Annotated in this window: 52 protein-coding genes and 1 other RNA gene (1 of these 53 cut by a window edge); 26 read left to right on the top strand and 27 right to left on the bottom strand. The window is 71.3% G+C overall.

The annotated features are described in order from the left end of the window. Positions 1 to 107: the 3' portion of a glucose-6-phosphate isomerase gene (gene pgi, locus PKE85_RS12565; protein ID WP_271205103.1), read on the top strand. 1,531 nt of this gene lie to the left of the window's left edge; 107 of the gene's 1,638 nt are visible here — the last part of the coding sequence; its start codon lies beyond the left edge, outside the window; the stop codon is at positions 105 to 107. A gap of 274 nt (positions 108 to 381) precedes the next feature. Continuing rightward, on the top strand, positions 382 to 1,842 hold the full coding sequence (locus PKE85_RS12560) for a DEAD/DEAH box helicase (RefSeq protein WP_271205102.1): 1,461 nt from the start codon (positions 382 to 384) through the stop codon (positions 1,840 to 1,842). Between the two features lie 180 nt (positions 1,843 to 2,022). On the opposite strand, the gene PKE85_RS12555 is transcribed toward PKE85_RS12560, so the two are convergent. Next, positions 2,023 to 2,355 (bottom strand): hypothetical protein, encoded by a 333-nt coding sequence (locus PKE85_RS12555; protein WP_271205101.1) that lies wholly within the window; start codon positions 2,353 to 2,355, stop codon positions 2,023 to 2,025. Between the two features lie 99 nt (positions 2,356 to 2,454). Between PKE85_RS12555 and PKE85_RS12550 the strand changes: the two genes are divergently transcribed. Together PKE85_RS12550 and PKE85_RS12545 are read left to right on the top strand one after the other, a co-directional pair. Continuing rightward, the gene (locus PKE85_RS12550) at positions 2,455 to 3,423 is read left to right on the top strand and encodes a LysR family transcriptional regulator (protein WP_271205100.1); all 969 of its coding nucleotides are present in this window, start codon (positions 2,455 to 2,457) and stop codon (positions 3,421 to 3,423) included. Positions 3,424 to 3,519: 96 nt separating this feature from the next. Beyond that, positions 3,520 to 4,626 (top strand): lytic transglycosylase domain-containing protein, encoded by a 1,107-nt coding sequence (locus PKE85_RS12545; protein ID WP_271205099.1) that lies wholly within the window; start codon positions 3,520 to 3,522, stop codon positions 4,624 to 4,626. A 29-nt stretch (positions 4,627 to 4,655) separates the two neighbouring features. Here the strand turns inward: PKE85_RS12545 and PKE85_RS12540 are convergent, their stop codons facing one another. Continuing rightward, entirely contained in the window at positions 4,656 to 5,084 is a 429-nt protein-coding gene (locus PKE85_RS12540; protein ID WP_271205098.1) for an organic hydroperoxide resistance protein, read from the bottom strand. 159 nt (positions 5,085 to 5,243) lie between these two features. Here PKE85_RS12540 and PKE85_RS12535 point away from each other — a divergent pair, with 159 nt between their 5' ends. Continuing rightward, positions 5,244 to 5,687, top strand: coding sequence for a MarR family winged helix-turn-helix transcriptional regulator (locus PKE85_RS12535; protein ID WP_271205097.1), 444 nt, complete (start codon positions 5,244 to 5,246; stop codon positions 5,685 to 5,687). A 142-nt stretch (positions 5,688 to 5,829) separates the two neighbouring features. Here the strand turns inward: PKE85_RS12535 and fliJ are convergent, their stop codons facing one another. Both fliJ and fliI read right to left on the bottom strand, forming a co-directional pair. Beyond that, complete coding sequence (gene fliJ / locus PKE85_RS12530; protein ID WP_271205152.1) at positions 5,830 to 6,246, bottom strand: flagellar export protein FliJ; 417 nt, start codon at positions 6,244 to 6,246, stop codon at positions 5,830 to 5,832. A gap of 24 nt (positions 6,247 to 6,270) precedes the next feature. Further along, the gene (gene fliI, locus PKE85_RS12525) at positions 6,271 to 7,596 is read right to left on the bottom strand and encodes a flagellar protein export ATPase FliI (protein WP_271205151.1); all 1,326 of its coding nucleotides are present in this window, start codon (positions 7,594 to 7,596) and stop codon (positions 6,271 to 6,273) included. A gap of 375 nt (positions 7,597 to 7,971) precedes the next feature. On the opposite strand from fliI, the gene ctrA reads away from it, so the two are divergent. Continuing rightward, positions 7,972 to 8,673, top strand: a complete 702-nt coding sequence (gene ctrA / locus PKE85_RS12520) for a response regulator transcription factor CtrA (RefSeq protein WP_271205096.1) — start codon at positions 7,972 to 7,974, stop codon at positions 8,671 to 8,673. A 70-nt stretch (positions 8,674 to 8,743) separates the two neighbouring features. Here ctrA and PKE85_RS12515 read toward each other — a convergent pair whose 3' ends face one another. The 7 genes from PKE85_RS12515 to PKE85_RS12485 all read right to left on the bottom strand — a co-directional run bounded on the left by PKE85_RS12515 (position 8,744) and on the right by PKE85_RS12485 (position 16,933). Next, positions 8,744 to 10,144 carry an EF-hand domain-containing protein gene (locus PKE85_RS12515; protein ID WP_271205095.1) on the bottom strand — a complete coding sequence of 467 codons (1,401 nt, stop codon included), beginning with the start codon at positions 10,142 to 10,144 and terminating at the stop codon, positions 8,744 to 8,746. Positions 10,145 to 10,360: 216 nt separating this feature from the next. Further along, positions 10,361 to 11,227 carry a CheR family methyltransferase gene (locus PKE85_RS12510; protein WP_271205094.1) on the bottom strand — a complete coding sequence of 289 codons (867 nt, stop codon included), beginning with the start codon at positions 11,225 to 11,227 and terminating at the stop codon, positions 10,361 to 10,363. Beyond that, complete coding sequence (locus tag PKE85_RS12505; RefSeq protein WP_271205093.1) at positions 11,224 to 12,342, bottom strand: protein-glutamate methylesterase/protein-glutamine glutaminase; 1,119 nt, start codon at positions 12,340 to 12,342, stop codon at positions 11,224 to 11,226. Before PKE85_RS12505 ends, PKE85_RS12510 begins: the two co-directional genes overlap by 4 nt. A gap of 20 nt (positions 12,343 to 12,362) precedes the next feature. Further along, positions 12,363 to 12,728 carry a response regulator gene (locus PKE85_RS12500; RefSeq protein WP_271205092.1) on the bottom strand — a complete coding sequence of 122 codons (366 nt, stop codon included), beginning with the start codon at positions 12,726 to 12,728 and terminating at the stop codon, positions 12,363 to 12,365. 81 nt (positions 12,729 to 12,809) lie between these two features. Continuing rightward, positions 12,810 to 13,262 (bottom strand): chemotaxis protein CheW, encoded by a 453-nt coding sequence (locus PKE85_RS12495; RefSeq protein WP_271205091.1) that lies wholly within the window; start codon positions 13,260 to 13,262, stop codon positions 12,810 to 12,812. Beyond that, positions 13,259 to 15,925 (bottom strand): hybrid sensor histidine kinase/response regulator, encoded by a 2,667-nt coding sequence (locus tag PKE85_RS12490; protein WP_271205090.1) that lies wholly within the window; start codon positions 15,923 to 15,925, stop codon positions 13,259 to 13,261. Before PKE85_RS12490 ends, PKE85_RS12495 begins: the two co-directional genes overlap by 4 nt. 93 nt (positions 15,926 to 16,018) lie before the next feature. Further along, positions 16,019 to 16,933, bottom strand: a complete 915-nt coding sequence (locus PKE85_RS12485) for a DMT family transporter (RefSeq protein ID WP_271205089.1) — start codon at positions 16,931 to 16,933, stop codon at positions 16,019 to 16,021. Positions 16,934 to 17,111: 178 nt separating this feature from the next. Here PKE85_RS12485 and dmeF point away from each other — a divergent pair, with 178 nt between their 5' ends. Continuing rightward, entirely contained in the window at positions 17,112 to 18,119 is a 1,008-nt protein-coding gene (gene dmeF / locus PKE85_RS12480; protein WP_271205088.1) for a CDF family Co(II)/Ni(II) efflux transporter DmeF, read from the top strand. A gap of 7 nt (positions 18,120 to 18,126) precedes the next feature. Here the strand turns inward: dmeF and PKE85_RS12475 are convergent, their stop codons facing one another. The 3 genes from PKE85_RS12475 to ssrS all read right to left on the bottom strand — a co-directional run bounded on the left by PKE85_RS12475 (position 18,127) and on the right by ssrS (position 19,727). Further along, on the bottom strand, positions 18,127 to 18,951 hold the full coding sequence (locus tag PKE85_RS12475) for a TIGR00282 family metallophosphoesterase (protein ID WP_271205087.1): 825 nt from the start codon (positions 18,949 to 18,951) through the stop codon (positions 18,127 to 18,129). Then, a complete protein-coding gene (locus tag PKE85_RS12470) occupies positions 18,951 to 19,559 on the bottom strand; it encodes a 5-formyltetrahydrofolate cyclo-ligase (protein ID WP_271205086.1) in 609 nt (202 codons plus the stop codon). The genes PKE85_RS12475 and PKE85_RS12470 overlap by 1 nt, the downstream gene beginning before the upstream one ends. Positions 19,560 to 19,568: 9 nt before the next feature. After that, positions 19,569 to 19,727, bottom strand: a non-coding RNA gene (gene ssrS, locus PKE85_RS12465) — 6S RNA. A gap of 155 nt (positions 19,728 to 19,882) precedes the next feature. On the opposite strand from ssrS, the gene PKE85_RS12460 reads away from it, so the two are divergent. Further along, positions 19,883 to 20,971, top strand: a complete 1,089-nt coding sequence (locus PKE85_RS12460) for an OmpA family protein (RefSeq protein ID WP_271205085.1) — start codon at positions 19,883 to 19,885, stop codon at positions 20,969 to 20,971. A 356-nt stretch (positions 20,972 to 21,327) separates the two neighbouring features. Next, on the top strand, positions 21,328 to 21,660 hold the full coding sequence (locus PKE85_RS12455) for a hypothetical protein (protein ID WP_271205084.1): 333 nt from the start codon (positions 21,328 to 21,330) through the stop codon (positions 21,658 to 21,660). 51 nt (positions 21,661 to 21,711) lie between these two features. Here PKE85_RS12455 and PKE85_RS12450 read toward each other — a convergent pair whose 3' ends face one another. After that, a complete protein-coding gene (locus tag PKE85_RS12450; RefSeq protein ID WP_271205083.1) occupies positions 21,712 to 22,083 on the bottom strand; it encodes a cell division protein ZapA in 372 nt (123 codons plus the stop codon). 4 nt (positions 22,084 to 22,087) lie between these two features. Further along, positions 22,088 to 22,366 carry a DUF4164 family protein gene (locus PKE85_RS12445; RefSeq protein WP_271205082.1) on the bottom strand — a complete coding sequence of 93 codons (279 nt, stop codon included), beginning with the start codon at positions 22,364 to 22,366 and terminating at the stop codon, positions 22,088 to 22,090. 331 nt (positions 22,367 to 22,697) lie between these two features. On the opposite strand from PKE85_RS12445, the gene tkt reads away from it, so the two are divergent. From tkt to PKE85_RS12390, 11 genes are all read left to right on the top strand, one after another. After that, a complete protein-coding gene (gene tkt / locus PKE85_RS12440) occupies positions 22,698 to 24,680 on the top strand; it encodes a transketolase (RefSeq protein WP_271205081.1) in 1,983 nt (660 codons plus the stop codon). Positions 24,681 to 24,847: 167 nt separating this feature from the next. Further along, entirely contained in the window at positions 24,848 to 25,858 is a 1,011-nt protein-coding gene (gene gap / locus PKE85_RS12435; RefSeq protein WP_271205080.1) for a type I glyceraldehyde-3-phosphate dehydrogenase, read from the top strand. A 31-nt stretch (positions 25,859 to 25,889) separates the two neighbouring features. Then, positions 25,890 to 26,435, top strand: coding sequence for a putative glycolipid-binding domain-containing protein (locus PKE85_RS12430; RefSeq protein ID WP_271205079.1), 546 nt, complete (start codon positions 25,890 to 25,892; stop codon positions 26,433 to 26,435). After that, a complete protein-coding gene (locus PKE85_RS12425) occupies positions 26,435 to 27,637 on the top strand; it encodes a phosphoglycerate kinase (RefSeq protein ID WP_271205078.1) in 1,203 nt (400 codons plus the stop codon). The genes PKE85_RS12430 and PKE85_RS12425 overlap by 1 nt, the downstream gene beginning before the upstream one ends. A 52-nt stretch (positions 27,638 to 27,689) precedes the next feature. After that, positions 27,690 to 28,652, top strand: coding sequence for a class I fructose-bisphosphate aldolase (locus PKE85_RS12420; RefSeq protein ID WP_271205077.1), 963 nt, complete (start codon positions 27,690 to 27,692; stop codon positions 28,650 to 28,652). 349 nt (positions 28,653 to 29,001) lie between these two features. After that, positions 29,002 to 29,649: a thiamine phosphate synthase gene (locus tag PKE85_RS12415; protein WP_271205076.1), complete on the top strand. Its 648-nt coding sequence runs from the start codon at positions 29,002 to 29,004 to the stop codon at positions 29,647 to 29,649. Beyond that, a complete protein-coding gene (locus PKE85_RS12410; RefSeq protein WP_271205075.1) occupies positions 29,646 to 30,746 on the top strand; it encodes a tetratricopeptide repeat protein in 1,101 nt (366 codons plus the stop codon). Before PKE85_RS12415 ends, PKE85_RS12410 begins: the two co-directional genes overlap by 4 nt. Positions 30,747 to 30,845: 99 nt before the next feature. Further along, the gene (gene efp, locus PKE85_RS12405; RefSeq protein WP_271205074.1) at positions 30,846 to 31,409 is read left to right on the top strand and encodes an elongation factor P; all 564 of its coding nucleotides are present in this window, start codon (positions 30,846 to 30,848) and stop codon (positions 31,407 to 31,409) included. 122 nt (positions 31,410 to 31,531) lie between these two features. Beyond that, the gene (locus PKE85_RS12400) at positions 31,532 to 32,317 is read left to right on the top strand and encodes an inositol monophosphatase family protein (RefSeq protein ID WP_271205073.1); all 786 of its coding nucleotides are present in this window, start codon (positions 31,532 to 31,534) and stop codon (positions 32,315 to 32,317) included. A 91-nt stretch (positions 32,318 to 32,408) separates the two neighbouring features. After that, positions 32,409 to 33,425 (top strand): flagellar motor protein MotA, encoded by a 1,017-nt coding sequence (locus PKE85_RS12395; RefSeq protein WP_271205072.1) that lies wholly within the window; start codon positions 32,409 to 32,411, stop codon positions 33,423 to 33,425. Between the two features lie 16 nt (positions 33,426 to 33,441). After that, on the top strand, positions 33,442 to 34,464 hold the full coding sequence (locus PKE85_RS12390) for a peptidoglycan -binding protein (protein WP_271205071.1): 1,023 nt from the start codon (positions 33,442 to 33,444) through the stop codon (positions 34,462 to 34,464). A gap of 191 nt (positions 34,465 to 34,655) precedes the next feature. Here the strand turns inward: PKE85_RS12390 and scpA are convergent, their stop codons facing one another. From scpA to PKE85_RS12365, 5 genes are all read right to left on the bottom strand, one after another. Then, positions 34,656 to 36,815, bottom strand: coding sequence for a methylmalonyl-CoA mutase (scpA, locus tag PKE85_RS12385; RefSeq protein WP_271205070.1), 2,160 nt, complete (start codon positions 36,813 to 36,815; stop codon positions 34,656 to 34,658). Continuing rightward, positions 36,812 to 38,791: a methylmalonyl-CoA mutase family protein gene (locus tag PKE85_RS12380; RefSeq protein WP_271205069.1), complete on the bottom strand. Its 1,980-nt coding sequence runs from the start codon at positions 38,789 to 38,791 to the stop codon at positions 36,812 to 36,814. Before PKE85_RS12380 ends, scpA begins: the two co-directional genes overlap by 4 nt. A gap of 230 nt (positions 38,792 to 39,021) precedes the next feature. Then, the gene (locus PKE85_RS12375) at positions 39,022 to 40,032 is read right to left on the bottom strand and encodes an autotransporter domain-containing protein (protein ID WP_271205068.1); all 1,011 of its coding nucleotides are present in this window, start codon (positions 40,030 to 40,032) and stop codon (positions 39,022 to 39,024) included. 291 nt (positions 40,033 to 40,323) lie between these two features. Next, positions 40,324 to 40,749: a GNAT family N-acetyltransferase gene (locus PKE85_RS12370; protein ID WP_271205067.1), complete on the bottom strand. Its 426-nt coding sequence runs from the start codon at positions 40,747 to 40,749 to the stop codon at positions 40,324 to 40,326. Next, positions 40,746 to 42,557: an ABC transporter transmembrane domain-containing protein gene (locus PKE85_RS12365; protein WP_271205066.1), complete on the bottom strand. Its 1,812-nt coding sequence runs from the start codon at positions 42,555 to 42,557 to the stop codon at positions 40,746 to 40,748. The genes PKE85_RS12370 and PKE85_RS12365 overlap by 4 nt, the downstream gene beginning before the upstream one ends. Positions 42,558 to 42,771: 214 nt before the next feature. Here PKE85_RS12365 and rpmE point away from each other — a divergent pair, with 214 nt between their 5' ends. From rpmE to PKE85_RS12350, 3 genes are all read left to right on the top strand, one after another. After that, the gene (gene rpmE, locus PKE85_RS12360) at positions 42,772 to 43,002 is read left to right on the top strand and encodes a 50S ribosomal protein L31 (RefSeq protein ID WP_271205065.1); all 231 of its coding nucleotides are present in this window, start codon (positions 42,772 to 42,774) and stop codon (positions 43,000 to 43,002) included. Between the two features lie 303 nt (positions 43,003 to 43,305). After that, on the top strand, positions 43,306 to 44,163 hold the full coding sequence (locus tag PKE85_RS12355) for a L,D-transpeptidase family protein (RefSeq protein WP_271205064.1): 858 nt from the start codon (positions 43,306 to 43,308) through the stop codon (positions 44,161 to 44,163). A 154-nt stretch (positions 44,164 to 44,317) separates the two neighbouring features. Beyond that, positions 44,318 to 46,204: a DEAD/DEAH box helicase gene (locus PKE85_RS12350; RefSeq protein WP_271205063.1), complete on the top strand. Its 1,887-nt coding sequence runs from the start codon at positions 44,318 to 44,320 to the stop codon at positions 46,202 to 46,204. A gap of 414 nt (positions 46,205 to 46,618) precedes the next feature. Here the strand turns inward: PKE85_RS12350 and hemN are convergent, their stop codons facing one another. Then, positions 46,619 to 47,971 (bottom strand): oxygen-independent coproporphyrinogen III oxidase, encoded by a 1,353-nt coding sequence (gene hemN, locus PKE85_RS12345; protein WP_271205062.1) that lies wholly within the window; start codon positions 47,969 to 47,971, stop codon positions 46,619 to 46,621. A 173-nt stretch (positions 47,972 to 48,144) separates the two neighbouring features. Between hemN and PKE85_RS12340 the strand changes: the two genes are divergently transcribed. Continuing rightward, on the top strand, positions 48,145 to 48,906 hold the full coding sequence (locus PKE85_RS12340) for a Crp/Fnr family transcriptional regulator (protein WP_271205061.1): 762 nt from the start codon (positions 48,145 to 48,147) through the stop codon (positions 48,904 to 48,906). Positions 48,907 to 49,076: 170 nt separating this feature from the next. Here PKE85_RS12340 and PKE85_RS12335 read toward each other — a convergent pair whose 3' ends face one another. From PKE85_RS12335 to PKE85_RS12325, 3 genes are all read right to left on the bottom strand, one after another. Continuing rightward, positions 49,077 to 49,457 carry a response regulator gene (locus PKE85_RS12335; RefSeq protein ID WP_271205060.1) on the bottom strand — a complete coding sequence of 127 codons (381 nt, stop codon included), beginning with the start codon at positions 49,455 to 49,457 and terminating at the stop codon, positions 49,077 to 49,079. Between the two features lie 138 nt (positions 49,458 to 49,595). Beyond that, positions 49,596 to 50,207, bottom strand: a complete 612-nt coding sequence (gene fixJ / locus PKE85_RS12330; RefSeq protein ID WP_271205059.1) for a response regulator FixJ — start codon at positions 50,205 to 50,207, stop codon at positions 49,596 to 49,598. Beyond that, complete coding sequence (locus tag PKE85_RS12325; protein WP_271205058.1) at positions 50,197 to 51,645, bottom strand: PAS domain S-box protein; 1,449 nt, start codon at positions 51,643 to 51,645, stop codon at positions 50,197 to 50,199. The genes fixJ and PKE85_RS12325 overlap by 11 nt, the downstream gene beginning before the upstream one ends. A 177-nt stretch (positions 51,646 to 51,822) precedes the next feature. On the opposite strand from PKE85_RS12325, the gene PKE85_RS12320 reads away from it, so the two are divergent. After that, on the top strand, positions 51,823 to 52,665 hold the full coding sequence (locus PKE85_RS12320; RefSeq protein WP_271205057.1) for a universal stress protein: 843 nt from the start codon (positions 51,823 to 51,825) through the stop codon (positions 52,663 to 52,665). Positions 52,666 to 52,721: 56 nt separating this feature from the next. Further along, positions 52,722 to 53,402, top strand: coding sequence for an OmpW/AlkL family protein (locus PKE85_RS12315; RefSeq protein WP_271205056.1), 681 nt, complete (start codon positions 52,722 to 52,724; stop codon positions 53,400 to 53,402). A 162-nt stretch (positions 53,403 to 53,564) separates the two neighbouring features. Here PKE85_RS12315 and PKE85_RS12310 read toward each other — a convergent pair whose 3' ends face one another. Both PKE85_RS12310 and PKE85_RS12305 read right to left on the bottom strand, forming a co-directional pair. Further along, positions 53,565 to 54,500, bottom strand: coding sequence for an alpha/beta hydrolase (locus tag PKE85_RS12310; RefSeq protein ID WP_271205055.1), 936 nt, complete (start codon positions 54,498 to 54,500; stop codon positions 53,565 to 53,567). A 100-nt stretch (positions 54,501 to 54,600) separates the two neighbouring features. Further along, a complete protein-coding gene (locus PKE85_RS12305) occupies positions 54,601 to 55,542 on the bottom strand; it encodes an alpha/beta hydrolase (RefSeq protein WP_271205054.1) in 942 nt (313 codons plus the stop codon). Between the last annotated feature and the right edge of the window lie 73 nt (positions 55,543 to 55,615).

Below are 55,615 nucleotides of genomic sequence, written 5' to 3'. Positions count from 1 at the left end.
TGGCGAACCGGCTGATCCCGATCGTGAAGGGCGAGACGCCCGCCGCCGGGCTCGACGGCTCGACGCGCGGGCTTGTGGCGCATCTGGAGCGGCTGCGGAGCCTGTGACGCTGGAAGCGCTCGAAACCGCGCTTTCGCATCCGGGTTCAAACGAACCTTGACTTCACCTCTTCGCAAGCGCACATATGCTCCATCGCTTTACTTAAGCGAGACATAAGCGCCTTGGCCGCGTGACGCCGGCCCTCGCCGGACCTGCCGGGCGCATCCAGCATTCATCGACAGCCCAGATCACGCGGGGCGCGTCTCAACGCACCCGCCGTCGCCGCGCCTTCGCGCCCGCGAAGCTGCGCCCGCGCACGGCTGCACGAAAGATTTTTCACACGTGACGACCTTCAAAGACCTCGGCCTTTCGGAGCCCATCCTCAAGGCGCTCGCGGCGGACGGCTATGAAACGCCGACCCCGATCCAGGCCCAGGCCATTCCGTCCTTGCTCGCGGGCCGCGACCTGATGGGAATCGCCCAGACCGGCACCGGCAAGACCGCCGCCTTCGCGCTTCCGATCATCGAGAAGCTGGTGGCCAATCCCCGCATCGCGCCCCGGCGCGGCTGCCGGACGCTGGTGCTCTCCCCCACCCGCGAGCTCGCCAGCCAGATCGCGGACTCGTTCCGCTCCTACTCCAAGAACCTGAAGCTCTCCATCGCGGTGGTGTTCGGCGGCGTGGCCGCCGGCCCGCAGGTGCGCAAGCTCGCCAACGGCGTGGACATCCTCGTCGCCACGCCCGGCCGCCTGCTCGACCATGTGGACGGCAAGATGCTCCGCCTCGACCAGGTGGAGTTCTTCGTGCTGGACGAGGCCGACCAGATGCTGGACCTCGGCTTCATCCACTCCATCCGCCGCGTTGTCCCCATGCTGCCGCACCGCCGGCAGACGATGTTCTTCTCGGCCACCATGCCGAAGACCATCAAGGACCTCGCCGACACCATGCTGACCGATCCGGCGACCGTGGCGGTGACGCCCGTCGCCAAGACGGCCGACCGGGTGGAGCAGAAGGTCATCTTCGTGGAGCAGAGCGGCAAGAAGGCCGTGCTGGTCGAGCTGCTGAGCGACCCCGCCATCGACCGCGCGCTGGTGTTCACCCGCACCAAGCACGGCGCCGACAAGGTGGTGCGCCAGCTCGAGGAGGCCGGCGTCGGCTCCGCCGCCATCCACGGCAATAAGAGCCAGTCCCAGCGCGAGCGCGCGCTCGGCTCGTTCCGCACCGGCCACATCAAGATCCTGATCGCCACCGACATCGCCGCCCGCGGCATCGACGTGGACGGCGTCACCCATGTGGTGAACCACGACATCCCGAACGTGCCGGAGTCCTATGTCCACCGCATCGGCCGCACCGCCCGCGCCGGCGCGGAGGGCGTCGCCTATTCGCTGGTCGCCAACGACGAGCGCATGTACCTGCGCGACATCGAACGCCTGATCCGCCAGTCGATCCCGGCCGAGGATCGCCGCTCCGACGCCGGCAAGGCCGAGCCGGAAGGCGACGGCGCCGCCTCCCAGAAGGGCCGCCAGCAGCAGCGCCAGCCCCGTCCGCAGGGCCAGCGCCCGGCGCAGGGCCAGGGCAAGCCGCGTCAGGCCAACGGCTCGCGTCCGAACCACGGCGAGCCCAGCCGGGCCCATGAGCAGCGCCGGCCGCAGGGCCATTCCGCCCAGCACGGCGCCCGCGCCGAGGGCGGCCGCCGCGGGTCGGACGGCGACATGGCCTCCGTCGGCTTCATGAAGCCGTCCGGCGAGCGTCCCGCGCGCCGTCCCCGCCGGGGCGGCGGCGGCGGTGACCGTCGTCAGGGCTGACGCCGCGTCTCAAGGCTGAACGGAAGCGCGCCGCGCAGGCCCCACTCGGGCGTGCGCGGCGCGCTTTGCGTTGCGGTCCCCGACCTCGAGCCAGGACGAGGCGAGGACGGGAGGAAACCCGTGTGTCCCGCGGGCTGACGTGAGCCCGAGGGTCTCACGTCAGCGGCGTTCCGGCGGGCCTCAGAGCCCTGCGCCGAGCGGGCGCACGTAGACCCGGTCGCCCTGACGCACGATTTCGAGCGCGGCGACGGGCTGCCCGAGCCCCTGCGGCGACAGAGCCAGCACGCGCTGGTCGCCCGCGAGCGTGGTCTCGAACCGCAGCGGCGGAACGTCCTTGCCGCGGGCGAGGCCCGCGACGACCCGGTAGCCCGCCGGCTCCACGGTGTAATAGACGACGCCCTTGCGGTCGCCGATCTCGATCCGGCTCGCGGAGCCGGCGTTGAGCTCGACCGCGCCCGCCGAGGCGACGGAAGCGACGAGGGCGACAGAGACGATTGCAGCGCGCAGCGACATGGTGAAACTCTCCGGAAGCGATGTCTCCGGGGCTGATCCCCGTGATCTGCGCCCAAGATACTTATCCCTTCGTCATTGATCAAAACGATCGGATTCATATTGAATATCGACCACGCCAATTTAAGTCGGCTCGACCTCAACCTGCTGGTGGCGTTCGACGCGCTTGTGACGGAGCGCAGCGTCACCCGGGCCGCGGCTCGGGTCGGCCTCGGCCAGTCGGCCATGAGCCACGCGCTGGCGCGGCTGCGGACCATGTTCGGCGACGAGCTGCTGATCCGCGGGCCGCAGGGCATGCGCGTCACCCCGCGGGCGCAGGCGCTGATCCAGCCGGCGCGGGCGGCTCTGGCGCAGATTCAGGAGATGGTGGCCCGGCGGGAGGCGTTCGATCCGGCGACCGAGGAGCGCACCTTCACCATCGGCATGCCGGACAGCACCGAGGTGCTGCTGATGCCGAAGCTGATCGCGCTGCTCAGGAAGGAAGCGCCCGGCGTGCGGCTGCTGCTGCGCACCATCGACCGCATCCGCATCCTGCAGGATCTCGACCAGGACCGGGTCGATCTGGGCATCGGCCTGTTCGAGGACGGGGAGCTGCACCACAAGCGCCGGCTGCTGCAGCGGGAGAGCTATCTCTGCATCTTCAACCCCGAGCTGATCGGCGTGACGCCGCCGATCTCGCTCGAGGACTATGTGCGCCTGCCCCATGTTCTGACGAGTCTGGTGGAGACCCCGCACGGCGTGGTGGACGACGCGCTGGCGAAGATCGGCCTGTCGAGGGACATCGCGCTCACCTCGCCGCGCTTCACCGCCGCGCCCTTCGTGGTGAAGCAGGCGCCGGTGATCGCCACCATGCACGCCCGCGTGGCGCGCTATTTCGCGGAGGTGCTGGACCTCGCCGTCAGCCCCGCCCCCGTGCTGCTGCCGGACGTGGCGATTTCCATGCTCTGGCACGCCTCCTATGACGCCGATCCCGGCCACCGCTGGCTGCGCGAGACCATCCTGAAACTGAGCGATGAGCGGCCGCCGAGCCTCAACCTCTGGCTGAGCAAGGCGGATGACGAAGGGGGTTGAAGAGCGGAATGCGTCCCAAATCGGGCCACAGGTCACGGAATGGCCTCAATTGGGCGTGATCCAGAACCTTCGTCGCCACGGCCAGGGACCGGACGCGTGAAAGCAGGGCTGTTCGGGATCGCCATGGCGGTCGTCATCACGCACGGGGCCGCGGCGCAGAGCGCCTCCGGCCCGGCGCAATACGACGCCATGATCGCCCGCCATGCGGCCGCGAACGGAGTGCCGGAAACGCTGGTGCGGCGGGTGATCGTGCGGGAAAGCCGTTACAATCCCAAAGCTTACAATCGCGGCCATTACGGCATGATGCAGATCAAGCACGCCACCGCGAAGGGCATGGGCTATCAGGGCGACGCCGCCGGGCTGCTGGACGCCGACACCAACCTCACCTACGCCGTGCGCTACCTCGCCGGCGCCTACAGGACCGCCGGCGGAAACCACGACCGCGCGGTGCAGCTTTACGCCAGCGGCTATTATTACGAAGCCAAGCGCAAGGGCCTGCTGGACCAGGTGGGCATGGGCCGTCGCGGCTCGGCCGTGTTCGCGCAGGCGATCGAGATGGCGCCGCACGCCCGCGCCAAGGCCCCGGCGCAGGTCGTCGCGAACGCCGCAAAGCCTGCGACCGTCGTCACCACCACCGTCGCCACGGCCGAGCCCCGTCAGCCGCGCGTGATCGCGGTGAACGCGGCGCCGGCGCTCGCCTCCGCGGCGCCGCTGCCGCCCACGCGCCCCGCGACGACGATCGCCGTCGCCGCCGCACCGCAGATCGCCGCGCAGCCCGCGACGCCCGGCGTCATGCCCTCGACGGTGGCCGGTTCGCGCATCGCCGCCGCGTCGGACGCCATCGGCGGGTTCGACCGCACCGCGCCGGGCGCAGCCCCCGCAACGCCGGTCGCCACGGCGTCCGCCTATTCCAACGGCCGCGACGACGCGACGGCCGCCTTCGCCAAGCTCACGCCGCCCGCGAACGCCGCCGCCGTGCCGCTGCCGCCGATCGCGCCGCGCGCCACCGCAGCGGCCGCCGCGAAGCCCGGCGCGACCGTCGCGGCGAAACCCGCGCCGGTGGACGCGCCGAAGACCGTGGCGATGGCCGCAGCGCCGCTGCCGCCGGTCCGCGAGCCGGCGGTGGAGACCACCGCCGCCATTTCCCAACCGGCCGCGAAGCTCGCGCCGCCGCGCGACCGCCGCCCCTTCGCCCGGAAGTGACGGCGTCGCGCTGATCGCGCGGCCGCGCCTCAGACGACCGTGGTCAGCTTCACGTCCAGATTGCCGCGGGTCGCCTCCGAGTAGGGGCAGACCACATGCGCGCGCGCGACCAGATCCTCCGCCGCCGCCCGCTCCATGCCCGGAAGCGAGACCTCCAGCGCCACTTCGATGCTGAAGCCCGTGCCGTCGTCGCGCGGGCCGATGCCGACTGACGACGTGACCGAGGCGTCCGCCGGAACGGCGATCCTGGCCTTGCCGGCGGCGAAACGCAGCGCGCCCAGGAAGCAGGCGGCGTAGCCGACCGCGAACAGTTGTTCGGGGTTCGTCCCGTCCCCGCCTGCGCCGCCAAGCTCCTTCGGCACGACCAGACTGACCGCGAGATTGCCGTCGGTGGTGGCGGAGCGGCCGTCGCGGCCGCCGCCGGTCGCCGTCGCGGAAGTGGAGTACAGCGTCTTCATGGTCATCTCCTCGGATTGGACGGCCTCCCTCGGCCGCCGGTCCATATTCTTTTCGCACACGATCATGTCGTCCACGATATAAATTTACGCATGACAGGCATCTTCGTCACGCATACGATCCTGTCGCACGCGATATGATCGCCGTGCTAACCTCCCGCGATGACCGACGCCGCCCCCCGCCTCGACCAGATGCTGTGCTTCGCGCTCTATTCCGCGAACGGGGCGATGAACCGCGCCTACAAGCCGGCGCTGGACGCGCTCGGCCTGACCTATCCGCAATATGTGACGCTGGTGGCGCTGTGGGAGCGGGACGGCCGCACCGTGGGTCAGCTCGGCGAGGCGCTGTTCCTCGAATCGAACACCCTGACGCCGCTGCTGAAGCGCATGGAGGCGGCGGGGCTGGTGCGGCGGCAGCGCGATCCAGAGGACGAGCGGCAGGTGCGCGTGTTCCTCACCGACGACGGCCGGGCCATGCAGGCCCGCGCCGCGGACGTGCCGACGCGCATGCTGAAGGCGCTCGGCTGCGACGCGGAGGCGATCGCGGCTCTGGCGACAGAGGTGACCGCTGCGCGGGACCGCGTGGTGGGCGCCAAAGCCGCCTGACCATCAGGCTCAGCGAGCCGACATAGAAAGCCGTTCACCGCCGCTCAGTAGCGGGGAGCAGCGCGCCCACCGACGCGTGACGCAATGTCTGAAAGCCTAGGACCGGCGTGAACGTCCGGATCGCCCACATCCCCGCCGGCCGTCAGCCGGCGCGCGCCTCGTGGGCGGCCAGGCCGATGCGGTCCATCTCCGCCTGATCGCGGGCGGCCTCGGCCTGGCGCTCGCGTGCGCTGTCGCGCTCCTCCAGGATCTCGATCTTCTTCAGCTCCTCGAACGCCTCGGCGAGCGCGCCCTGGGCGTCGGCGAGCTGGCCGCGGAGTTCGTCCGCGGAGCGCATCAGGTTGTCGCGCCGCCCCTGCGCCGCCTTGGCGTAGGTGGGGTAGGCGTAATGCGCCGTGTCGTGGATGCCCGCTTTTTCCTGCTCCTGCAGGATTTCGCGGTCGAGGTCGGTCGCCATGCGCTCGAATTCGGCGATCATCGTCTCGATCTGCACGACCTGACGACGTTTATCGTCGACCTGAAAGCGCTTGAGCTTGAGGAGAGTGTCTCGGGATTTCATGTCCGACATGGAAGCACACGCGGGTTAGCGGCCGGTTTCGCCGACGCTTAAAATCGAATCCAGTTGGGCGTAGCCTTCTCCGAGACGCGTTGCTTCTTCCTTACCTTGCGCAAGAAACCGCTCGAACGGCCCGTTCAGGGCGATGGCCTCGTCCACCTCCGGGCTCGATCCCGGGCGATAGGCGCCGAGGCGGATCAGCTCCTCCATGTCGCTGTAGGTGGCCATGGCGCGCCGCGCCCTGGCGATCAACGGCCGGCGCTCCTCCGGCGTCGCCTTGGGCATGGTGCGTGACACCGATTTCAGGATGTTGATGGCCGGGTAGCGGCCGCGCTCCGCGATGGCGCGCTCCATCACGATGTGGCCGTCGAGGATGCCGCGCACCGCGTCGGCCACCGGCTCGTTGTGGTCGTCGCCGTCCACCAGCACGGTGAAGATGCCGGTGATGCTGCCCTCCCCCACCCCGGGGCCCGCCCGCTCCAGCAGGCGCGGCAGCTCGGCGAACACGGTCGGGGTGTAGCCCTTCGTGGTGGGCGGCTCGCCGGTGGAGAGGCCGATCTCGCGCTGGGCCATGGCGAAGCGGGTCACGCTGTCCATCATGCACAGCACGTCCGCGCCCTCGTCGCGCAGCGCCTCGGCGAGCGTAAGCGTCAGATAGGCCGCCTGCCGCCGCTTCAGCGCCGGCTCGTCGGAGGTGGCCACCACAACGATGGAGCGGGCGAGCCCCGCCTCGCCCAGATCGTCCTGCAGGAACTCCTGCACCTCGCGGCCGCGCTCGCCGATCAGGCCGATCACCGCGGCGTCGCAGGCGGTGTTGCGGGCCAGCATGGCGAGCAGCACCGATTTGCCCACGCCCGAGCCCGCGAAGATGCCCATGCGCTGGCCGGCGCAGCAGGTGACGAAGGTGTTGAGCGCCCGCACCCCCAGATCGAGCGGCGCGCCCACGCGCTTGCGGGCGTGGGCCGGCGGCGGCGGCGTGCGGTAGGGGTAGAGCGCCGGCCCCTCCTTCAGCGGGCCCTTGCCGTCGATCGGCGTTCCCATGGCGTCCACCACCCGGCCGAGCCAGCCCCGGCTCGGCCGCACGCCCGGCGACGGCTGGCCGACCACGGCGCGGCAGCCCCGGCGCACGCCCTCCAGCGGCGCGAACGGCATCAGCAGCGCCCGGTCGCCCTGGAAGCCCACCACCTCGCATGCGGTGGCGCCGCCCGGCCCGGCCTCGATCGAGACCCGGCCGCCGATCGCCATCATCCCGAGCGGCCCGGCCACCTCCACCAGAAGGCCGCGCACGCCCACAACGCGGCCATAGACCTCGCGCTCCGGCGTCTCCTCCACGGCCTCGAACAGCCCGCGCATCGTTTCCATCCTGTTATCCCCAACGAATCATGACCGGGGACCACCTCAGCGTAACCCTTCGTTTACCCCTTCGCCCAATCATGGCCCCAGCGCTTAAGGGGACGGAAACCGTATCGGCGGCTCGAAAGTCGGAGTCGCAAGAGTCGGTTATCCGGACTTCTTAAGGTTTTGGCTGAGCGTTTTCGAAAGCGTGTTTCCCTTGCCGTCCAAGGACTAAGGCGAAATACGGGCATGAATCAGAACGAGCTTGCGACGCAGAATCATCTTCTGTTAACTAATGGTCGTTAAGCTTGAATCGGACTGGAAACGATCGGTTCACCGTGCCGGGCCCGGCGTTGTCGGGGCAGGCCACGCGGGCATCGGTGGAGGATTCGCATGCGCGTTCTTCTTATTGAAGACGATAGCGCCACGGCGCAGAGCATCGAGTTGATGCTCAAGTCTGAAAGCTTCAACGTCTATACGACAGAGCTTGGAGAAGAGGGCATCGACCTCGGCAAGCTCTACGATTACGACATCATCCTACTTGACCTGAACCTCCCCGACATGTCGGGCTACGAGGTTCTGCGGGCGCTGCGTCTGGCGAAGATCAAGACCCCGATCCTGATCCTCTCCGGCCTCGCCGGCATCGAGGACAAGGTGCGCGGTCTCGGCGTCGGCGCCGACGACTACATGACCAAGCCGTTCCACAAGGACGAGATGGTCGCCCGCATCCACGCCATCGTGCGCCGGTCGAAGGGCCACGCCCAGTCCGTCATCACCACCGGCGACCTGATCGTGAATCTCGACACCAAGACGGTCGAGGTGGGCGGCGCCCGCGTCCATCTGACGGGCAAGGAATACCAGATGCTGGAGCTGCTGAGCCTGCGCAAGGGCTCGACGCTCACCAAGGAGATGTTCCTCAACCATCTCTACGGCGGCATGGACGAGCCCGAGCTGAAGATCATCGACGTCTTCATCTGCAAGCTGCGCAAGAAGCTCGCCAACGCCACCAACGGCAAGAACTACATCGAAACCGTCTGGGGCCGCGGCTACGTGCTGCGCGAACCCAACGAGGACGAATCCCGCGCCATCGCCTGACGCGGCGCTGCGGCGCTCGCAACGAAAAAGCCCCGGCCATCGGCCGGGGCTTTTCTCGTTTGCGCCGACGTCAGGGCCTGAGGCAAACGCCGCGGCCCAATGCGGCTTTCGGGTCGCCCTCGGCGACGACGCAGGAGTGGCCGGACGCGCCTTTCGGCCGCGGCACGCCCGGCGCCAGCGAAAAGCGGACGGCATGCGCGCCGCTCAGCCCGGCCGGAAGGCGCGGAATCGGCTTCACGATCCGGAATCTCCCGCCAGCGCGTTCGATCGCGCCCTCCCCCACGAGCTTCGCGAGCCCGATCTGTTGCGGCAGAACCTCGTAGGAGACCGCAGGCGCGCCTGAGACCACTGCGGCCGGGTCGATCTCGACCACGCCACCGGGCGCGAAGCGCACAGCGTCGCGCCACGTCTGAGGATCGAAACCTGCGGGCGCGTCGTCGGGATCGCTCGACGTCTTCGCTTTCACCGCCGTCATTGCCGGAAGCGTCACGGTGATGGCGTCATAGGCGCCGGCGATGGCGTCGGGCGTTCGCCCGGCAGCCTGCCGGATCGCCGCCCGCACGGAGGCCTCTTCAGCCGATCCGGCCTCGTGAAACGACCCGAGGCAGCCGTGGGGCGCCACCGTCACCTTTTCCGCGGGCAATCCCACGGCGCCGGCGGCCGACGGCCGTGGGGAATTCTGCTTTTTTGCGGGATCCGACTGGGAGGACGAGAGCACGAGCCGCGCCACGCGGTCTTTCGCGCCCGTCACCCGCCAGATCATCGCGTCATAGGACGTGAGGACGAGATAGAGCGGCGTATCGCCCTCCTCGATCACCACCTCCGCGGTCGTGCTCTCCGTGTCCTGTCCCACGACGGTCGCGCTCGGCACGGCGTCGCCCTCGTACAGTCCGAAAGCGACGATCTGCTGATCGGCGCCCGCACGCGGAAGCTCGCAAGTGGCTGCTTGCCGAACGGGCTTAGCCGCCTGGCTGAGCGCCACGCCCTCGTCGAAGTCGATCAGCCCGTCGCCATTGGCGTCGAAGTCGGCGAATATCCTCCGCAGCGCGGTCTCCGCCTCGATGGCCGTGACGCGACCGTCGTTGTCGGCGTCGAAGGTCATGAACACCTCCAAAACGCTCTCTCTGGAGGGGGATTGCGGCGGGACCGACGCGGCGAGCGCCTCCTGAAGCGTGACGCGGCCGTCGCCGTCGCCGTCGAACCGGGCCAGCACGCCGTCCTCGGCGCGCGCCGTAGGCAGGCGTCTGAACGGCGGCGTCGCCAGCGCCCGCTCCTCAGCCGTGACGACGCCGTCGGCGTCGAGATCAGCGGACATGAAGATCGACGCCCGAGCCCCGCGATCGCGCGCCTCGACCTGACGGCGCGCGATCGTAAGGTCGCCGGAGTCCAGCCCGTCCATGTCCACATCGGCCTGCCGGAACGGCTGCATCGCCTGCGCCACGAACTGCTCGACATACACGTTGAGCCTCATGTTCCGGGAGAAGGCTTCCATCTGCCGGGGAGTCGTCGTCTGTTGCTGCGCGGCGGCCGCTCCCGGCGAGAGCGCCAGGACGGCGGAGAGAGCGACGATGGAGGATGATGGCCTGACAATCACAAGACGAGTCTCCGGCGGACAACGCTGGGGAAGTAGCAGCCCGCCAGGCCGATCAGCCAGCGCGCCCTCGCGTCATGGTTGACGGTGCCCGCCTCACCGGACGACGGCGAAGCGGGCAGCTGACGACGCGGGCGCCGCGGCGCCGGAGGCGGGGGTGGGCATGAACAGCCCGCGATGGCTGGGGTGCGGCTTGAACGGGCTGCGACCGCCGAGCACGGTCTCGGCCGCGCCCAGCAGCAGGAAGCCGTCCGGGGCCATCTGGCGGCCGATGCGGGTCAGCACGTCGGTCTTGGTGGCCTCGTCGAAATAGATCAGCACGTTGCGGCAGAACACCACGTCGAAGCGGCCGAGCGGCGAGAAGTCCCTGAGCAGGTTCAGGGTGCGGAACTGCGCCATCTCCCGCAGCTTGGGCGCGATCCGCCAGCGGTCGCCCTCCTGCGTGAAGTGCTTCAGCAGCAGGCGGATCGGCAGGCCGCGCTGCACCTCGAACTGGGTGAACAGGCCCGAGCGCGCCCGCTCCAGCACCTCGTTCGAGAGGTCGGTCGCCACGATCTCCACCTTCCAGCCCGCAAGCTGCGCGGCGCGGTCGGCGAGCAGCATGGCGAGCGAATAGGGCTCCTGGCCCGTGGAGCAGGCGGCGCACCAGATGCGGATGGTCTTGGTCGCCGCCCGCGCCGCCATGAGCTGCGGCAGGATGACGTCCGTGAACTGGGTGAAGGGCGCGCCGTCCCGGAAGAAGAACGACTCGTTGGTGGTCATGGCCTCGACCACGTCCTGCGCGAGCGCGCTATCGACGCCCGAGCGCAGCCGCGCCACCAGCGCCGGGAGCGAGGCGAGGCCCGCCCGCCGCACGATCGGCGCCAGCCGGCTCTCCAGCAGGTAGCGCTTCTCCTCGCCGATCGCGAGGCCGGAGCGCTCCTTCAGGAAGCGGGCCAGGAACTCGATGTCGGCGGGCGTCATGCGCGCTCTCCTGCGACGAGACGGGTGATCTTGGGAGCGATGGCGGCGAGCGGCAGCACCGCGGAGCAGGAGCCCGTGGCCACCGCCGCGCCCGGCATGCCCCAGACGACGCTGGAGGCCTCGTCCTGGGCGATGATGGAGCCGCCGGCGGCCGCGACCGCGCGGACGCCGCAGGCCCCGTCCGAGCCCATGCCGGTCAGAACCACCGCCAGCAGCCCGGCGCCGTAAACGGAGGCGGCGGAGCGGAACATCGGGTCGACCGCAGGCTTGCAGTAGTTCTCCGGCGGGCCGTCGTCGAGCCGGGCGCAGGCCTGCGCGCCCCGCCGGGCCACCACGAGATGCCGGCCGCCCGGCGCCACATAGATCACGCCGGGGGCGAGCGGCTCGCCGTCCGCCGCCTCACGGCAGGGCCTCCGGCTCGCGAGGCCCAGATGTTCGGCGAGCGCGGCGGTGAAGGTCGCCGGCATGTGCTGGGTCACCAGAACCGGGATCGACCCGAGGGCCGGGCTAAGCCCAGACAGCAGCGACGCCAGCGCCTGCGGGCCGCCGGTGGAGGCGCCGAGGGCGAGCGCCCGCACCGGCGCCGCCGAGAACGGCCGCGCGCGCGCCGCGGGCTGCGGCGTCGTCGAGGCGGCGATCACGGCCGCGCGCACCAGCGACGTCGTGGAGCCGCGACGCGTCCTGCGCCGCACATGATCGCCGAGCACGCGCACCTTGGTCAGGAGATCCTGACGATAAGCCGCCTGGTCGACGCCCTGCCCCGGCTTGGCGATGACGTCGGAGGCGCCGAGCGCGAGCGCCCGGATCGACATCTCGGCGTTGCGGCGGGTGAGCGCCGACGCCATCAGCACCATGGCGTCCGGCGCCGCCTTCAGAAGCAGCGGCAGCGCGGTGATGCCGTCCATGTCGGGCATCTCCACGTCCAGCAGGATGACGTCCGGCCGCAGCCGGCCGGCCTGCTCCACGGCCTCGCGGCCGTTGCGGCACAGTCCGGCGAGCGCGAGATCGGGCTCCGCCTCGATCCAGCGGGAGGTCAGGGTGCGGACGACGGCGCTGTCGTCCACCACGAGGACGCGCAGCGCCTCCGCCGGCGCCGCGGCGGCCGACGTGGGCATGGGAGGCCTTTCCGGAGAGATCAGAGCAGTCCGACTTCCGCGAACTTGGAGGTGATGATCTCGCGGTCGAACGGCTTCATGACGTATTCGTCGGCCCCGGCGCGCATGGCGCGGGCGATGTGCGACACGTCGTTTTCCGTGGTGCAGAACACCACCTTGGGCGCGTCGCCGCCCGGCAGCGAGCGCAGCTTGTTGAGGAACTCGTAGCCGTCCATCACCGGCATGTTCCAGTCCAGCAGGATGCCGTCGGGCATCGCCTGCTGGCACAGGGTGAGCGCCGTCTGGCCGTTCTCCGCCTCGGAGATCTTCATGTCGAGGCCTTCGAGGATGCGGCGCGCCACCTTCCGGATGACGCTCGAATCATCCACCACAAGACAGTGCTTCATCGGGGGCTCCCATTCCCGGCTCAAATTCCGGGGGTCCACTCTGTCCGTCTCATTCTCAAGATCAGGTAAAGGCGTACCCGCTCACGCCGCCTGGGCCACGGCGCGGAACTCCAGCGCGCGATCCACGTCCAGCACCAGCATGAGGCCGCCGTCGAGACGATGCACCCCGGTCGCGATCTGCGACCAGCGCGGGTCGAGCGTCGGCGGCGCGTCCTCCCGCGAGGCGGCCGACAGCGCCAGCACGTCGCCGACGTGGTCCACCAGCAGCGCGAAGGCTTCGTTCTGGTAGTCCACGCCGACCGCCATGGCGCCGGCCTCCACGGCCTTCGCCGGCAGGCCGAGCCGGGTCCGGAGGTCGATGGCGGTGACGATCCGGCCGCGCAGGTTCAGCACGCCCGCGATTTCGGACGAGGCCAGCGGCACCCGCGTCAGCCGCTCCAGCCCGAACACCTCCCGGACCCGGGAGATGGCGATGCCGAACATCTGCCCGCCCACGTCGACGGTGACGTAAGTGATGTGATCGTCAGCGCTCATGCGGCGAGCCTCCAGCGCGGCGCGAAGGTTTCGAGCGCGCCGAGCAGGCCCGGCCGGTCGAACTTGGCGATGAAGTCGTGGAATCCGGCGTCGGCGGCGCGCTCCGCCATGAAGGAGCCGACCAGCGACGACAGCGCCAGCAGCGGCGCACCGTGGTGCAGCCCTTCGGCCTTCAGCGCGGCCGCGAAGGCGAAGCCGTCCATCTCCGGCATCTCGATGTCCGAGACGATGACGTCGAAGCGCCGGCCGGCCCGCAGCAGGACGAGCGCCTCGGCGCCGCTCGCCGCCAGCGTCGGGCGGTAGCCGGCGGCGGTCAGCACCGGCGCCAGCATGTTGCGGAAGAAGGCGCTGTCGTCGACCAGCAGCACGGCCGGGCTCTCGATCTTCTCGTGCGGCCGGTCGGTGCGCGTCAGCCAGTCGTCATAGGCCATGGTGAGGTAGTGGGCCACGTCCATCACCTCGGTGGCGCTGCCGTCGATCACCGCCGCGCCCAGCACGCCCGGCGTGTAGGACGAGGCGGAAATCTCCATGGCGTGCTCGACGATGTCGACGATCTCATCCACCACCAGACCGACCGAGCGGCCCTCGTTGGTGAACACCAGCAGCGGCTGCGGGCCGCTCGGCTTCAGCGCGGCGCCGTCGCCGGCCGGCACCAGCGGCATCAGGCCGCCGCGGTACTGCACCAGCATGCGGCCGCCGGTGAACTCCACCGTCTCGGCCTCGATCACCTCGAGCCGGGTGACGAGCGCCAGCGGCACCGCCTTCGGCGCCTGGGAGCCGGCCCGGAACAGCAGCAGCGACATGCGGTTGTCGCTCTCGTCCGCGGGCGCCGCCGCTTCGGCGGTGAGCGCCGCGTCGTGGCTCGCAGAGGGGCCGACCGCCGCCGCGACGCCGTTCGGGTCGAGGATCAGGATCACCGAGCCGTCGCCGAGGATGGTGGTGCCGGAGAACAGCCCGATGTGGTTCAGCCGCGAGGCCATGGGCTTCACGACGATCTCCTCGGTGTGGAGCACCTCGTCCACCACGATGCCGAAGATGTCCTCGCCCACCTGGGCGATCACCACATAGACGTCGTCCGCCTTCTCCGCCGGCAGCGGCTCCAGGCCCAGCATGTTGCGCAGCGGCACGATCGGCAGCAGCCGGTCGCGCAACCGCAGCAGCGCCACGTCGCCCACGCGCTCGATGACGTGCTCGCCGCCCCGCCGCGTGCGCACCAGCTCCAGCACCGAGAGCTGGGGGAAGGCGAAGGTCTCGCCGCCCGCCGTCACCATCAGCGCCGAGACGATGGCGAGGGTGAGCGGGATGCGGATCACCACCGCCGAGCCCTTGCCCGGCGTGGAGCGCAGGTCGATGGCGCCGCCGATCAGCTCGATGTTGGCGCGCACCACGTCCATGCCGACGCCGCGGCCGGAGACGCTGGTGACCGCCGCGGCGGTGGAGAAGCCCGGCGCGAAGATGAAGCGGTGGATCTGGGCGTCCGACATCTTCTCGACGTCGGCCTCGGTGGCGAGCCCGTTGGCGACCGCCTTCTTCCTGATGCGCTCCACGTCGAGGCCGCGGCCGTCGTCGCCGATCTCGACGATGATGCAGCCGCCCTGATGATAGGCGGACAGCCGGATGACGCCGGTCTCGGGCTTGCCGGCGGCGACGCGCTCGGCGGGCGATTCGAGCCCGTGGTCCGCGCAGTTGCGGACCATGTGGGTCAGCGGGTCCTTGATCAGGTCCAGCACCTGCCGGTCAAGCTCGGTCTCGGCGCCTTCGGTGACCAGTTCGATCTTCTTGCCGAGGTCCGCCGCGAGGTCCCGCACCAGCCGCGGCAGCGCCCGCCAGGCGGCGCCGATCGGCTGCATGCGGGTCTTCATCACCCCTTCCTGCAGCTCGGCCGTCACATGGCTCAGGCGCTGCAGCGAGGGTCCGAACTCGCTGTCGCCACGCCGGCGCACGGTGTCGAGCAGCTGGTTGCGGGTCAGCACCAGCTCGGAGACCATGTTCATCAGCCGGTCGAGCGTGTCGACGCCGACGCGGATCGTCTGGCCGGCGAGCGCGCTCTCGCTTCGGGGCCCCTCCTCCGCCGCGGGCGCGGGCGCCGCTTCGGCATGGACGGCCGCGGCGGGCGCCGTGGCGACGGGCGCGGACGGGGCCGCCGCGACCGGCTGCGGTTCCGGCGCGATGTCCTGATCCGGGCCGGGCGCCTCGCGGAACGCGCGCTCCAGTTCGTCGAGGGAGACTTCGCCCGGCCGCAGCTCGCGCCCGAGAGCGGGATCAATCACGGGCTCGGGAGGACGCCGCGCCTCCAGGGCGGCGCGCTCCAGCTCGGTCACGAGATCGAGGTCGTCGCCCGGCGGCTCCTCGCCGGTGCGCTCCAGATCGCCGAGAATCGCCTTGATGCGGTCGATGGTGGCGAGAATCATCGTCACGGCTTCGGGCGTCGCCAGCGCGCCGGCGCGGAACTCGCCCATCAGCGTCTCGGCCGCGTGCGCCAGCGCCTCGAGCCGCGTGAGGCCGAGGAAGCCGCAGGTGCCCTTCACCGTGTGGACCAGCCGGAACACGTTGGCCAGGATCTTGGCGTTGGCGGGCTCCTGCTCGAACCGGACGAGCTCCACGTCGACCTGATCGAGGTTTTCGGCGGTCTCGGTGAGAAAATCCCGAAGCAGGTCGTCCATTCTCATGCCCCCGCGGAACGCGCGACGGCTGCGCTCCGAACGGAGCTGATCCTGCTCAAAAATGAATAACGGATCGTTGAGGTGAAACGGCGCTCAGCCGCGGCGGCGCAGCGCGACCACGTTGCCCGCCGCCACCAGAGCGGCCCCCGCGAACGACAGCGCGGTCCAGCGGTAATCCTCGAACAGGCTGGAGATGACGAGCGCCACCACCGGGAACAGCACGGTGGCGAAGCCGGCGCGCGCCGCGCCCACCCGCTTGATCAGCGCCAGATAAGCGAGGAACGCCGCCACCGACGATCCGGCGGCGAGCCAGACCAGCGAGACCAGATAGGCCGCCGTCGGCTCGATGACGAAGGGCGCGCCGGACAGCGTCGCCAGCAGCGTCAGCCACAGCGTCCCGTAGAACATGCCCCAGGCGGCCGCGGAGACGTCCGGCGCCGAGCGCTGGATCACGCTCGACACCATGTTGCCGAGGCAGAAGCACAGGGTTCCGCCGACGCTGAGGCCGAGCCCCGTCAGCGCCTCCACGTCGAAGCCCGCCGCCGCGATCTCGGGGGCGTAGAGCAGGCCGACGCCCGCCACGCCGAGCGCCGCGCCGGCGAGCACCCGCATCTCCGCCGGGCGGCGGAAGATCAGCGCGCCGAGCGCCAGGTTGATCGGCGAGGCGAGCGCGAACACCACCGCGAGCAGGCCGGACGGCACCCTGGCGCCTGCGTGGTAGAACAGCACGAAGTTGGTCGAATACATCAGCACGCCCGCCAGCAGGAACCCCGCGTGCCGGCGCAGGGGGAAGCGCAGCGTCTCCCGCCGCGCCAGAGCGAGGCCGAAGGCGATGGCGGCGGCGAGCGCGAAGCGCCAGACCAGCGACACCTCGGGCGACACCACGCCGAGCTGGAGATGGAGCGCGATCCAGCTCGTGCCCCAGACCAGCGCCAGCACGCCGTACAGCCCGAGATCGGCGGAGGGCGCGCGGGGCGTTTCGACGGCGAGGGGCGCGGCGCGGTGCATGGGGCTTCGTCGTGGTGGCGGATGGCCGCGTTATCGCGCCCTTCCCGCCTCGGAGGGAAACGCCAATCCGTGATGTCCGCCATCGCGATCGGTTATGACCGCCGCCTGCGGGCTTGACGGCGCGCGCGCCGGGGCGGCTTCTGGACGCAGCCACGCCATGTCCGCGGGGAGATCCGGCATGCACCTGACCGAGGAAGGCCGCCGCGCCTTCGCCCACGATCATCGTTTCCTCGGCGCGGAGCACGCCCGCAACGAACGGCGCACCCTGATCGTGGTGGCGATCACCGCCGCCATGATGGTGGTGGAGATCCTGGCCGGCTGGGCCTACGGCTCCATGGCGCTGCTGGCGGACGGCTGGCACATGGCGACCCATGCGGGCGCGATCGGCCTCGCCGCTTTCGCCTACCGCTTCGCCGCGCGGCACGACGCGGACCCGCGCTTCTCCTTCGGCGCCGGCAAGGTGGGCGACCTCGCCGGCTTCTCGAGCGCCATCGTGCTCGGCGTGATCGCGCTGGCGATCGGCGTTGAATCCGTGGTGCGCCTCACCGCCCCCCAGCCGGTCGCCTATGCGGAGGCGACGGCGATCGCGGTCATTGGCCTCGCCGTGAACGTGGTCTGCGCCCTGCTGCTCGGCCATGACCACAGCCATGGCGGCGGGCGCCATCACGGTCATCATCACGGCCACGGGCACGATCGCCACGACCACGCCGACGACCATGACCATGACGGCCACGCCCACGACGACCACAACCTGCGCGGCGCCTACGTCCATGTCCTGGCGGACGCGCTGACCTCGGCGCTCGCGATCGGAGGGCTGCTCGCCGGCTGGCGCTTCGGCTGGACCTGGGTCGACCCGGCGATCGGCGTCGTGGGCGCCGGCGTGATCGGCTGGTGGTCGATCTCGCTCGCCCGCGACACAGGGCGCGTGCTGGTGGACGCCACGCCGGACGCGCGTCTGGCCGCCCACATCCGCGCGACGCTGGAGACAGGCGACGTGCGCGTGACCGACCTTCACCTGTGGCGGATCGGCCCCGGCCACATGGCGGCGATCGTGTCGCTGGTCACCCATCGCCCGGAGCAGCCGGCGGCCTACAAGGCCCGGCTCGGCGCGCTCGAGGGGCTGAGCCACGTCACGGTGGAGGTGAACCTCTGCGAGGGCGAAACCCGCCGCTACGCCACGGCGTAACCCGTCCTCAGTCGTCCCAGAACGACGGCGTCGCCTGCTCCAGCGCGCCGCCCACGCGCACGGCGGCGACGCGGGCGGCGAGGCCGTCGGGGCCGACCTCCACCGCGAGGCCTGAGAGCGTCGCCACGCCCTCGGACGGCTCGAACCGGCCGGAGGGCAACTTGCGCAGGAAGCGCTGGATCGGCTCGTCCTTCTTCATGCCGAGCACGCCGTCGTAATCGCCGCACATGCCGGCGTCGGACATGTAGGCGGTGCCGCCCGGCAGCACCCGGTGGTCCGAGGTCGGGGTGTGGGTGTGGGTGCCCACCACCAGCGTGGCGCGGCCGTCGAGGAAATGGCCGAAAGCCTGTTTCTCGCTGGTGGCCTCGGCGTGAAAATCCACCACCGCCGCGTCGCAGGCGAGCCCGAGCGGGCAGGCCTCCAGCGCCGCGTCCGCGGTGCGGAACGGATCGTCCAGCGCCGTGCCCATGAACACATGGCCCATGACGTTCACCACCAGCACCCGCGCGCCGTTCCGAGCCTCGATGAGCTGCGCGCCGCGACCGGGCGTGCCCTTGGGGAAGTTCGCCGGCCGCACCAGCCGGTCGGCGCGCTCGGCGAACACCAGCGCCTCCCGCTGGTCGAAGGCGTGGTTGCCGAGCGTCACCGCGTCCGCGCCCGCGTCCAGCAGCTCCTCGTAGATGGTCTCGGTGATGCCGAAGCCGCCGGCCGAGTTCTCGCCGTTGATCACCACCACGTCGAGCGCCCAGCGGCGGCGCAGCTCCGGCAGCCGCTCCGCCACCGCCGTCCGGCCGGCGCGGCCGACCACATCGCCCAGAAACAGCAGCCGCATCAGATTCCGTCCCCGATGGTCGTGAGCCCGCGCTCGGTCAGAACGCCATCAAGCCGCTGGTCGTAAGCGTCGATCGGAACCCGCTCGACCCGCTGCTCCGCGAAGGCGAGCCCGATGGCGACCGCCCGGCCGCGCGCGCGCAGCCTCTCCAGCGTGCGGTCGTAGAAGCCGCCGCCGTAGCCGAGGCGATAGCCCCGGTCGTCGAAGGCGGCGAGCGGCACGAACAGCAGCCCGGGCGCGATCTCCGGCGCGGAGGCCGGCGGCTCCATCAGGCCGAAGCGCTTTTTCTCCAGCGCCTCGCCCGGCGCCCAGGCGCGGAAGACGAGCGGGGCGTCCTTCTGGACGATCACCGGCAGCGCCAGCGCGACGCCGCGGGCGGCGAGCCGCGCCATCAGCGGCCCGGCGTCGATCTCGCCCCGGACGGAGAAGAACGCGGAGACCGACGCCGGCTTCAGCCGGGCGACGAGAGCCTCGCCCTCGCGGGCGACCGCCGCGGCGGCGGCGGCGCGGGCCTTGGGCGGGATGGCCGCGCGGCGGGCCAGAATCTCCGACCGAAGCGCCGCCTTCTCGGCGGCGGCTTCGGTGTCGGGAACAATCGGCTGGGTCATGAAGAAAAGCGCGGAGCCACGATGGCCGTTGGAGGTTCGATCCCGGGACACCTACAGAGTAGGTGGGCGCCGTTTTGGCCAAGACCACGGTCGAGGCCAGGGACAGCTCCCGTTCGAGATCGTAAGGGCCCGGGGATTCAAGTTTCCTGACGCGCCCCGCAGCACCGCGAAGCGGAAGATAGTCGACCACGCTTCCCGGCGCCAGTGGTCTCGAACGAAGAGCGCGGATGCGCCCCGGCCCGGAGCGCGCCAGACTTGCGTCCAGCGACGACCGCGCCCCGGATACGGACCGGCGAATGCGCGGCGCTCCGGGGGGACACGTCATGCGCTTCATCCGCCGCCTGCTGCTCGCCATCGTGCTTGGAGCCCTCGCCGGCCCGGCTCTCGCCGACACCGCCGCGCCCACCAAGGACGTCAAGGGCGCCAAGGACAACCCGCTGCTCAAGCGCTACGAGGGCTCGTTCATCGTGTCCTACGAGCGGCAGGCCTTCACCGACTTCTCGATCCCGCTTTCGAAAATCGAGAAGAACCCGGACGGCGAGCGCGACGCGAAGCTGAACAACTACGTCTTCCGCCCCGCCAAGAAGCTCGACCTGGAAGGCGCCCGGACCCGGCTGGTCTATGTGCTGCCCGAGGACCGCTCCCCGCTCGAGGCGCTGCGCAACTATCAGGACGAGGTGGAGGCCGCCGGCGGCGAGGTCCTGTTCGCCTGCAAGGGCGCCGACGGCTGCGGCGGCGACAGCACGCGCGCGGCCTCCGGCGGCGGAGGCGACATGAGCTTCATGATGTACTTCGTCACCTCGGAGGACCTGAAGGACGAGGCCTTCTCCAACGGCTCCTGCGCGCTGAACTCCGGCATCGGGGACCAGCGCTTCTTCGCCGCCCGGCTGCCGACCGCCGACGGCGACGCCCACGTCACGGTCCACACCTTCCAGATGCACGACACGCTGTACTGCAAGGCGCTGAACGGCCGCACCATCGCGCTGGTCCACGTGATCGAGCCGAAGGGCCGCGACCGGAAGATGGTGACGGTGAAGGCCGAGGACATGGCGAAGTCCATCGACAAGACCGGCCGCGTCGCGCTCTACGGCGTGTTCTTCGACACCGACAAGGCGGAGCTGAAGCCGGCCTCGGAGCCGACGCTCAAGGAGATCGCCGCGCTGCTGAAGGGCGACCCGAAGCTCGCGGCGCTGATCGTCGGCCACACCGACAACCAGGGCGGCTTCGACTACAACATGGACCTGTCGAAGCGCCGCGCCGAGGCGGTGGTGAAGGCGCTGGCCGCGAGCCACGGCGTCGATCCCAAGCGCCTCAGGGCCGCCGGCGCCGGCATGATCGCCCCCGCCGCCCCCAACGACAGCGAGGACGGCCGCGCCAAGAACCGCCGGGTGGAGGTGGTGCGGCTGAACTGAGGGCGAAGCGCTAAGCCTGTTTGGAGATCGTCGCGGCGCGCGATTCAAGCTCCCGTCATGCCCGGCGCAGCCGGGTATCCATGACTTTTCGACGAGCATGTCTTAGTCGTTCAAGTCGTGGATGCCCGAGACAAGCTCGGGCATGACGCCAAACGCGATTTCCAGACGGGCTCTAAGGCGTCAATCCCGCCGCACACCGTCCGAGAGCTCGTCGGCGAGGCGCTCCAGCCGTTCGGCGGCGACGGCGCATCCAGGTCTGAGTTCGAGGAGTTGGCGCCGGACGGCGCGATGCGAAGCCACGAATGGACCACGAACTCCCAGACCGCGCCCTCGATCGACGCCTGAGAAACAGGCTCATGGAGGCGATCGAGACACTGGCCGAAGGCGACGATGGCGTGCGCAGCGCCGGCCCCATCGAGTATTTCGAAACCTTTTACGACTGGATCCCCCATCGCGACGACGGTGAGATGAGGCCGAACACCGCCGTCACCGATCGGGAGCGCGCCGCGCTGCTGGAGCTCAGCCGCATGCTGGACGACGCCTGCGACGCCACGCCAAGGCACATGACCATCGAAGACCTGATCGCGACAGGCTGGCCGACGCGCATCCAACCCTTCGCCATCACAGCGCGGGACGTCATGAACGAGCGAGGCCGGCTCAGCGAAAACGATGACGCGCTCCCCGAGTGATCGGTGGGGCAAGCGCGACGCCGGCGGTCCAAACACCGCCGCCCGGCGCCCTCAATCCCGCCGCGCGCCGTCCGTCAGCTCATCGGCGAGGCGCTCCAGCCGTTCGGCGGCGGCGGCGATGCGGCCGGCGGTTTCGGCGTGGCGGCCGTCGGTGGCGGAGGCGGCGTCGGCCTGGGAGTCCCGCAGGCGCTCGATCTCCTGCTCCAGCGCGGCGTGGCGGCGCTTCGCCTCGTTGAGCTCGTCCGCAATCATGATGGCGGTCATGACCGAGAGGCGCACGTCGCCCACCTCGCCGAAGGAGCGCTTCAGCTCGCCGTGGCGCTCGTCCACCAGCCGGCCGAGCGCCAGCAGGTGCTCCTCCTCGCCGTCGCCGCAGGCCATCTTGTAGTCGCGGCCGCCGATGGTCACCGTCACCTGGGGCATGGGGTCAGCCCTCCGCTTCGGCGAGCGTGCGCGACACCGCCTCCATGGCGGCGTCCACCCGGCGCAGCAGCTCGCGGTCGCCCTCGCTCGCAGTTTCCGCGCGCGCGGCGGCCTGGTCGAGCAGGTCGGCGAGGCGCAGCCGGTCGTCGGCGAAGGCGGTCAGCTCCTCCTCCCGGGCGCGGGCGGCGTCGGCGGCGTCGAGCGCGCGCGTCACCGCGGCTTCAGCCGCGTCCAGCGCCGCATCGAGCCGTTTCAGCGCCGCATCCAGTTCGCCTGCCGCCACGTGGCCTCTCCTTCGGGATCGCCCCGGCGCCAGGGAAAACGCCAAGGCGACGCGCCGTGTCTCGAGCGGTCATTTTACCGGCCCGCCCAAAACAGCGTCAATCGAGCGCCTCGCGCCGTCCACCGCCGCGTTTTCCCTCGCGGAGGAACCGCGGCGAGGGATAGCGCGTATTGACATGCCCCGGCGCCCCTTTAAACGTCCCGGCGACCTCTGACGGTCTCCGCGGTCCCGAGGGCTTCACGCTCGCAAGGCTCACGGGCGGCCGGCGACACCTCCCCGGCGCGGCCGCGCCTTCTCCACGGCCTCGCCCCGAACGATCGGATCCGCGCCCATGACCGACACCCAGCACACGCGCCGGCTCGCCAACGCCATCCGCGCGCTCGCGATGGACGCCGTCGAGCAGGCGAACTCCGGCCATCCCGGCATGCCCATGGGCATGGCCGACGTCGCGACCGTGCTGTTCACCAAGGTGCTGAAGTACGACGCCTCCGCCCCGCACTGGCCCGACCGCGACCGCTTCATCCTCTCCGCCGGCCACGGCTCGATGCTGCTCTACGCGCTGCTGCATCTGACCGGCTCGAAGGAGATGACGATCGACGAGCTGAAGCGCTTCCGGCAGGTGGGCTCGCGCACGCCGGGCCATCCGGAGCGCGGCCACACCGAGAGCGTGGAGACCACCACCGGACCGCTCGGCGCCGGCATCTCCAACGCGGTCGGCCTTGCGCTCGCCGAGCGCATCCTCGCCGCCCGCTACCCGAGCATCACCGACCACCGCACCTTCGCCATCTGCTCCGACGGCGACCTGATGGAAGGCATCAGCCAGGAGGCGATCGCGATCGCGGGCCACCTGAAGCTGAACCGGCTCGTGTTCCTGTGGGACGACAACGGCATCTCCATCGACGGCGAGCTGTCGCTGTCCGACAGCGTGGACCAGCTCGCCCGCTTCAAGGCCTGCGGCTGGAACGCGGTGCGGGTGGACGGCCACGACCCGGAGGCGATCGAGGCCGCGCTGAAGGCGACCGAGAACGCCGACAAGCCGACGCTGATCGCCTGCAAGACCGTGATCGGCTTCGGCGCGCCCACCAAGGCCGGCTCGGAGAAGGCCCACGGCTCGCCGCTCGGCAAGGACGAGATCGCCGGCGCCCGCAAGGCGCTCGGCTGGGAGTACGGCCCGTTCGAGATCCCGGACGACGTGCGCTCCGCCTGGGCCGAGGCCGGCCTGCGCGGCAAGGCCGCGCGCCGGGCGTGGGAGGACCGCTTCGAGGCGCTGGAGCCGGCGGTTCGCGACGAGTACGAGCGCCGGCTGCACGGCGACCTGCCGGAAGGCTTCTCGGACGCCATGGCCGCCTACAAGGCCAAGCTCTACGCCGAGCCCAAGGAGGTCGCGACACGCAAGGCCGGCGAGGCCGCGCTCGCCGTGGTGTCGCAGGCGCTGCCGGAGCTCGTGTCCGGCTCGGCGGACCTGACGCCCTCCAACAACACCTTCACCAAGAACATGAAGGCCATCACGCCGGGCGACTACTCCGGCGACTTCGTGCACTGGGGCATCCGCGAGCACGGCATGGCCGGCGCGGTGAACGGCCTCGCCATCCATGGCGGCGTGCTGCCGGTGGGCTCCACCTTCCTGGTGTTCTCGGACTACTGCCGGCCGTCGCTGCGGCTCGCCGCGCTGATGAAGCTGCGGGTGGTGCAGGTCTTCACCCACGATTCCATCGGCGTCGGCGAGGACGGCCCCACCCACCAGCCGGTGGAGCATGTGGCCTCCCTGCGCGCGATCCCGAACCTGAACGTGTTCCGCCCCGCGGACGCGGTGGAGACGGCGGAGGCCTGGGAGATCGCCGTGGCGAGCAAGGAGCGGCCGAGCGTGTTCGCGCTCACCCGCCAGAACCTGCCGCAGCTGCGCCTTCAAGACCGCGGCGAGAACCTGACCGCGAAGGGCGGCTACGAGCTGGCCGCGGCGGAGGGGACGCCCGCCGTCAGCCTGTTCGCCACCGGCTCGGAAGTCAGCCTCGCCATGGAGGCCAAGGCCGCGCTCGACGCCGCCGGCCTGCCGACCCGCGTGGTGTCGCTGCCCTGCTTCGAGCTGTTCTTCGACCAGCCGGCGTCCTATCGCGCGGAAGTGATCGGCACGGCGCCGGTGAAGATCGCCATCGAGGCGGCCATCCGCATGGGCTGGGACGCGATCGTGGGGTCGGACGGCGGCTTCGTGGGCATGCACGGCTTCGGCGAGAGCGGCCCCTACAAGGAGGTCTACAAGACGTTCGGCATCACCGCAGATGCGGTGGTCGAACTGGCGAAGGCCCGCAGCGCCTGAAACGGCGTGAATGGGGGCGTTCAACCATTGTCATGAGCGCTTTCCCGCCCGGCGCCCCATAACGGCGGCGCGCCGGACGCGGAACGCGCGAACGGACGGACTTTCATCAGACCCAGGGCCCCGGCGTGTCCCGCGCGGGGCCTGAAGCAGGCGAGGAACGACAGAAAATGGCGGTCAAGGTCGCGATCAACGGATTCGGGCGCATCGGACGGCTGGTCCTCCGGGCGATCGTGGAGTCGGGGCGCAAGGACATCCAGGTGGTCGCGATCAACGACCTCGGCCCGGTTGAGACCAACGCCCACCTGCTGCGCTACGACAGCGTGCACGGCCGCTTCCCGGCCGAGGTGACCGTCAACGGCGACGTGATCACCGTCGCCGGCCACGGCGACATCAAGGCCACCGCCATCCGCAACCCGGCCGAGCTGCCGCACGCCGCGCTCGGCGTCGACATCGCGCTGGAATGCACCGGCATCTTCACCAGCAAGGAGAAGGCCGCCGCCCATCTCGAGGCCGGCGCCAAGCGCGTGATCATCTCGGCGCCCGGCGACGGCGTGGACCTGACGGTCGTGTTCGGCGTGAACGACGACAAGCTGACGAAGGACCACATCGTCATCTCCAACGCGTCCTGCACCACCAACTGCCTGGCGCCGGTGGCCAAGGTGCTGAACGACGCCATCGGCATCGATCATGGCTTCATGACCACGATCCACTCCTACACCGGCGACCAGCCGACGCTGGACACCATGCACAAGGACCTCTACCGCGCCCGCGCGGCGGCCCTGAGCATGATCCCCACCTCCACCGGCGCCGCCAAGGCGGTCGGCCTCGTGCTGCCGGAGCTGAAGGGCAAGCTCGACGGCGTGTCGGTCCGCGTGCCGACCCCGAACGTCTCGGTGATCGACTTCAAGTTCGTCGCCAAGCGCGCCACCTCGGTGCAGGAGGTCAACGACGCGGTGAAGGCCGCCGCCGCCGGCAAGCTGAAGGGCGTTCTCGACGTGGTGGACGCGCCGCTGGTGTCGTCCGACTTCAACCACAACCCGCACTCGTCGAGCTTCGCCCTCGACCAGACCAAGGTGCTCGAGGGCACCTTCGTGCGCGTGCTGAGCTGGTACGACAACGAGTGGGGCTTCTCCTCCCGCATGTCGGACACGGCGGTGGCGCTGGCCAAGTTCCTCTGAGGCGGCGGTGGGGGACGCCGCGCCGGCGCGCGTGACCAGCGCGCGCTGGCGAAGCCTCGACGGGAGCGGGCTCGACCATGTGACGCTCGCGATCGACGCCGAGCGCGTCGTCGCGCGCGGCGTCGTCATCGGCGAGCAGAAGGGCGTCCGCTACGGCGTCTATTACCGGGTCGATCTCGACCCGCTCTGGCGCGTCCGCGAGGTCGCGCTCGGGGCCGCGGACGGCCGCGGCCTCCATCTGCTGTCCGACGGGCAGGGCCATTGGGCCACCGGACAGGGCGCGCCCCTGCCCCAGTTCGACGGCTGCTTCGACGTCGATCTCTCGGCCACCCCCTTCACCAACACGCCGCCGATCCGCCGCAACGCCTGGAAGACGGGCGAGCGCGCCGAGCTGCGCATGGTCTACGTGCCGTTCGACAGCTTCGAGCCCTTCGTGGACGGCCAGATCTACACCTGTCTCGAACCCGGCCGGCGCTTCCTCTACGAGGCCGCCGACGGCTCGTTCACATCCGAACTGACGATCGACGAGCACGGCCTCGTGGTCGACTATCCCAGTCTCTTCGCCAGGGAACCCTGATGACGACAGCCTTCAAGACCCTCGACGACGTGGATGTCGCCGGCAAGCGCGTGCTGGTGCGCGTGGACCTCAACGTGCCCATGGACGGCGACCGGGTGACCGACGACACCCGCCTGCGCGCCATCGCCCCCACCCTGCGGGAGCTGGCGCAGAAGGGCGCGCGCACGATCCTGCTGGCCCACTTCGGCCGGCCCAAGGGCAAGCGCGATGAAAGCCAGTCGCTGAAGGTGGTGGTTCCGGCGCTCGAGAAGACGCTGATGCAGGACGTGGGTTTCGCCGACGACTGCGTGGGCGAGACGGCCGCGGCCGCGATCGCCCGCATGACGCCCGGCGACGTGCTGCTGCTGGAGAACGCCCGCTTCCACCCCGGCGAGGAAAAGAACGACCCGGCCTTCGCCGCCGAGCTCGCCAGGCTCGGCGACCTCTACGTCAACGACGCCTTCTCGGCCGCCCATCGCGCCCACGCCTCCACGGAAGGTCTGGCGCGGCTGCTGCCGGCCTACGCCGGCCGCTCCATGCAGGCGGAGCTGGACGCGCTGTCCAAGGCGCTCGGAAACCCGGAACGCCCCGTGGTCGCGGTGGTGGGCGGCGCCAAGGTGTCTACCAAGCTCGACCTGCTCGGCAATCTGGTCGGCAAGGTGGACCATCTGGTGATCGCCGGCGGCATGGCCAACACCTTCCTGTTCGCGGAGGGCGTCGATATCGGCAAGTCGCTGTGCGAGAAGGACCTCGCCGACACCGCCCGGGAGATCGTCGCCAAGGCCAGGGCCGCGGGCTGCGCCATCGTGCTGCCGAGCGACGGCCGGCTGGCGAAGGAGTTCAAGGCGGGCGCCGAGAACCGCGTGGCGCCTGTGGGCGCGGTCGCCGCCGACGAGATGATCCTCGACGTGGGGCCGGACGCCATAGCCAAGGTCTCCGCCGTGCTGGAAGGCGCGAAGACGCTGGTCTGGAACGGGCCGTTCGGCGCGTTCGAGATCGCGCCGTTCGACCAGGGCACGGTGGCCATCGCCCGCAAGGCGGCGGAGCTGACCCGCGCCGGCAAGCTGCTGTCGGTCGCCGGCGGAGGCGACACGGTGGCGGCGCTGAACCACGCCGGGGTCGCCGGCGACTTCACCTATGTCTCGACCGCGGGCGGCGCCTTCCTCGAATGGCTCGAGGGCAAGGAACTGCCCGGCGTCGCGGCGCTGTCCGCGACAAGCTGAACGTTTCCATCTATACCAACGCCATCCGCGAACCGGACTTCCCGAGAGGACGATGAACGCCAAGACCCCGATCACCGCGCCCCGCAGCCTCATCACCCCCCGGGTGAAGGAAATCCTCTCCTGGTACGAGAGCGACAATCCAGGCACCAAGGGCAACCTCTACCGCCTTCTGATGACCGGCCGCCTCGCGGGCACCGGCAAGCTCGTCATCCTGCCGGTCGACCAGGGCTTCGAGCACGGCCCGGCGCGCTCCTTCGCGCCGAACCCGGCGGGCTATGACCCGCACTACCACTACCAGCTCGCCATCGACGCGGGGCTCAACGCCTACGCCGCGCCGCTCGGCATGCTGGAGGCGGGCGCCGACACCTTCGCCGGCCAGATCCCGACCATCCTGAAGATGAACAGCGCCAACTCGCTGTCGCGCCTGAACGAGGACGCCGACCAGGCCGTCACCGCCTCGGTCGCGGACGCGGTGCGGCTCGGCTGCTCGGCCATCGGCTTCACCATCTATCCGGGCTCCGACGCGGCCTACGACCAGTTCGAGGAGATCCGCGAGCTGTCGGCCGAAGCCAAGTCGGTTGGCCTCGCCGTGGTGGTGTGGTCCTACGCCCGCGGCGGCACGCTGACGAAGAAGGGCGAGACCGCGGTCGACGTGATCTCCTACGCCGCCCACATGGCGGCGCTGCTCGGCGCGCACATCATCAAGGTGAAGCCGCCGACGGACCATCTGGAGCTGGACGCCGCCAGGAAGGCCTACGACAAGGCCGGCATCCCGGTGTCGACGCTGACCGAGCGCATCCAGGACGTGGTGAAGAGCTGCTTCGGCGGCCGCCGCATCGTCATTTTCTCGGGCGGCGAGACCAAGAACGACACCGACGCCCTGCTGAAGGAAATCGGCCAGATCGCCGCCGGCGGCGGCTTCGGCTCGATCATGGGCCGCAACGCCTTCCAGCGTCCCCGCGACGAGGCGATCGCCCTGCTGGACAAGATCATCGACATCTACGCCAAGGCGTGACGTCGACAGGCGGGCGCTTTCGAGCGCCCGCCTGAAACTCTATCCGGGCCAGTCCAGCCCCGCCCGTCATGCCCGCCGAAGGCGGGTATCCACGACTTCGAGCGCTCACAGCGTTTGACGTGCAAGTCAGGGATGCCCGAGACAAGCTCGGGCATGACGGGCTGGTTGAGCTTCCGGGGGGCGTCAGCGCCCGCTCGCACGCCCCGACGCCGCCGGCCCTTCCCCGCTTCGGGGACGGTGCCGGCGGCGTCGCCGTTTTCGAGGCCCTTCGCCCCGTTTTCGCCATCTGGGCCGCGCCATAAACGCAGCCCGCCGCGCCCTTGAGACCCCGTTTCGAGCTCCGCCCGCCATGTCCGACGATGCGCCCACCACCCGCCTGACGCTGGTCACGCCGGAGCTTTCCGAAACCGACGCCTTCCTGCCGGCGCTGGAGGCCGCGCTCGCCGCCGGCGACGTGGCGGCGGTGGTGCTGCGCCTCGCGCCCGCCGACGACCGCACGCGGGCGGCGCGGGCCAAACCCCTGATCGCCGCGGTTCAGGCCGCGGGCGCCGCCGCGCTCATCGCCGGCGACGGGGTGGAGGACATCGTGGGCAAGTCGGGCGCCGACGGCCTGCATCTGTTCGGCGCCGGCGGCGTCGCCGACGCGATCGAGCGGTTCCAGCCCGAGAAGATCGTGGGCGTCGCCACGCCTCCGTCGCGCGACGACGCCATGACGGCGGGCGAACTCGGCGCCGACTACATCCTGTTCGGCCTCAGCCCTTCCGGCGCGGCCTGGGAGAGCGATCGCACGCTCGACCGGGTGGCGTGGTGGGTCCCGATCTTCGAGACCCCGTGCGTGGGCTTCGCGGGCTCCATCGACGACGTCTCCGCCATCGCCGCCGCCGGCGCCGAGTTCGTGGCGCTGGGCGACGCCGTGTGGCGGGCGGAGAACGGCCCGGCGGCCGCGGTCGCCTCCGCCATGGCCATGATCTCGCTGGCGAGGACGCCCGCGCCGTGAACCGGGGACGGCGCGCCGCGACGCTTGCGCTGACGCTGGCGCTCACAGGCGGAGCTCTGGCCGCGGAGCCGCGCCCCGCCGCGCCGCGGACCGACGTGCCGAGCTTCCGGGACATGATGACCCTGCCGACGCCCGGCTCCGGCCCCGCGCCGCAGCCGGCGGCGAAGCCCCAGCCCGCGCCCGAGGCGCCGCCGGACCCGCGCGCCGACCTCGCCTACGGCGCCTACCAGCGCGGGCTCTACATCGAAGCGTTCAACCTCGCCAAGGCGCGCGCGGAAGGCCCGCGCCTGAACGCCCCCGCCATGACGCTGCTGGGCGAACTCCACGCCAAGGGCCAGGGCGTGCCCCGCGACATGAAGGCGGCGGTGGGCTGGTACGAGCGGGCGTCGGACCTCGGCGACCGGCAGGCCATGCTGGAGCTTGGGCTGCTCAAGCTGCGCGGCGAGGACGGCGTGGAGCGCGACCCGAAGGGCGCGGTGGAGCTGTTCCAGGCCGCGGGCGAGCTGAACCAGCCGGCCGCGCTCTACAATCTGGCGCTCTTGAAGCTGCAGGGCGAGGTCACGCCCGAGGACGCCAAGAGCGCCGCAGCCGACATGCGCGCCGCCGCCAAGCTCGGCGAGCCCGACGCCCAGTACGCCTACGCCGTGCTGCTGAAGGAAGGCCGCGGCGTCGAGGCCGATCTCGACCAGTCGGTGGCGTGGCTCGCCCGCGCCGCGGCGCAGGACCAGCCGGCGGCGCTGGTGGAGTACGGCATCGCCGTGTTCAACGGCAAGGGAATCCCCAAGGACGAGGACGAGGCCGCGCGCCTGTTCCGTCGCGCCGCGGATCGAGGCAACGCCATCGGCCAGAACCGGCTCGCGCGGCTCTACGCCCATGGTCGCGGCGTCGCCCGCGATCCCGTGCGCGCCGCCGCCTGGCACCGCATGGCCGCGGCGCAGGGGCTGGTGGACACCTGGCTTGAGGGCTACGTGCAGACTCTGTCCGACGCCGACCGCAAGGCCGCCGACGCCCTCTACGCCACATGGAGCACGGGCTTCGGGCCAGAATTCGCCGCCGCGCCGGCCGCCCCGAGCCCGCAGGCCGCCGGGAAACCTTGACGTCCGGCGGCTCCGGGGGCAAACGAGCGCACCCGCTTTCAATCTAGCCCCACGAACGCCGCGCCGCGGAGCGTCGGCTCCCGCGCGAGAGACAGACCGATGAAGATCAACGGCAACCAGATCACCCCCGGCATGGTCATCGAGCACCAGGGCGGCCTCTGGGCCGCGGTGAAGACCAACGCCGTGAAGCCCGGCAAGGGCGGCGCCTTCAATCAGGTGGAGCTCAAGAACCTGATCGACGGCCGCAAGCTCAACGAGCGCTTCCGCGCCGACGAGACCGTGGAGCGCGTGCGTCTGGAGCAGAAGGACTTCCAGTACCTCTACGCCGAGGGCGACGATCTGGTGTTCATGGACACCGATTCCTACGAGCAGCTCACGCTGGCTTCCGACTTCGTGGGCGAGCGCGCCGCCTTCCTGCAGGACGGCATGACCGTGACGGTGGAGATGCACGAGGATCGCCCGATCGGCATCAAGCTGCCGGACCAGGTGGTGCTCGAGATCGTGGAGGCCGATCCGGTGGTGAAAGGCCAGACCGCCGCCTCGTCCTACAAGCCCGCCAAGCTCGAGAACGGCCTGCGCGTGCTGGTGCCGCCCTTCATCGCCTCCGGCGAGCGCATCGTGGTCGACACCAACGAAGTCACCTACCTCCGCCGCGCGGACTGACGACACGCTGTCCGGCGGCTTCACGCCCCCGGACATGAAGATGGGGCGGCGCATCACAGCGCCGCTTCGATGATCCCCGCTCCACGCGGGGTCGCCGCACGAACCCGAAAGCTGACGCTCCCATGGCCCGCTCCCCCGTCCTCAACGTCATGGTCCAGGCCGTCATGAAGGCGGGGCGCGGCATGCGCCGCGACTTCGGCGAGGTGGAGAACCTGCAGGTCTCCGCCAAGGGGCCGGGCGACTTCGTCACCGCCGCCGACCGCAAGGCCGAGGAGACGCTGTATCAGGAACTGGCGCGGGTGCGTCCCGGCTACGGCTTCCTGATGGAGGAGCGCGGCGTGGTGGAGGGCACCGACCCCGACCACCGCTGGATTGTGGACCCGCTCGACGGCACCACCAACTTCCTGCACGGCATCCCCATGTTCGCCATCTCGGTCGGACTGGAGCGGGCCGGACAACTGGTCGCGGGCGTGATCTTCAACCCCGTCACCGACGAGCTCTACACCGCCGAGCGCGGCGGCGGCGCCTTCCTCAACGACCGGCGCCTGCGGGTCGCCGGCCGGCGCGACCTCGTGGACGCGGTGGTCGCCTGCGGCGTGCCCCACCTCGGCCGGCCGCGGCACGACCTGTTCCGTGAGGAGCTGTCGCGGGTGCAGGGCCGGGTCTCGGGCGTGCGCCGCTTCGGCTCCGCCGCGCTCGACCTCGCCTATGTGGCCTCCGGCCGGCTCGACGGCTTCTGGGAGCGGGACCTGAAGCCGTGGGACATCGCGGCGGGCCTGCTGCTGGTGAAGGAGGCCGGCGGCTTCGCCACCGACGCCGAAGGCCAGGACGCCGCGCTCGCCCGCGGCTCGGTGGTCGCCGGCAACGAGCACATCCACGGCCAGCTTCTGAAGCTCGTGAAGGGCTGAGCGAAAACCGTCTTTTCGCATGGCTTTTACGGCGGGGCGGGCGTGCTTTATGGTCGCCGCACCCGAAGCCGCAAGCCGAGCGCCCTCGTCGATGTCCCTCTCCGAACTCGACCCCTACAAGCTGTCCTCGCCGCGGGTGTTCCTGCTGCGCATGGTGATCTTCCTCGCGCTGGCGGGCTTCGCGGCCCTGATGCTGCACGAGCCGATCGCCAAGGCCTTCTTCGCCAACGCCGGGCTGAACGGGCTCATCTTCGCGGTGCTGTTCATCGGCATCCTGCTCGCCTTCCGGCAGGTGGTGCGGCTGTTCCCGGAGGTGCGCTGGGTCAACGGCTTCCGCATGTCCGAGCCCGGGCTCGCGCTGCGCGACCAGCCGAAGCTGCTGGCGCCCATGGCCTCGCTGCTGGGCGACCGGGTGGGCCACAAGCCCATCGGCCCGGCGCTGATGCGCTCCATCCTCGACTCCATCGGCACCCGGCTGGACGAGGCGCGGGAGATCGGCCGCTACCTCACCGGCCTGCTGGTGTTCCTCGGCCTGCTCGGCACCTTCTGGGGCCTGCTGGAGACGGTGGGCTCCATCTCCAACGTCATCTCGTCGCTCGGCGGCGGCGGGACCCAGGACACCGGCGTGCTGTTCGAGGAGCTGAAGACCGGCCTCGCCGGCCCGCTCTCCGGCATGGGCACCTCGTTCTCGGCCTCGCTGTTCGGCCTCGCCGGCTCGCTGATCCTCGGTTTCCTCGATCTGCAGGCGGGGCAGGCCCAGAACCGCTTCCACAACGAGCTGGAGGACTGGCTCGCCGCCGCGGTCGCCGTGGCGGATTCCAGCGACGCCGCCGCCCCGCTCGCGGGGCCCCTGCCCGCCTCCGGGCCGGACGTGGCCGCGGCGCTCGACCGTCTCAACCGCACCCTCGCCGACTCCGGCTCGGGCTCCGGCAAGGCCGCGGCGCAGGCCACCGCCCATCTGGCCGAGGGCATCCAGGGCCTCGTCAAGCACATGCGCTCCGAGCAGCAGATGATCCGCGACTGGGTGGAGGCGCAGTCCGCCCAGCAGGAGCAGATCAAGACGTTGCTGGACAGGCTGCTCGCCGAGCGCGGACCCGCGGGCTCGTGAGCGCCGAGGCCCGCCCATGGCTCTGAGCTCCCGCCGCCGCTACCGGCCGGTCGACTACTGGCCCGGCTTCGTGGACGCGCTGTCCACGCTGCTGCTGGTGATCGTGTTCCTGCTCACCGTGTTCATGGTGGCGCAGTTCCTGCTCGGCCGGGAGGTGGCGGGCAAGGACGACGCCCTGTCGCGGCTGAACGCCCAGATCTCCGAGCTGACCGAGCTGCTGGCGCTGGAGCGCGCCACCGGCCGCACCACCCGCGACCAGCTGTCCTCGCTGACCGCGAGCCTCGACGCCGTGGAAAGCGAACGCGACCGCCTGCGCGCCGCGGCCCAGTCCGGCGACGCCCGCGCCGCGGAGGCCGGCGGCCGGGTCGGCGAACTGCAGGGGGCGCTGGCGCGGGAGCGCGACCTTTCCGCCCAGGCCCGCAGCCAGGTGGAGCTGCTGAACCAGCAGATTTCGGCGCTGCGCCGCCAGATCGCCGCGCTGGAGGACGCGCTCAACGCCTCCGAGAAGCGCGACCGGGAAAGCCAGACCAAGATCGCCGACCTCGGCTCGCGGCTGAACGTGGCGCTGGCCCAGCGGGTGCAGGAGCTGACGCGCTACCGCTCCGACTTCTTCGGCCGCCTGCGCCAGATCCTCGCCGACCGGCCGGACGTGCGGGTGGTGGGCGACCGCTTCGTGTTCCAGTCCGAGGTGCTGTTCGACGTGGGGCAGGCGGAGCTGAGCGAGGCGGCTAGGCCCGACCTCGACAAAGTGGCGACGGCGCTTGTGGAGCTGACCCGCGACATCCCCACCGACATCGCCTGGGTGATGCGCGTGGACGGCCACACCGACAACCGCCCCACCCGCGGCGCCTACCGCTCCAACTGGGACCTCTCCGCCGCCCGCGCCATCGCGGTGGTGCAGTATCTCGTCTCCCGCGGCGTGCCGCCCCAGCGCCTGCTCGCCGCCGGCTTCGGCGAGTTCCAGCCGCTGGACACGGCCGCCACCGAAGACGCGTACCGCCGCAACCGCCGCATCGAGCTGAAGCTGACGGAGCGGTAGGACGGGACGCGCGTCGCCTTTACGCCGCGTGGGGAGACAGACTTGACGTCACGCCCGGCGCACGCCGGGCGTCCACGACTTGACGCCTCTCCACGGCTCGACGGCTCACTTCGCGGATGGCCGAGACACGTTCGGACCAGACACGATGACGCCTCGGACGACGCGGGGACGAGGAGCCTCTCGTCCGCCCTTTACTCCGCCGCCTGCGCGCCGGCGTAGCCGAGGCGCTCGTTGAGCTGGGCGATCAGGCCCTTGGCGGCCTCCGCCACCACGGTGCCGGGCGGGAAGATGGCTGAGGCGCCGAACTCGCGCAGCGCCGGATAGTCCACCGGCGGGATGACGCCGCCCACCACGATCATGATGTCCTCGCGGCCTTCCGCCTTCAGCGCGTCGCGCAGCGCCGGCACCAGCGTCAGATGGCCGGCGGTGAGCGACGAGATGCCGACGATGTGGACGTCGTTCTCGATCGCCTGCCGGGCGCACTCCTCCGGCGTCGCGAACAGCGGGCCGATGTCCACGTCGAAGCCGAGATCGGCGAAGGCGGAGGCGATGATCTTCTGGCCGCGGTCGTGGCCGTCCTGACCGACCTTCGCCACCAGGATGCGCGGCCGGCGCCCGTCCGCCCGCTCGAAGTCGGCGACGAGCTTCTGCACCTCTTCGATGGCGCCCATGTTGCGGGCCTCCCGCTTGTAGACGCCGGAAATGGAGCGGATCTCCGCCTTGTGACGGCCGAACACCTTCTCCATGGCGATGGTGATCTCGCCCACGGTGGCCTTGGCGCGGGCGGCGTCGATGGACAGCGCCAGCAGGTTGCCGTTTCCGCGCGCGCCGTTCTCGAGCGCGGTGAGCGCCGCCTCCACCGCCTTGGGGTCGCGCTCGGCGCGCAGGCGCTCCAGCTTGGCGCCCTGCGCCGCGCGCACCTCGGCGTTCTTGATCTGGCGGACGTCCAGCGTCTCGTTCTTCAGCACCTTGTAGGCGTTCACGCCGACGACGGTCTGCTCACGCGAGTCGATGCGGGCCTGGGTGGTGGCCGCCGCCTCCTCGATGCGGAGCTTCGGCACGCCGGCCTCGATCGCCTTGGCCATGCCGCCCAGCCGGTCGATCTCCGCGATGTGGACCAGCGCCTTGGCGGCGAGGTCGTGGGTCAGGCGCTCCACATAGGCCGAGCCGCCCCACGGGTCGATGAAGCGGGTGGTCCCGCTCTCCATCTGCAGCACGAGCTGGGTGTTGCGGGCGATGCGGGCTGAGAAGTCGGTGGGCAGCGCCAGCGCCTCGTCGAAGGAGTTGGTGTGCAGCGACTGGGTGCCGCCCTGGGTCGCCGCGATCGCCTCCAGCGTGGTGCGGGTGACGTTGTTGTAGACGTCCTGGGCGGTCAGCGACCAGCCGCTGGTCTGGCAATGGGTGCGCAGCGGCAGCGACTTCGGGCTCCGGGCGCCGAGGTCGGTCATGAGCTTCGTCCAGATCAGGCGCGCGGCCCGCATCTTGGCGATCTCCATGAACACGTTCATGCCGATCGCCCAGAAGAACGACAGGCGCGGCGCGAAACGGTCGATGTCGAGGCCTGCCGCCATGCCGGCGCGCACATATTCCGCGCCATCCGCCAGCGTGTAGCCGAGCTCAAGATCGGCCGTCGCCCCCGCCTCCTGCATGTGGTAGCCGGAGATCGAGATCGAGTTGAACTTCGGCATATGCTGGGAGGTGTGCGCGAAGATGTCGGCGATGATCCGCATCGAGGGCTGCGGCGGGTAGATGTAGGTGTTGCGGACCATGAACTCCTTCAGAATGTCGTTCTGAATGGTCCCGGCCAGCTTCTCCTGCCCCACGCCCTGTTCTTCCGCCGCCACCACGAACAGCGCCAGAACCGGCAGCACCGCGCCGTTCATGGTCATGGAGACGGTCATCTTGTCGAGCGGGATGCCGTCGAACAGCGTCCGCATGTCGTAGATCGAATCGATCGCGACGCCCGCCATGCCCACGTCGCCGGTGACGCGCGGATGGTCGCTGTCGTAGCCGCGGTGGGTCGCGAGGTCGAAGGCGACCGAGAGGCCCATCTGGCCGGCGGCGAGGTTCGCCCGGTAGAAGGCGTTGGAGTCCTCGGCCGTGGAGAAGCCGGCGTACTGCCGGATGGTCCAGGGCTGGGCGGCGTACATGGTCGGGTACGGGCCGCGGATGAAGGGCGCGAGGCCCGGCCAGGTGTCGAGGCCCGACACGCCGGCGAGATCGGCCTCGCCATAGAGCGGCTTGACGTCGATGCCTTCCGGCGTGGTCCAGGGCTCCGCGCTGGGCGCGGGCGGGGCGAGGTCCGGCCGGCGCCACGCGACCTTGGCGAAATCGGGCAGACGGGCGGTCATCGGGCGCCTCCGGCGGAAGCCGCGGAGGCCTCCTTCAGGGTGGTCAGCATGTCGTCTCCGGCGGCGACGAAGCGGGCGACGCCCGCCGCCTCCAGCGCCTCGCGGCCCTCCTTCGGCCGCCCGGCGAGCCACACGGCCGCGCCGCGGGCGGCGAGCGCTTTGGCCAGCGCCGCACCCTCCTCCGCGTATCCGTCGTCGGAGCCGCAGAGCACGGCGAGCTTCAGGCCGCTCTGGGCGAAGGCCTCGGCCACGTCGTCCGCCGAGCCGAGGATGGGCCCGTCCACGGGCTTGAGTCCGCCCGCGACGGTCAGGTTGCGGATGAAGCCCGCCCGCGCCGAATGGCGGGCGATGGGACCGAGCAGCGCCAGGAACACGCCCGGACGCGGCGTCGCCGCCTCGTTCTCGGCGCGCAGGCGCTCGAAGCCGGCCGCCAGCCGCTCCGTGTCGCAGGGGCGCACCGTCAGCGTCGGCGCTGTGGCGGTCGCCGCGGCAAGATCCGCGAGCGAGGCCCCGTCGAGCGCAGCCGCGACCAGCGCGTCGTATCCAGCCTCGTCCTCCCCGACGGGCCCGGCCAGCGGCCGCCGCGACGGCGAAGCCTCCACCGCCGGACGGGGGTCGAGCGCGATCGGAGCTTCGTCGGCCTGCGGGAACTCGCTGACGCCGACGATGGGGACGCTGCGCTTGGCCACCGCCGCCTCGCGCGCGGCTCGGCTCTCCATCAGCCGGTCCTGCCACGAACCGTTCGCGAGCGCGGCGAGGAAGCCGCCTTCGGCCTCCACCTCCCGGAACGCGGCCCAGCCGGCCTCGGCCAGATCGTCGGTGTAGGCCTCGATCGCGCCGGCGCCCGCGGCCGGGTCGGCGACGCGGTGGGCGTTGGTCTCTTCGAGGATGATCGCCTGCGCGTTGCGGGCGATGCGGCGGGCGTCGGCGTTGATCCCGCCGAGCGCGTCGGTGAAGGGCAGCACGACGATCGAATCCGCCCCGCCGACGCCGGCCGCGAAGGCGGCGATGGTGGAGCGCACCATGTTGGTGTGGGCGTCGCGCCGGGTCAGCATGCGGCGCGACGTCTCGGCGTGGATGTGGACCGGCGCCTCGGGCAGCCCCGCCTCCCGCCGCCAGGCGGCCCACAGCAGGCGCGCCGCGCGCAGCTTGGCGATGGTGGTGAACTGCTCGGCGTCGCAGGCGAAGGCGAAGGACACCGCGTCGGCGGCCGTCTCCAGCGGCAGACCGGCGGCGACGAGGCCCCGCACCTGCTGGGTGGCGGAGCCGAGCGCCGCGCCCAGTTCCTGCGCGTCGGTCGCGCCGGCGCCGTGATGCTGGCGGGCGTCCACCGACAGCACCGGGCTCGTGAAGCCGCGGCGGCGCATGCCGGCGATCGCGCCGGCGAGCCGGGCGCACATCGCTTCCCAGCTGCGCGGCAGCGCGCCGGTGCGGGCGAGGTCGCGCAGCAGGTCCGCGCCGAACAGCACGAACACGGACGCGGGATCGAGCTTGCGACGCTCCACCAGCGCGGTGACCAGCGCAGCCGTGGCGCGGCCATGGAACGCCGGCAGCTCGAGATGCAGCGGCGCGAGGTCCAGCAGCACGCCGTCCAGCGCCCGGTCGAGCCGGTCCAGCGTGTCGGCGACGAGGCCATGGGTCTCGCCCGGCCCGGCGAGCTTCAGCGACAGGCCGGAGGCGCCGTTGTTCAGGTCTTCGAGCGCCTGCGCGTTGGCGGCCTCGGGATCGGCGATGTCGATGACGGTCATGGCCGTCCAGCGCCCGCCGGCGGGGCGGCCCGCCACCACGCGCGGCGTCACGCGCTCCAGCAGCGCGTTCACCGTCACGCCGTCCATGGTGCGGCGCCGGATCACCGGCTCGAGCGGACGGCCCTTCAGCGCGGCCTCGGCCGCCTTCAGCCAGTCCTCCCGCGTCGCGGTCGCGAAATCGTCGGCGAACGCAGTCGCCGCGGGGCTCGTCAAAGGTTCCGTCGTCATTCGGCTCTCGCTCGGGCAGGCGGCGAACCTGCCACAGGCCATGCTTCACCACCATCATGGACATTGGAACAAGTCGAGCGCGCGGCGAAAAGCCCGCGCGCCCGATCCCCGCGCCGGCCCTCGGGGACCGCGCGTCCAAAGCCATAATGCGCCGCAGCATTTGGAGCAGGATCGTTGGGCCGCCGACACCCGTCAGATAGTCTATGCGCCGAAGCGCGGAGGCGGGAGCCTCAGAACGAGACGCCGAGGCGGCCCCGCCCGGCGTGGGTGGCGAAGCCGTCGCGGGAGCCGTAGTCGTAGCTGAACTTGAGGTCTACGCCCTTGGCGAGCTCCGTGCCGAGGCCGAGGCCGCCGACCACGCCGCGCCCGGTGGGCGAGCCGCTCCACGACGCCCGGATGCGGTCTCCGGCGGCGTTCGAGGCCCGAAGCGGTGTGGAATCGAACGCCAGCATCTCGTCCGCGCCGACGAAGGCCTCCAGATTCAGGTCGTGGGTGGCGTCGAGCTTGAAGCTGCGGGCGGCTTTCAGCCGGAACGAGCCGATGGCCGCCTGCGCCAGCCGCGAGCGGTAGGCGAAGGCGTTGGCGCCGCCGCGCTCCCGGTAGCCGGACAGCGCGTTGGCGTAGAGCCCCACGCCCACCGACGGCGACACCTTCACGCCGCGCACGACGATGTCGCCGCCCGCCTGCGCCGCGAGCCGCAGGTTGCGGCTGATGGCGCGGGCCGAGACGCGGTCGGCGTCCGGACCGCGGTCGATGGCGCGGAAACCCACCACCGAGCCGCCGAACAGCAGCTTGGCGAAGGCCGAGCCCTTCTCCACCCGGCCGTAGACGTCCACATGCTGGGCCAGCGTGCCGCCGCTGAGATCACCGGAGGACACCGAGCCCGCGCCCATGGCGGTCATGGCGCCCACCACCACGCCGCCGCCGATGTCGCGGTCGATTCCGACCCGGAGCTGGGAGGTGCCGCCGCCATAGCCGAGCCGCTCGCCCCGCTCCGCCTGTCCGAACGAGGCGCCGCCCACGTCCACGAAGGTCTTGGCCTGCGTGACCACCGCGCCCTTCTCCTTCCGGTCGGCGTCCAGCCGCGTGAAGGCGGCTTCGGCTTCCGAATGGGCCAGGAACACGCCGGTCTCCACCAGCGCCTGGTTGGTTCGCAGGTCGTCGGCCAGAGCCGGCGCGGCGCACAGCGCCAGCGTCACGCCGAGCGCAAGCCCGGCGCGGGACAAAGTCCGCGATGTCATGTCGTCACTCCGAAAATCCGCTCGCCGGCCCGCACGACGCGGCGACGCGTCTGTTTCGCAGTCGCAATATGAACGTCCGTTCAGCTTCACGCGACCCTCGGCGGGTCACGAACACGTCAGGCGGTATTTAGGGACGGATTCCGATACGACTGAAGTCGCACGTCTTTTCGCGGTCGGCCGCGCCCGGCGCAGGTCAGCCTTGCGCGGGACTCAAGGCCCGAACGCGCCGCGTCGGCGAGCTCTGATGCGGATTGGTCACGTCCGATTCGCGAAAACGGCCGGAACGCGGCGTCAGAACGCCTTGCGCAGGAAGAAGCGTTCGCTGCCCCTGGGGTGTCCCGGCAGCGAGCCGAACACCTCGAAGCCCTGCTTCTCGTAAAAAGCGCGCGCCTGAAAGCCGAAGGTGTCGAGCCAGACGCCCGCAAGCCCGGCTTCGCGGGCGTAGGTCTCCGCCTTGCCGATCAGTTCGGAGCCGAGCCCGGTTCCGCGCAGGGCTGCGGGCACGACCAGCAGCTCCACGAACAGCCAGTCGTAGCTCGCCTTGCCGTAGAGCCCGCCGACGGTTTCGCCCGTCTCCGGATCGCGCAGCAGGAAGGCGAGCGTGCGAAATCCGGACGGGCCATAGGTTGCGTCATTGAACGCGACGAGCGGCCGCACGATGGCGTCGCGATCGGCGGCCGTGGGCGCCTCCGCGAAGACGATCTCGGCGCGGCTCACCGCGCCGCGGCCAGCGGGCGCGCGTGGTCCGACGCGCCGAATTGCAGCTCCGCAAGCCGGGCGTAGAGGCCCCGGCGGGCCAGAAGCTCGGCGTGGGAGCCCTGCTCCACGATGGCGCCGCCGTCGAGCACCAGGATGCGGTCGGCGGAGACCACGGTGGCGAGCCGGTGGGCGATCACCAGCGTGGCGCGGCCGGACGCGCCTTCGGTCAGCGCCCGCTGCACCGCCGCCTCGCTTTCGGCGTCGAGCGCGGAGGTGGCTTCGTCCAGAAGAAGAATCGGCGCGTCCCGGAGCAGCGCGCGGGCGATGGCGATGCGCTGGCGCTGGCCGCCGGACAGCGTGACGCCCCGCTCGCCGAGCGGCGTGTCGTAGCCCTGCGGCAGCGCCGCGATGAAGCCGTCCGCCCCCGCGAGGCGGGCCACGGCCTCCACCTCGGCGTCGCTGGCCTCCGGCCGGCCGAGGCGGATGTTGTCGCGGGCGCTGGCGGCGAACACCACCGGCTCTTGCGGCGCCAGCGCCATGCGGGCGCGGAGATCGGCGAGAGACGCCTCGCGCAGGTCGACGCCGTCCAGCGTCACCCGGCCGGACTGGGGATCGTAGAAGCGCAGCGCCAGATCGAACAGCGTGCTCTTGCCCACGCCCGAGGGGCCGACGATCGCCACCGTCTCGCCGGGCTCCACATGAAAGGAGACGTCGCGCAGCACCGGGCGGTCCGGCGCGCCGGCGTAGGCGAATCCCACGCTCTCGAAGGCGAGGCGGCCGCGGGCGGGGACCGGCAGGGGCTTCGGCGCGGCGGGGTCGCGCACCTCGGAGCGCTGGTCCAGCAGTTCGCCCAGCCGTTCGGCGGCGCCGGCGGCCTGCGCCAGCTCGCCCCAGACGTTGGAAAGCTCGCCGATCGCGCCGGCGGCGAACACCGCGTAGAGCACGAACTGGCCAAGCGTGCCGGGCGTCATGGCGCCGGTCAGCACGTCAGTGGCGCCGAGCCACAGCACGCCCACCACGCTCGCGAAGATGAAGAAGATGGCGACGCCGGTGAGCAGCGCGCGGGCGGTGATGGAGCCCTGCGCCGCGGCGTAGGCGCTTTCGACCGCCATGCGGAACCGGCCGCCAAGCCGCGCCTCGGCGCCGTTGGCCTGCACCGCGCGCATGGCGCCGATGGCCTCGCCCGCCAGCGCCGAGGCGTCGGCCAGCGTGTCCTGGGCGGCGCGGGAGCGGCGGCGCACCGAACGGCCGAAGCCCACCAGCGGCAGCACGATGACGGGGATGGCCACCAGAACGAGGCCCGACAGCTTCGGGCTCGTCACCACCATCATCGCCAGCGCGCCGAGGAACAGGAACAGGTTGCGCAGCGCCTGGCTCGCGGTGGAGCCGAACATGGCCTTGATCTGGGTGGTGTCGGCGGTGAGCCGCGACACCAGCTCGCCGGAGCGGGCCTGATCGTAGAAGGCGGGCGACAGCGTCACCAGCCGGCGGAACACCGCGTCGCGCAGGTCCGCCACCACCCGCTCGCCGAGCGTGGTGACGAACCAGTAGCGGGCGGCGCTCGCCACCGCCAGCACCGCCGTCACCGCCAGCACGGCGGCGAAATACTGGTCCACCATGCCGGGGTGATCGGCGGAGAAGCCGAAGTCGATCAGCCGGCGCACGGCGGCGGGAATGGCGAGCGTGGCGCCTGCGGCGAGGGTCAGGAACAGCAGCGCGCCCGCGATCCGGCCTTTCCGTCGCGTGGCGTAGGGCAGCACGGCTTTCAGCGGCTTCAGCGACCGCCGGCCGGCGCCGGACGGATCAGCGGCGGTACGGCGCGCCATCGCGGATGCTCTTTCGTATCGTTCCAGACGTCATGGGCGCCTTATAAGGAACGCGGGCGAAAAGCGCGACACCTCCGATGGGCCGGGCGGCCCCGCCCCCGGTTGTTCCCCGGGCGCGTTTGCGGTATAGGCTCCCCGTTCACGAGATCGTCGCACGTTCCGCAAGCGCTCGACCGGGCGCGCGCTCAACCGGCATTAACGACAGAGACCCGAAATGAAGGCCGACATCCATCCCGACTACCACTCCATCAAGGTCGTGATGACCGATGGAACCGAGTACTTCACGCGTTCGACCTACGGCAAGGATGGCGACACGCTGCAGCTCGACATCGACCCGAAGACCCATCCGGCGTGGACCGGCGGCTCGGCCCAGCTCACCGACCGCGGCGGCCGTCTCTCGCGCTTCAACAAGCGCTTCGCGAATTTCGGCATCACCGGCAAGTAAGGCTCGGGCCGCGCCCCCCGGCGCGCCGCCTTCTCCGACGACCGCCTCCGAAGGCCCCGGATCCCGCGATCCGGGGCCTTCGTCGTTTCCGGCCGCGCCTGTTAACCCTGAGTCGAAGCTCCCGGCCCTGATCCGCCACGGTTTACCGACCGTTATGAAAATGGGCCAAGGTTGAGGGTTCAAAGCCCCGGGCGCGCGGCCCGGCGGGCCGTCGCGGCGTATCTCGCGTCCGGCCCATGAGCCTCCGCGCGCCGTCCCCGGCCGCCCCCCGCGCCGGGCCGGGGCCTGCGTGGAGTGAACCCTATGCGTGGAGCGTCGCGGAACGTCCTGGCCGTCCTTCTCCTGTCCGCCGCCGTGGCGGGCTGCTCGACCGGCGGCAAGGTCCGCAAGGTGAAGACCGGCTCGGTCTCCTACGCCACGGTGAGCCTGATGCGCGACATGGACATGCCGCGTCAGGCGCCGATCCTGATCCGGGTGTTCAAGGAGGAAGGCGAGCTCGAGGTCTGGAAGCAGGAGCGCAACGGCCGCTACGGCCTGCTGCGCAGCTATCCGATCTGCCGCTTCTCCGGCAAGCTCGGCCCCAAGATCCGCGAGGGCGACCGGCAGGCGCCGGAAGGCTTCTACGCCATCGACGGCGGCAGCCTGAACCCGTGGTCGCGCAACCATCTCGCGTTCAACATCGGCTTCCCCAACGCCTTCGACCGGCAGATGGGCCGCACCGGCAGCCATCTGATGGTGCATGGCGGCTGCAAGTCGGTGGGCTGCTACGCCATGACCCACAAGGGCATGGAGGAGATCTACGGCCTCGTGCGCGAGGCGCTGCAGAACGGCCAGGGCACGGTGCCGTTCCAGGCCTTTCCGTTCCGCATGACGGAGGCCAACATGGCCCGGCACGCGGACAACCCCAACATGCCGTTCTGGCGCATGCTCAAGGACGGCCACGACATCTTCGCCGCAACCGCAAGGCCGCCTCAGGTCGCCGCCTGCGGCGGACGCTACGGCTTCGCCCGGCCGGCGCGCCCCGGCGAGCCGCCCGCGAGCGCGGAGTCGATCTGCGCGGCGTCGTCTTATGCCGCCGCGCGCTGGGAGCAGGAGACCGCCGCGGCCGCCTCTTACGCGCCCATGTCGGCGCCTTACGACGACATGGCCGCCGCACGCTGACGTCACGACTTCAGGCGGTGGCGCTCCACCGAAAAAAGGGGTATACGGGCGCCGCATCCCGATCAGGCTGAACAGCCGAGGCTTCGCAGACGCCGTGGACGGCTTCCGTCCGCGGCGTCCGTCGTTCCAGGCCCGCAGAAAGCGCTCCCGACCCGTGACGATTCCCGCCCTCGCCGCCCCGCTCGCCCGCGCGCTCGACGCCCGCGGCTACGCCGAGCTCACGCCCGTGCAGTCCGCCGTTCTGGCGGAGGGGCTCGGCGCCCGCGACCTGCTGGTCTCCGCCCGCACCGGCTCGGGCAAGACGGTCGCCTATGGCCTCGCCATGGGCGAGACCCTGCTCGACGGCGCGGAGCGGCTCGGCGAGGCCGGGCGTCCGGTGGCGCTGGTGGTGGCGCCGACCCGCGAACTCGCCATGCAGGTGGAGCGGGAGCTGCGCTGGCTCTACGCCGAAGCCGGCGGGCGCGTCATGGCCTGCGTCGGCGGCATGGACCCCCGCGCGGAGCGGCGCCGGCTGGAGCTGGGCGCCCACATCGTGGTGGGCACGCCCGGCCGGCTGAAGGACCACATCGAGCGCGGCGCGCTCGACCTGTCGGGCCTCAAGGCCGCGGTGCTGGACGAGGCCGACGAGATGCTCGACCTCGGCTTCCGCGAAGACCTCGAATTCATCCTCGAGGCCGCGGCGCCGGAGCGGCGCACGCTGCTGTTCTCCGCCACCCTGCCCCCGGACATCGCCGACATCGCCCGCCGCTTCCAGCGCGACGCCGAGCGCATCGCCATCGAGAGCGACGGCCGCGGCCATGCGGACATCGAGCACCGCGCCGTGCGCGTGCATGTGCGCGAGATCGGCCATGTGGTGGTGAACCTGCTGCGGCAGGCGGATTCGGAAGCCGCCATCGTGTTCTGCTCCACCCGCGAAGGCGTGCGCCGCCTGCACGCGACGCTGGCCGAGCGCGGCTTCGACGCGGTGCTGCTGTCGGGCGAGCTCAGCCAGAACGAGCGCAACCGCGCGCTGCAGGCCCTGCGCGACAGCCGGGCGCGGGTGTGCGTGGCGACCGACGTCGCCGCCCGCGGCATCGACCTGCCCAATCTCGGGCTCGTCATCCACGCCGAGCTGCCCCACGACGCCGAGACCTTCCAGCACCGCAGCGGCCGCACCGGCCGCGCGGGCCGCAAGGGCGTCTCGGTGATGCTGGTGCCGCCGTCGCGGCGCCGCAAGGCCGAGACCATGATGGTGGACGCGGGCGTCGTTCCCGCCTGGGGCGGCCCGCCCACGGCGGAGGAGATCCGCGCGCTGGACCAGGAGCGCATGCTGGCCTCGCCGATGCTGACCGACCCCGCCAGCGACGAGGACATGGTTCTCGCCCAGGCGCTGGCGGAGAAGCTGAGCCCGGCCCAGATGGCGGTGGCGCTCGCCCGCCTGCACCGCGCCCAGATGCCCGCGCCGGAAGAGGTGAGCGACCCCGGCGAGCGGCCGACCCGCAAGCCGGTGGGCGGCGACCGATTCGAGCGTGGCGAGCGTTCCGACCGGTTCGAGCGCGGCGAACGGCCTGAGCGCGCGCCCGCCGCCCCGCGGGAGAGCTTCGGCGCCGGCGTGTGGTTCCGCCTCGCCATCGGCCGCAAGCAGAACGCCGACCCGAAGTGGCTGCTGCCTATGCTGTGCCGCCGCGGCGGCGTGGAGCGCGGCGACATCGGCGCGATCCGCATCTTCGACACGGAGACCAAGGTGGAGATCGCGGCCGAGGCGGCCGAGCGTTTCGCCGCCACGGCGCTGCGCGCCGAAAAGGGCGACGTGACGATCTCCTACGGCGACGCGCCCGCGCCCCGCGGCCCCAAGCCTCAGGGCGAAGCGAAATACGAGCCCAAGCCGTGGAAGAAGGCCGCGCCGAAGCCTTACGGCGACGCCCGTCCGTTCGAGGGCAAGCGCGACGGCAAGCCGGCCCGCCCGAAGGCGCCCTTCGCCGGTCCGCGCAAGGACCGCGCCGAGCGCCCGGCCAACGCCCCGCGCAAGCCCCAGCGCCCCCGCCGCTTCGCCGAGGGCTGAGCGGAGAGGTCGGGCGCCCGCCCGACCTCCGTTTTCGGGAAAGCGGACAGCGGCCTCAGAAGCCGCCGACGGTCCCGCCGCCGTCATGCCCGAGCTTGCGCTAGGTATTGAGATACCCGCAGGCGCCAAACGCTCCGGCCCCCTCACCCGGATGACTGCGTCATCCGACCTCTCCCCGCTGGGAAGAGGTGACGCGGTTCAATCGCCGCGCTCCACCACAAAGCCGGATAAGGCGCGGAAGCCCCCCTTTCACCTTTCCCCGGCGGGGAGAGGTCGGCGCGAAGCGCCGGGTGAGGGGGAGATCGACGTCAAGATCAAGCTGTTCCGCCAAAGCTGCGGAATTGAACAGACGTAAGCTTGTTCATCGGACGTCATGGCGTTTTTCAACCGGCGCGATCGAAAGCCGCCTGCGCCTCACACCGCCAGAGAATGGCGGGCGGCGGAGCCGAGATAGGCGTCGAAGGCGCTCGCCACGATCCGGGCGAGCGCCGGACCGTCGCGGACGATCGTCAGGCGGCCGTCGTCGGCCAGCTCCACGAAGCCCTGCCGCCGCAGCGCCTCCAGCTCCGCGAGCGCCGGCGCGAACGCCTCCAAAGAGGCGCCATGGCGTTCGCAAAGCGCCGCCAGATCGGCCTCGAAGAAACAGAGCAGGCTTTCGATCACCGCCCCGCGCAGACGGTCGTCCGGCGTCAGCGCCCGGCCGCGGACCACGGGCAGGCGTCCCGCGTCCACCGCCCGGCCCCAGCCGGCGATGTCGGGGGCGTTCTGCACATGGCCTTGCGGAAGCCGGCCGATGGCGGTGGGGCCGAAGCCGAGCAGGACCGGCGCCCGGTCGGTGGTGTAGCCCTGAAAATTGCGGCGCAGCGTCCGCGCCGCCAGCGCCCGCGCCAGCCCGTCGTCGGGACGGGCGAAATGGTCGATGCCGACGGGGACGTAGCCGGCGACGATCAACGTCTCCCGCGCGGTCTCCGCCAGTTCCGCCCGGAGCGCCGGATCGGGCAGCGCGGCCTCGTCCATCAGCCGCTGGTGCGGCCGCATCCACGGCACATGGGCGTAGCCGAACAGCGCGATCCGGTCCGGCCCGAGCGCCGCCGCGCGGGCCGCCGTGTCGCGGATGGAGGCCTGCGTCTGGCGCGGCAGGCCGTAGATCAGATCCATGTTGAGGCCGGAAAGCCCCGCGGCGCGAAAGCCCTCCACCGCCGTCCGCACCATCTCGAACGGCTGCACCCGCCCGATCGCCTTCTGCACGGCCGGATCGAAATCCTGCACCCCGAGGCTGACGCGGGTGACGCCGCCGTCCATCAGCGCCGCCACCGTCTCCGCGGTGAGGTGGCGCGGGTCGATCTCCATGGCGTGCTCGGCGTCCGGCTCCAGATCGAACCGCGCGTGGATGTCGTCGAGGATGGCCCGGAACAGGTCGTTCGGCAGCACGTTCGGCGTGCCGCCGCCCCAGTGCAGATGCGTCACCCGCAACGGCCCGGTGCGCTCGGCCACCAGAGCGATCTCGCGCCGCAGGCGGGCGGCGAAGGCGATGAGCGGCTCGTCCCGCCGCGTGGCCTTGGCGGCGCAGCCGCAATAGCTGCAGATCGAGCGGCAATAGGGCACATGGAGATAGAGCGAGGCGGGCTCGTTCCCTCCCGCCTGCGCCTCCAGCCAGCCGGCGTAGACGGCGCCGTCCACCCCCGCCTCGAACTGGGGCGCGGTGGGATAGGAGGTGTAGCGCGGGGCCGCGCGGCCGGCGATCTCGGAAAGGCGCAAGGGCAGCATGGCGGAACGCTGGCGCGGCGCAGACGCCGCGTCCTTGATCCGGGTCAATGCGCCTAAGGACACGCGCTTACGGGCAACCCCTTAAGCGCAGCATCGGAATGGCGCAGAACGGCGGCGGCGGCTATCCCGAGGACGACGCCTGAACGTCGGCCCCGTCTTCGAAAGCCCCTCCGATGACCCCCGCCCTCGCCCCCGCCCTTCTCCCCACGCCCGCGCTTGGCCAACGGCTTCGCCCCCACGCCGCCGCCACGCCGCTGACCGGCTGCGACGGCTGCCCGGCGCGGGCGCTGGCCGTCTGCCAGGCGCTGGCGGACGGGGAGCTGGACGCCTTCGGCGACATCGGCGACCAGCAGCGCTTCGCGCCCAAGGAGACGCTGTTCCGTCAGGGCGACGACGCGGACGCGGTCTACACCATCACCAGCGGCATGGTCCGGCTCTACCGCCTGCTGTCGGACGGAAGGCGACAGATCCTCGGCTTCCTGCTGCCGGGCGACTTCATCGGCCTCGCGCCGGACGCGCGCTACGCCAGCACGGCGGAGGCGGTGACGCCGGTGGGCGTCTGCCGCTTCGACGCCCACGCCTATGCGGCGCTCGCGGAACGCAAGCCCCATCTGCTCGCCAGCCTCCGCCGGGCCGCGGCCGACGAACTCGCCGCCGCTCAGGACCACATCGTGCTGCTGGGCCGCCGGTCGGCGGAGGAGCGCGTCGCAGCCTTCCTGATCGCCCTGCGCGGCCGTCTCGCCCGCCGGGGCGGCGGCGCGGTCACCATCGCGCTGCCCATGAGCCGGCAGGACCTTGCGGACCATCTCGGCCTCACCATCGAGACGGTGAGCCGGGTGATCTCCCGCCTCGCCCGCGAGCGGACGCTGCTGGTGGTGCCGGACGGCGTGCGCGTGCTGGACGCCCCCCGACTGCAGGCGCTCGCGGCGGCCTGAACGCCGCGCGTCGTCCTTCCACCGTCCGCCGTCGAGACCCGCCAGAGCACGGCGGGCGTCGCGCGTTTCCGGCGTTCAAGGTCGGCGTCGCAGTTCACGCCCTCGTCATGCCCGCGCTTGCCCTCGGGCGTCCACCACCGGAACGCTCGAGCCTCGCTTCCGCCAGCCGCTCAATGAATCTCGCGCGCGAGCTCCGAGCGGATCGTGTCCATCAGCGCGCCGTCGTCGAGCGGCTTCTCCAGCACGCAGGCGAAGCCGGCGCGGCTGGCGCTCTCGCGCAGCTCCCGGCTCGAACGTCCCGTCATCAGGATCGCGGGCAGCCGCACGTGGCGACGTCGCAGGCGGCGCACCAGATCGACCCCGCTCATGGCGGGCATGAACTGGTCGATCAGCAGGCAGGCGTGGCGCGGCAGCTCGGCTTCGGCGAGCAGTTCGCCGCCGTCGGCGTAGTCCCGCACCTCGAGCCCCTCCTGCTCCAGCGCGAAGCGCAGCGCCTGCCGCACCGCGGCGTCGTCGTCCACGACGATGACCAGATCCTGCTGTGGCGGCATGGTGCGGGCGCCCGGCTGAGTGAAGAGGTTCCGTCCGCCGTCATCCCTAGCGCAGGACGCAAAGCGGACCCTTGACCTGCCTCAAGCCCGAAGCCGCCGCCACTCCGGTCAATTCCTTAAGGGCGCCGCGCGGAAGGTTCAGTCGGCCATTTCGGCCAGCAGCGCCAGCCGCACCAGCTCGGACAGGCTGGCCGCGCGCATCTTGGTCATGACGTTGGCGCGGTAGATCTCCACCGTCCGCGGGCTGATGCCGAGATCATAGGCGATCGCCTTGTTGGCGTGGCCGGCCACGAGCCCGTCCAGCACCTGCCGCTCCCGCTCGGACAGGGCGGCGATCCGCCCTTTGGCCTCCGCCGCCCGGTCCTGCCGGCCCGCGACGTCCGCCTGCCGATCCAGCGCGCCGCGCACGGCGGCGAGCATGGCCTCGTCGTCGAACGGCTTCTCCATGAAGTCGACGGCGCCCGCCTTCATGGCCTCCACCGCCAGCGGCACGTCGGCGTGGCCCGTCATCACGATCACCGGCAGGTGGACGCCCTGCGCCTTCAGCCGGCGCAGCAGCTCGATGCCGTCGACGCCGGGCATGCGCACGTCGGTGACGACGCAGCCGTCGATGTCGCGCGCCACCGCGAGCAGGTCGGCGGCGCTTTCGTGGGTCTGGACCGCCAGTCCGTCGGAAACCAGCAGGAAGGCCAGCGACTGGCGCACCGCCGCGTCGTCGTCCACCACATGCACCACCGCGTCAGCGCGCATCCCGAAGCTCCTCGTGACCGATGGCCCTTAACGTGAAGGCGAAGCACGCCCCGCCGCCCGGCGCCGGCTCCGCCCAGATTTTTCCGCCGTGGGCCTCGACGATCGTGCGGCAGATCGACAGTCCCACCCCCATGCCCTGCGCCTTGGTGGTGACGAAGGGCTGGAACAGCCGCTCCGCCACGTCCGGGGCGAGGCCGGGCCCCGTGTCGGTGACGCGGATCATGGCGAGCCGCTCCGGCTTCAGCGCGAGGCTCTCCACCGTGAGTTCGCGGGTCTCGCTGTCCTGCATGGCCTCCACCGCGTTGCGGATGAGGTTCAGCAGCACCTGCTGGATCTGGATGCGGTCGGCGAAGGCCAGCGCCGCGTCCGGCGCGAGCCTGTAGGTGACGCGCACGCCCTGCTCCTTGGCGCCCACGAGGGCGAGCGCGCTCGCCTCCTCGATCAGCCGGGGCAGGTTCTCGATCCGGGGCTCGCTCTCGCCGCGGGCCACGAACTCCCGCAGGCGACGGATGACGTCGCCGGCCCGGAGCGCCTGCGCCGCCGCCTGCCCCACCGCGTCGCGCAGCGTCGGGGCCTCGTCGCCCTCCATACGGTTGAGGATGCGGCGGCAGCCCTTGAGATAGTTCGCGATCGCGGTCAGCGGCTGGTTGATCTCGTGGGCGAGCGTGGACGCCATCTCGCCGAGCGCGGTGAAGCGGGACATGTGGACCACCTCGGACTGCAGCTCCTGCATCCGGGTCTCGGCGCGCTGGATCTCCGTCAGGTCGCGCACGAAGCCGGTGAAGTAGCGCTGCCCGGACGAGGTGGTCTCGCCGACCGCCAGCTCCATGGGAAAGGTGTTGCCGTCCTTGCGCAGGCCCACCGCGATGCGGCCGACGCCGATGATCTTGCGCTCGCCGGTGGCGAGGTAGCGGGAAATGTAGCCGTCGTGCTGGCTGCGATAGGGCTCCGGCATCAGCAGGCTGACGTTGCGGCCCACCACCTCGTGCTCGGCGTAGCCGAACTGGCGCACCGCCGCGGCGCTGAAGGAGCGGATCCGGGCCTGATCGTCGATCACGATCATGGCGTCCGGCACGGTCTCGAGGATCGAGCGCAGATGGGCGCGGCTCACCTCCGCCGGAAGCCCGGCGTCGGACAGCCGGAAGGCCGCGGCGAAGCCGATGGGCGAGCCGCCCGGCCCCGGCGTCGGCAGCACCGCCATATGGACCCGAACCGCGGAGCCGTCCCGGCGCCGCGCCTCGGCCTCGCCCTCGAACCGGCCGTCGGCCAGCGCCCGCTCCAGCGCATGGGCCGGCGCGCCGAGCGCGCGGACGTCACGCCCCACCGCCTCGGCCGCATCCCATCCGAACAGGCGCTCGGCGCCGACGCTCCAGGCCGCCACCCGTCCCTCGGGATCGAGCGTCGCCAGCGCCAGCGGATCGGGCGCCGCCGTCAGCATGACTGTCGGGCCCGATCGGCGCGCGGGGCGAGCGACGTGGAGGGAGAAAAGGGCGGCGTCAGATCGGTTTCCCCGGCGAACACTGTGAAACGCATCCCTGTTCTTGACCGAAATCAAGGAGCCGCCGCAAGGCCCGCGCCATGCTCTGGCCACAGTCGGAACGCGACGGAGGCCGAAATGGCTTACGCATCGAACGGCATACCGGGGCTTGCGAGCGTGCTGGTCCATATGGACCTCGGCCCCTACGCGCTCAACCGCGCCAGGCTCGCTCTCGGACTGGCGGACCGTTTCGGCGCCCGCCTCACCGGCGCCGCCGCCCAGGCCATGCTGACGCCGGTCTACGGCGACATGACGCCTAATGTCACAGTGTTCGCCGCCGACGAGGAGCGCAAGCGCGTCGAGGACGACATCGCCGCCGCCAAGCGCGCCTTCGATCAGGCGACCGCCGGCCGCAACGACGTGCGCTGGACCTCGGACATGGCCGATCCGGATCGCCATCTGGTGCAGGCCGCCCGTTCGGCGGACCTGATCGTGCTGGGCCGCCGCGCCACCTACGACGTGGTCGATCCGGCGCTCGGCGTGTCCCCCGGCTATGTGGCGCTGGAGGCCGGACGGCCGATCCTGGTCGTGCCGCCGGAGCGCGACGAGCTTCTCGGCCGCCGGGTGGTGGTGGCGTGGAAGGACACGCGCGAGGCCCGGCGCGCGGTGCGCGACGCGCTGCCCGTGCTGAAGGCCGCCGACGAGGTGCTGGTGGTGGCGGCGGGCGAGACCTTCCGCGACGAAAGCGCCGAGGACGTGGCCTCCTATCTCCGCCTCCACCAGGTGGACGCCCGCCCCACGCTGCGCACCGGGGAGCTGAACTCCATCGCGCAGGAGCTGCTCGACGTGGCGTCCGACTTCGGGGCGGACCTCATCGTCTCCGGCGCCTACGGGCACAGCCGGACGCGCGAGTGGTTCTTCGGCGGCGCGACCCGCGACCTGCTCGAGACCTCCGACATCTGCCTGCTGATGTCGCACTGACCTTGCGCCGCCGCGCGCCTTGCGGCGGCCGACCGTTCCACGGGGAGTTTCCTGAAATGACCGCTCTGAGAGCCGCGGCGCTCGTTCTCGCCGCCTCCGCCGCCCTTGCGCCCGCCGCCTACGCCGCGGACGCGCCGATCGACGAACCCGCGCAGGCGGTCTCGGTTCCGGCGGAGCCCTTCACCGGCTTCATGCTGCGCGCCCGCGCCATCGCCGTGCTGCCCAACTCGTCGGCCAAGTTCAACACGCCGGGCAGCGCCCATGTGTCGAGCCGGGTGATGCCGGAGGTGGACCTCAGCTACTTCTTCACGCCGAACTTCGCGGTGGAGACCATCTGCTGCGTCAGCACCCACGCCATCAAGGGCCGCGGCGCGCTGAGAGGCGTGAACGTGGGCGACACGTGGGTGCTGCCGGCGACGGTGATGGCCCAGTACCACTTCACCAATTTCGGCGCGTTCAAGCCCTATGTGGGCGTCGGCCTCAACTACTCGATCTTCTTCGGCGAGGACGCCGCCGGCGGCGTCGTGCGCAAGGTGAAGCTGAAGAACTCGGTCGGCCCGGCCGCGCAGGTGGGCTTCGACTACATGATCGACGAGCACTGGGGCGTGAACTTCGACGTCAAGTACATCCACATGCGCCCGAAGATCGACATCGCCACCGCCGGCGGCGGCTCGATCCGCGGCAAGGCCAAGATCAACCCCTGGGTCGTGGGCGCCGGCGTGACCTACCGGTTCTGAGGGTTCTCCGGTAGGCGACGAGGCCCGCCGCTCCGCTCCTCCAGGCGGACCGGCGGGCCTTCGCGTTTTCGCGGGCGCGCCGACCGGCCCGGAGCGCTCCCGCGCGGAGGCCTGAAGCTCAATCCTCTCCGCACGGAACACCTGTCGCCAGCGCCGGCGCGCTCACTGGGTCGAGGTGGTCGGCGCCGCCGCCACGCCGGACGCGCCGCAGGTCGGGTCGATGCGGGTTCCGAGCCAATCCAGCGCCGGGCCGAGCTCCCGCCGCCACAGCGCCCATTCATGCCGGCCCGGCGCCACCGTGAGCTTGCTGTCCACCCCTGCACGCAGCAGCGCCAGATGCATCTCGGTGGAGCCCTGCACGATTCCGCCGGGGTCCCTGTCGCCGGCGTTCAGATACACATCCGGCTTGTGGCGGCGCAGGGCGAGCCGCCGCGCCTTGGGGAACAGGTTCCAGCGGTTGAAGCGCTTCACGTCGAACGGCGCGCCGAAGGCGCCGTCGTAGAAGGTGCGGGCGCGCTTCAGCCGCTGGGTCATCTGCGGCGCGATCGGCTGGGTGATGGAGCCGGACAGGCTGATGGCGTAGCCGTACCGGCCCGGCTTGTCGAAGGCGAACAGCAGCGCGCCGTAGCCGCCCATGGAGAGGCCCGCCACCGCGCGGCCCTCGCGGCAGGCGGCGGTGGGCAGACGGGCGTCGATGGCGGCGACCAGATCGCGGGTCAGCGCGGTCTCCATGGCGCCCTCGCCGCCGATGTCGGTGTTGTCCACGTACCAGCTGTTGCCGGCCTGGGGCATCACCACCACCGTGGGCGGCATGCGGCCGTCCGAAATCGCGCGGTCCATGGTGGCGGCGAGACCGCCGGCGTCCAGCCAGTCCGCCTCGCCCGGCCCGCCGCCATGCAGCAGGTAGAGCACCGGCCAGCGCTGGCCGAGCGTCGGCGGCGTCGCCGGGCGATAGAGGCTGTAGCGGATGGGCTTGCCCAGCGCCGGGCTCGGGGCGGTCAGGTTGCGCTCCACCACGCCGGACGCCGCGGGGGCGGCCCCGAAACTGAGAACGGAGGCGGCGACAAGGCTGGCGAGAAGGCTGAGCTGCGGCGTCATGGCGTGGCTCGCGGGCGCGATCAGGGCCGCGCGCCGTGCGCGGCCGTAACGGAAACGTTACGCTGCGACGCACACAGCGTCACGCCCGAAAGCTGGGCGCTCAGCGCAGGGCGGCGCCCTCATGGGAGGCGATCTCGCCGCCGCAGCCGGGATCGAGCCGCGGGCCGAGCCATTCCAGCGCCGCGGCGAGATCCCGCTTCCAGACCTCCCAGTCGTGCCCGCCCGGGCCGACCCGAAGCGAGCTGTCGACCCCCGCGCGCGCAAGCTGCGCGTGGAGAAGCGCCGTGCTCTGCAGCAGCCCCGCCCGGTCGCGGTCGCCGATCGCAAGGAAGATCGCGGGTGTCTCCCGCGCCTGCCGCAACGCCTCGGCCTTGCCGAACAGGTTCCAGGCGTTGAAGCGCTCCCGCGCCAGCGGCGCGCCGAACGCCCGGTCGTAGAACCGGTCGGCGCGGACGGCGCGCGCCTCGTCCTCCGCCGCCATCGGCGGCGCGATCGCTCCCGACAGGCTGACGCCAGCGCCGAACACATCCGGCTCGTCGAGGGCGAACAGCAGCGCGCCGTAGCCGCCCATGGACAGCCCCGCGACGGCGCGGGCCTCGCGGCAGCGGGCGAGCGGGAAGCGCCGCTCCAGCGCGGAACGCAGGTCGCGGGCGATGGCCGTCTTCATGCGCCCCTGCCCGCCGGGGTCCGGATTGTCCACGTACCAGCTGTGGGGCGCGACCGGCATCACCACCAGCATCGGCGGGATCACGCCGTCCGCGATGGCGCGGTCGAGGATGTTCTGCACGTCGCCCTGATCGAGCCAGTCGGTCTCGCTCGGCCGCCCCTCCAGCAGGAACAGCGTCGGCCATGTCTCGCCGTCGCGGGGCTCGGCGGCCGGGCGGTACAGGCTGTAAGCGATGTCGCGCCCGAGCGCCTCGCTGTGGGTGAGCAGGCGGCGCTCCACCAGCCCGCCGACGATGTCGTTCGCCCGCACGGCTGCGGGCGACAGGGCGAAGAGGGCCGAGAGGCAGGCGGCCTTGAGGGCGGAGATGGGGCTCATCGTTCGCGACATAGGAGCCGGCGCCGCGAAGTCTCTAGCCGGCGCGGCTCAAAATCCGTCGTTCGCCGCGTTT

Origin of the sequence: Methylopila jiangsuensis, from assembly GCF_027922305.1 — a bacterium.
Taxonomy (GTDB): Bacteria; Pseudomonadota; Alphaproteobacteria; order Rhizobiales; family Methylopilaceae; genus Methylopila; species Methylopila jiangsuensis.
This window is presented reverse-complemented; position numbering and strand designations above follow the sequence as displayed.

Excerpts from the sequence above, each read along its gene's own strand:
- PKE85_RS12555 (WP_271205101.1), bottom strand. The coding sequence starts at position 2,355 with ATGTCGCTGCGCGCTGCAATCGTCTCTGTCGCCCTCGTCGCTTCCGTC.
- PKE85_RS12540 (WP_271205098.1), bottom strand. The coding sequence starts at position 5,084 with ATGAAGACGCTGTACTCCACTTCCGCGACGGCGACCGGCGGCGGCCGC.
- PKE85_RS12535 (WP_271205097.1), top strand. The coding sequence starts at position 5,244 with ATGACCGACGCCGCCCCCCGCCTCGACCAGATGCTGTGCTTCGCGCTC.
- fliJ (WP_271205152.1), bottom strand. The coding sequence starts at position 6,246 with ATGAAATCCCGAGACACTCTCCTCAAGCTCAAGCGCTTTCAGGTCGAC.
- fliI (WP_271205151.1), bottom strand. The coding sequence starts at position 7,596 with ATGCGCGGGCTGTTCGAGGCCGTGGAGGAGACGCCGGAGCGCGAGGTC.
- ctrA (WP_271205096.1), top strand. The coding sequence starts at position 7,972 with ATGCGCGTTCTTCTTATTGAAGACGATAGCGCCACGGCGCAGAGCATC.
- PKE85_RS12515 (WP_271205095.1), bottom strand. The coding sequence starts at position 10,144 with ATGAGGCTCAACGTGTATGTCGAGCAGTTCGTGGCGCAGGCGATGCAG.
- PKE85_RS12510 (WP_271205094.1), bottom strand. The coding sequence starts at position 11,227 with ATGACGCCCGCCGACATCGAGTTCCTGGCCCGCTTCCTGAAGGAGCGC.
- PKE85_RS12505 (WP_271205093.1), bottom strand. The coding sequence starts at position 12,342 with ATGCCCACGTCGGCCGCCGCGGCGCCGGCGGAGGCGCTGCGCGTCCTC.
- PKE85_RS12500 (WP_271205092.1), bottom strand. The coding sequence starts at position 12,728 with ATGAAGCACTGTCTTGTGGTGGATGATTCGAGCGTCATCCGGAAGGTG.
- PKE85_RS12495 (WP_271205091.1), bottom strand. The coding sequence starts at position 13,262 with ATGAGCGCTGACGATCACATCACTTACGTCACCGTCGACGTGGGCGGG.
- PKE85_RS12490 (WP_271205090.1), bottom strand. The coding sequence starts at position 15,925 with ATGGACGACCTGCTTCGGGATTTTCTCACCGAGACCGCCGAAAACCTC.
- PKE85_RS12485 (WP_271205089.1), bottom strand. The coding sequence starts at position 16,933 with ATGCACCGCGCCGCGCCCCTCGCCGTCGAAACGCCCCGCGCGCCCTCC.
- dmeF (WP_271205088.1), top strand. The coding sequence starts at position 17,112 with ATGCACCTGACCGAGGAAGGCCGCCGCGCCTTCGCCCACGATCATCGT.
- PKE85_RS12475 (WP_271205087.1), bottom strand. The coding sequence starts at position 18,951 with ATGCGGCTGCTGTTTCTGGGCGATGTGGTCGGCCGCGCCGGCCGGACG.
- PKE85_RS12470 (WP_271205086.1), bottom strand. The coding sequence starts at position 19,559 with ATGACCCAGCCGATTGTTCCCGACACCGAAGCCGCCGCCGAGAAGGCG.
- PKE85_RS12460 (WP_271205085.1), top strand. The coding sequence starts at position 19,883 with ATGCGCTTCATCCGCCGCCTGCTGCTCGCCATCGTGCTTGGAGCCCTC.
- PKE85_RS12455 (WP_271205084.1), top strand. The coding sequence starts at position 21,328 with ATGGAGGCGATCGAGACACTGGCCGAAGGCGACGATGGCGTGCGCAGC.
- PKE85_RS12450 (WP_271205083.1), bottom strand. The coding sequence starts at position 22,083 with ATGCCCCAGGTGACGGTGACCATCGGCGGCCGCGACTACAAGATGGCC.
- tkt (WP_271205081.1), top strand. The coding sequence starts at position 22,698 with ATGACCGACACCCAGCACACGCGCCGGCTCGCCAACGCCATCCGCGCG.
- gap (WP_271205080.1), top strand. The coding sequence starts at position 24,848 with ATGGCGGTCAAGGTCGCGATCAACGGATTCGGGCGCATCGGACGGCTG.
- PKE85_RS12425 (WP_271205078.1), top strand. The coding sequence starts at position 26,435 with ATGACGACAGCCTTCAAGACCCTCGACGACGTGGATGTCGCCGGCAAG.
- PKE85_RS12420 (WP_271205077.1), top strand. The coding sequence starts at position 27,690 with ATGAACGCCAAGACCCCGATCACCGCGCCCCGCAGCCTCATCACCCCC.
- PKE85_RS12415 (WP_271205076.1), top strand. The coding sequence starts at position 29,002 with ATGTCCGACGATGCGCCCACCACCCGCCTGACGCTGGTCACGCCGGAG.
- efp (WP_271205074.1), top strand. The coding sequence starts at position 30,846 with ATGAAGATCAACGGCAACCAGATCACCCCCGGCATGGTCATCGAGCAC.
- PKE85_RS12400 (WP_271205073.1), top strand. The coding sequence starts at position 31,532 with ATGGCCCGCTCCCCCGTCCTCAACGTCATGGTCCAGGCCGTCATGAAG.
- PKE85_RS12395 (WP_271205072.1), top strand. The coding sequence starts at position 32,409 with ATGTCCCTCTCCGAACTCGACCCCTACAAGCTGTCCTCGCCGCGGGTG.
- PKE85_RS12390 (WP_271205071.1), top strand. The coding sequence starts at position 33,442 with ATGGCTCTGAGCTCCCGCCGCCGCTACCGGCCGGTCGACTACTGGCCC.
- scpA (WP_271205070.1), bottom strand. The coding sequence starts at position 36,815 with ATGACCGCCCGTCTGCCCGATTTCGCCAAGGTCGCGTGGCGCCGGCCG.
- PKE85_RS12380 (WP_271205069.1), bottom strand. The coding sequence starts at position 38,791 with ATGACGACGGAACCTTTGACGAGCCCCGCGGCGACTGCGTTCGCCGAC.
- PKE85_RS12375 (WP_271205068.1), bottom strand. The coding sequence starts at position 40,032 with ATGACATCGCGGACTTTGTCCCGCGCCGGGCTTGCGCTCGGCGTGACG.
- PKE85_RS12365 (WP_271205066.1), bottom strand. The coding sequence starts at position 42,557 with ATGGCGCGCCGTACCGCCGCTGATCCGTCCGGCGCCGGCCGGCGGTCG.
- rpmE (WP_271205065.1), top strand. The coding sequence starts at position 42,772 with ATGAAGGCCGACATCCATCCCGACTACCACTCCATCAAGGTCGTGATG.
- PKE85_RS12355 (WP_271205064.1), top strand. The coding sequence starts at position 43,306 with ATGCGTGGAGCGTCGCGGAACGTCCTGGCCGTCCTTCTCCTGTCCGCC.
- hemN (WP_271205062.1), bottom strand. The coding sequence starts at position 47,971 with ATGCTGCCCTTGCGCCTTTCCGAGATCGCCGGCCGCGCGGCCCCGCGC.
- PKE85_RS12340 (WP_271205061.1), top strand. The coding sequence starts at position 48,145 with ATGACCCCCGCCCTCGCCCCCGCCCTTCTCCCCACGCCCGCGCTTGGC.
- PKE85_RS12335 (WP_271205060.1), bottom strand. The coding sequence starts at position 49,457 with ATGCCGCCACAGCAGGATCTGGTCATCGTCGTGGACGACGACGCCGCG.
- fixJ (WP_271205059.1), bottom strand. The coding sequence starts at position 50,207 with ATGCGCGCTGACGCGGTGGTGCATGTGGTGGACGACGACGCGGCGGTG.
- PKE85_RS12325 (WP_271205058.1), bottom strand. The coding sequence starts at position 51,645 with ATGCTGACGGCGGCGCCCGATCCGCTGGCGCTGGCGACGCTCGATCCC.
- PKE85_RS12320 (WP_271205057.1), top strand. The coding sequence starts at position 51,823 with ATGGCTTACGCATCGAACGGCATACCGGGGCTTGCGAGCGTGCTGGTC.
- PKE85_RS12315 (WP_271205056.1), top strand. The coding sequence starts at position 52,722 with ATGACCGCTCTGAGAGCCGCGGCGCTCGTTCTCGCCGCCTCCGCCGCC.
- PKE85_RS12310 (WP_271205055.1), bottom strand. The coding sequence starts at position 54,500 with ATGACGCCGCAGCTCAGCCTTCTCGCCAGCCTTGTCGCCGCCTCCGTT.
- PKE85_RS12305 (WP_271205054.1), bottom strand. The coding sequence starts at position 55,542 with ATGAGCCCCATCTCCGCCCTCAAGGCCGCCTGCCTCTCGGCCCTCTTC.